Raw genomic sequence first — 54601 nt, 5'->3', positions numbered from 1 at the left:
GCTTTGCCGTCCCTGCGCTCGTATGCGTTTAATCTGTTCGCGTTGCCTTTCGACAAGCTCGCGCCCTTTCGCGACGTGCTTTTCTGCCAACGCAATTCGAGATTGATAATCCGGCATCGAGGCGCTCCGGCTCTAGGCGGGAGCTCAATATCTCTCAGCCACCGACGCCCAACGCATGCCGTTGCCGGTGATGGCGACACTATGGACCTGAAAGCTGGAAAGGTCCAATCTTGCGGTGCAGTGGCTTCAGGAACACCCAACGAAGCCCGAAAAAGCTAGAAAACAGATCCGCTCTCGACGGCAGAGGGGTCTTCAATCCTTATCTCACGGAGGCTAAAATGTCCGCATGGGTCCGTGGATAACCGATCAGGCATCATCGAGAGCGCCCTTCGCCTCCTTGACCGGACGTACCTTGAGATTAGAGAGGTCAAATGGACGGTCGATGAAACCCGGCGTGCTATTGAGCAATCACGCCAGCTTCTAGAGCGGTCTCGCCCTCGTCCTTTTCCAGCAACCGACGCAAGTGATGCTGGACGTTGTAAGCCCTGAAGCAAAGTCAGAAAATCGTTCGCTTGGTCTACCGGCAACTTAAGGCGTTCTAGGTTTTCAATAACCAGGCGCTGCCGGGCCAGATGCTTCTCACCTTGCCGGCAATGCCCCTTACCATCGCGATGTCATCTACAGGCGCCATCCCTAGTAACGGTTTGAGGGGCGGGACGTTTCGAATAGGAAGGGCCATGAACGAGGCCCGCGAAGTCCGGCTCCGGCTTGTCGAGTTGGTAGGCACAAGCACGTCCGGCGAAATCGACCCTGACAAGTTCTTCCAAACCGTTCTCGTGTTGGAACGGTTTGTCTGGGTCGCCGGTGTTGCCAAGTCCGAGGAGCCGGCAGATAGTGCGGCTCCCATCACGGACAACGCCGGCACCGCTTGATCACGCTCAATCTCTGGGAACTCCTCAAAGCACAGACGCCCGACGATCGCGAGATCGCCGAGACGCTGAGGGATCGTGATGTCCAGCCTACAAAGTCGTCGGACGGCCAAGCGCAACGAAAAGGTCCTTCGCCCCGTCCGACCCAACGTCGGGATTGAGACGGCCTACAGGGGCCGCCTGACGCGCTTGATCGACGCCATGAGCGATAGCGTGATCTACTGGCTCAAAGGCTCCTACCGGGCCAATACGCCCCGCTTGGCGCAGGACGAGACGCCGGCGGATGCGCTGCGCCGATCGATCCGCAAGCTTGCCGCGCAATGGACCAAGCGCTTCGACCTCGCGTCCGAGCAGCTGGGCGACTATTTCGCGCTCTCGGTCGAGAAACGTTCGAGCGCGGCGCTACGCAAGATCCTGCGCGATGGCGGCATCTCGGTCGAATTGAAGATGACGGCCGCGATGCGCGACGTCGTCGATGCGACGATCCACGCCAATGTGGCGCTGATCAAGTCGATCCCGTCGCAGTATTTCGACCAGGTCGAAGGCGCGGTGATGCGGTCGGTCCAGACCGGCCGGGACCTTGCCGGCCTCGTGCAGGACCTGGAGCGCTATTCCGGCATCACGAAGCGACGCGCGGCCTTCATCGCGCTCGACCAGAACAACAAGGCGACATCGGCCTTCAACACAGCGCGCCAACTGGAACTCGGCATCGACGAAGCCGAATGGCACCATAGCGGCGGCGGGAAAGAACCGCGCCCCACGCACGTCCAGGCTGGCCGTGAGAAGGTCCGCTACAAGATTTCGACCGGCTGGTATGACCCGGCGCTCAAGCGCTTCATCCGGCCGGGCGAGGAACCCGGTTGCCGATGCGTCGGGAAGCCGATCATCAAGGGCTTTTCCTAAAGAAAAGCGCGTGATCGTATGGGATCACGCGCTTCAGTGCGCCCGGTTTGCCGGTTCAGCGTCTGAACATTCGGGCAACAGCGATCAAAATACATGCGCCAATGAAGCCGGCGACAAGATAGCCAATCCATCCGGTCAGTGATACGCCCAGCAGTCCGAGAAGGAGGTTAGCGACGATGGCGCCGACAACCCCCAAAAGGATGTTCATGAGCACGCCCATATTGCTCTTCATGAACATCTCGGCGAGCCAGCCGGCGATCCCGCCGATGACGATAGCCGCTATCCAACCGACACCTGGATTTTCCATGTTTCCCCTTTCCTAGAACCGAAATTGGTTCGCCGGGAAAAACGTGCGGCAAACCAATAAAGTTCCTCGACCGCTCAGGTGGCAGCATGCAGCGTCGGGATGGCCTTGATCTCGGCGCTGAGCGCCTTCTCGGCCTGCTCCAGATCATAGTTGCGCTGGAGGTTGAGCCAGAGCACCGGGCCGTTGCCGACCAGCTTGCCGAGGCGCAGCGCCATGTGGACAGTCACGGGCTGCTTCTCGTCGATGATGTCGTAGAGCGTCTTGCGCGAAATACCGAGCAGCTTGGCGATCTCGGTCTTCGACTTGTCGAGCGCCGGGATGACGTCTTCGCGCAGAAGCTCGCCGGGATGCATCGCGGGCAGGCCGCGCTTGATGGCTTTCGTGTTCATCAGTGGTAATCCTCCATTTCTACGTCGATGGCGTCCTCGCCATCCCACCCGAATGTGATCCGGTAGTTGCCGGTGACGCGGACCGAATATCGGCCTTTGTCTTGACCAACGAGGCCGTGAAAGTGATAGCCGGGCAGGTCCATGTCCTGTGGCCGTGCCGCCGCTTCCAAGGCCCGCAGGATGCGAGCGACACGCTTGTCGTCCTGAACGCTAAGACCGCGCGCTTTGCCGGTTTCGAAGAAGCGTTGCAGGGCTTTGTTTCGGAACGTCTTGATCATGCTTAGAGTGTAAGGCAACACCTTACATAAGTCAACAAAAATGTAAGGTCAAGCCTTACATTTCAGGAGCGATTTTCGATGCCTGCGAAATCTGAGGCCCAGCGCCGCGCCATGTACGCAGCGGCCGAGGGCCGGGGCGTGCTCGGCATCCCGAAGGCGGTCGGCGAAGAGTTCGTCGGCAAGGACAGCGCGAGCCAGGCGGCCTCGCTGATGCTGGTCGCACCCGATGGCGATGTCCTCGTGCTCCGGCGCTCTTCGACTGATACCAGCTGGCCCGGCCATTGGTGCTGGCCCGGTGGCAAGTCGGAAGAGGGCGAGGACGCCGAAACGACCGCGGCGCGCGAGACCACTGAGGAAATCGGCACGCTGCCATCCGGCGCGCGGCACCTGCTGGACTCGCGAGACACGCCCAACGGTTGGGTGCATCACACCTTCGCGCAGGCGGTCGAGAGCAAGTTCGCCCCGGTGCTCACCGCGGAGCATTCCGGCTATGCATGGGCGCCGATAGGCGCGCTACCCGAGCCGCTTCATCCGGGTCTGCGTGCCACGTTGGCAGAGCATCTTGGCGTCGGCGCCGAGGGAGCGCTCGCCACTTCGGCCGAGGATATGAACACGCTGCGCTCCAACTTCGGGAAGTGGACGAGGGGCGAGGAGATCGAGCCGGAACCGATCGAGGCCGCCAACGATGCGCTGGCGATGGACCGCAACAGCGTGCGTTCGTTCGATCAGGACGGCCATCTGCGGGTCGAGATGACGCCGATCTCGAAGGCCAACGTCTGCCCCTATTATGGCCGCGAGATCCCGGATTACGAAGCGCTCGGCCTCGATCCGAACCGGGTCTATCGCCTCTATCGCGACGCAGACGAGCTGGCGAAAGGCGCCCCGACCTTCGTCGGCAAGCCGCTGCTGCTCAAGCACATCCCGGTCAGCGCGAAGGATCATCCCCGCGAGGCCGTAGTGGGCGCGCTGGGCGACGCCGTGGAGTTCCATGCGCCTTATCTGATGGCGCCGCTCAGCATCTGGGATGGCGCAGCGATCGCGCTGATCGAATCCGATCGGCAGAAAGAACTTTCAAGCAGCTACCGTTACCGGGCCGACATGACGCCCGGCACGCTGGCTGGAGAATCCTACGACGGCGTGATGCGGGACATTTCCGCCAATCATGTTGCATTGGTTGAGGAAGGCCGCGCCGGGCCTGATGTTGTTGTCGGCGACAGCAAAATGGAGATGATCACGATGAAGAAAACAGCACTGCTGTCGCGCATGGCGTCCGTCGCCCACGGCGCGATCCTTGCCCACGTCATGCCCAAGCTCGCCAGCGATCAGAAGATCGAATTCAGCGCGGCTCTCGCGGGCGTTACCGCCGAAAACTTCAAGGCCAAGCGCCCCGCCATCCTCAAGGCAGTAGGCAAGGCCGCCGAGGGCAAGCTCGCCGCCGACGAGAAGCTCGACGGTCTCGAGGCGGTTCTCGTCGCGCTCGACGAGGTCGAGGTCCAGGAAGCCATGGACGAAGACGAGGAGGAGGACGGCAAGAAAGAGAAAGCCGAGGACTCCGAACAGGAGGAGGACGAGGACGAGAAGAAGAAAAAGGCCGAAGACGGCGACGAGGACGATGATGACAAGGTCGACAAGAAGGCCATGGACGCGGCAATCGCCGCGGCTGTGGCGCAGGCCAAGACCGAGGTCCGCGCCGAGATGCTCAAATCGGCCGCCGAAGTGCGCGCCGCCGAGGAGGCCGTTCGTCCCTACATCGGCAAGCTCGCCATGGCCCATGATAGCGCGGATGCCGTCTATCGCACCGCGCTCACCTCACTCGGCGTCAACATCGATGGTGTCCATCCCTCGGCACTGCCGGCCATTCTCAAGGCCCAGCCGCTACCTAGCGTCGGCGCACCGAAGAAGCCGGCCGTCGCCCTGGACGCTGCCGGGGTGAACTCGTTCTACGAGCTTTTCCCAGCCGCCAAGACCCACATCGTCAAATCGCTCTAAGGCGAGCGGCTTTCCCTTCCAAGCCCGTCGAGCCGGCCAGCGAGCCGGCTCTTTTCATTTAGGAGATCGCCCATGTCTGGGTTTCAGACGCAGGTTGCCTACAATCCCGCCCCCGCTGTCGAGGGCGATTTCGCTTCCACCAATCCCCGCTCTACAGTCCTTGCCGCCGCTGGCGCGCTGGTCTGCGGCGCGCTAGGTGCTGTCATCGGCCGCTTCGCCTGGCTGAGTTATGTCCAAGCCGACAGCGACAATGCGCCGGCCGTGGTCAACACCTTCGGCACCGGCCCGGTCGCAGGCTTCGTCCATCGCGAGCAGCAGGGCCTGATCGAGCAATACCTGCAGGAATCGACGATGCTGGTCCCGGCCGGCTTTCCCATCACCGTCTTCGATGGAGGCGATTTCTGGGTGAAGAACGCCGGCGCGACGCCTGCCCTGGTCGGCCAGAAGGTCTACGCCAACTATGCCGATGGCACGGCGACCGCTGCTCCGTCCGGCTCGCCGAATGGCGCGACCACTTCGGCCGGCTCCATCGCAGCCGCGACCAGCGGCTTCCTGGGCTCCATCGTCGGCAATGTGCTGACGGTCACGACGGTCAACTCGGGCACGATCTGCCCCGGCACCACGATCTCGGGCACCGACGTCGTCTCCGGCACCAAGATCATACAGCAACTCACTGGTACCCCGGGCGGTGTGGGCACGTATGCGGTCAACATTCCCGACCAGGACGTCGACCCCGGTACAGAGATTTCCGGCACCTATGGCGTGTTCACGGCGGGCGGCACGATCGTTGGCGTCTTCGGCGTCGGCGACACGCTGACCGGCGCTGGCATCACCGCCGTCACCACTATTACCCAGCAGCTCACTGGCCCAGCCGGTGGCGCTGGCACCTATGCGGTCGATGTCAACACCATAGTCAACGCGGCTGCGCTCACCGCGGCCACCAATGTTGAAACTAAGTGGACCGTGCGTTCCTTCGCGCAGCCCGGCGAGCTGATGAAGATCAGCTCTTGGCCTCAGGGCTAAACCCGCCGTCAATCTCGAAACCATGCGCCGCAAGTCGGCGATCTGTGAGGATAACCACCATGAAATTTCACGACTTCGATCAGGCCGCTGCGGCGTGGGCTCAGCATCGCTCGATGTTCGAGCAGGCCGGTATCTACCTTCCCGATGCACGCGCCTACATCGTCGAGGCGTTCCGCACCAATCATCTCGCGATGGATGCACAGCCTCAGCTAGCGACAGCACCGAACGCCGGTATCCCGGCGTTCCTCACCACGCTTGTGGATCCTGAGGTCTACCGCATCCTTTTCGCCCCAACCAAAGCTGCCGAAATCTTCGGCGAAATTCGAAAAGGCACATGGATCGACCAGACGGCGATGTTCCCCGTCGTTGAGCAGACCGGCGAAGTCTCGAGCTATGGCGACTACAATGACAACGGCCGAGCCGGCGCCAATATGAATTGGCCGCAGCGCCAGTCCTATCTGTTCCAGACGATTTCCGAGTATGGCGAGCTGGAGATCGAGCGCGCCGGCCTCGGCCGCGTCAATTGGGTTGGCGAGGTGGATGGCGCCGGCGTCACCGTGCTCGCACGATTCCTCAACACGACCTACTTCAAGGGCGTGCAGGGCTTGCAGAACTATGGCCTTCTCAACGACCCGAACCTGGCGGCTCCGATCACCCCGGCGCCGAAGGCTTACGGCGGCGTGAAATGGATCAACAACGGCCAGATCGTCGCCACCGCGAATGAGATCTATTCCGACCTCCAGTCACTGTGGCTGCAACTCGTTACCCAGACAGCCGGCCTGGTCGACCAGAACACCAAGATGACACTGGCCATGTCACCGGAATCGCAGCTTGCCATGACCGCGACCAACTCGTTCAACGTCAATGTCGAGGATCTGCTCAAGAAAAACTTCCCGAACCTTCGCGTCGTTTCAGCGGTGCAATATCGGGCGGAGACAGCGATCAACCCGACGGGTATCACAGCCGGGAACGTGGTTCAGTTCATTGCCGACGGCATCGATGGTCAGCAGACCGGCTATTGTGCGTTTAACGAAAAGCTCCGCGCTCATCCAATCGTGCGCGCGCTCTCCTCGTGGAAAAAGAAAATGTCCAGCGGCACCTGGGGCGCGATCATTCGCCAGCCGATGGGCATTTCGCAGATGGTGGGCGTTTAGATGGCGTAGAGATAGTATTGCGCGCCCCAGTACGAGCCGCATTCATGCACTGGTTTGGGGCTGGGACGAAGTAGGCTTGCGCCGAAGGCGTTCCAGATAGGCGACTCGCTCCCGCTGCACGGCTTCAAGGATTGCAGGAACACTACAGAGTCATACGGCAACAACGTACGCCCTTGTGCCGCAAGTCTGCTCACCAGTTCTTGTTGGCGGGCAATGATTTGCTCGCCTTCAAGGTCTCTGCCATCTCGACTGGTGTTTCCGTCGGCATAGCACCTATCGGCGCTTGATCTCCGCACCGTGGGCGATCAATCCTGCCTCGTCCGGTGGTTCCAGCCTGAAAGCGCCGAGCAGAATTGAAGCTAACCACTCCCTCTCAGCAGCATGTGCGTTAGCCGCGAGAACCTTTTTCAAGACGCGTTGCATCATGGCCATATCACTGCCGGCACAAAAGCTTGTCCTTTGCGCGGGGCTTTGCCTGCGCCATGCTGTGCTGGCGTGGGGCTCGACGCTGCAGCGGCGCAAGGCCGTTTACGGATAGCGAGTGGCCAGTGTCTCATCCGAAATGAATGATGCTTGCAACATCATGATATTTGTATTATCCATTGATACCGCAGACTCAGACAAAGGTTCTGGCCGATGATCACTGCTGCGCAGATGCGCGCCGCGAGGGCGTTGGCCGGTATCGACCAGCGAACTCTTGCCGAGCGCGCCGGAGTTTCGCTTCCGACGATACAGCGCATGGAGGCGAGCGAGGGTGTCGTGCGAGGCGTTGTCGACACGTTGATGAAGGTCATCCAGGCCCTTGACGAGGTTGGGGTGGAATTGATCGGCGAGAACCAGACCAGCGAGCGCGGCGGCAGGGGCGTACGCCTCAAGGCCATCGTGGCGCAGAACCCGCAAGGCTGAGCCGCAAGCGCATCCGCCCCGGAAACCCTTGCCGGTTCGGGCAGCGCAATGCGGGGTCGCAACAGTTATCGCGACGGCGACCGCCGACATGCAGCCGACGATCCCGCCGCCCTTTGGAGCGGAATATGGTCATGGATCAGGCTCGGCCTGCAATTCACCATCAAGCACGGCCGACATTCGCCGAGCTGTTCACACCAAAGCTGGTGACGGTGCTCCGCGAGGGCTACCACCTCAAGCAGCTGAGGGCGGATGTGATCGCCGGCCTGACAGTCGCCATCGTGGCGCTGCCGCTGTCGATGGCGATCGCGATCGCCTCGCATCTGGAGCCCGAGCGCGGACTGTTTACGGCGATCATCGGCGGTTTCATCGTCGGCGCGCTTGGCGGCAGCAGGTTCCAGATCGGCGGGCCGGCCGGCGCCTTCATCGTGGTCGTGGCCTCCGCTGTCGATCATCACGGCGTTGACGGACTGATCCTGGCAATGCTCATGGCCGGCGTCTTCCTGCTCGCGGCCGGTTATCTGAGGCTCGGCGCCTATGTGAAATTCATTCCCTATCCGGTGACCGTTGGTTTCACCGCAGGCATTGCCGTAATCATCCTGTCCAGCCAGTTGCATGACCTGTTCGGCCTGACTCTGCCGGGAAAGGAGCCCGGCGACCTGTTGCCCAGGCTTATCGCGCTTGGCAAGGCGGCCGGAACGGTAAATCCAGCGGCCATTGCCGTCGCCACGCTGACGATAGGGATCATCGTGGGCATGAAGCGCTGGCGGCCTTCATGGCCGGGCCTCCTGGTCGCGGTGGCGGCGGCCTCGCTCGCCACGACGCTTCTCGGCCTTCCCGTCGAAACGATCGGCACCCAGTTCGGCGGCATTCCGCGGATCTTGCCCGACCCGACTCTGCCGGCGTTCGACGCGCATAAGCTCGTCTCTGCAGTACCCGACGCAATTTCCTTTGCCCTGCTCGGAGCAATCGAATCGCTGCTGTCGGCCGTGGTCGCGGACGGCATAACCGGCCGACGGCACCGCTCCAACTGCGAACTGGTGGCGCAGGGCATCGCCAATATCGGCTCGGCGCTGTTCGGCGGGATCTGCGTGACCGGACTGATCGCGCGCACGGCGACCAACATCCGCGCCGGCGCGCATGGACCGTTGTCGGGGATATTCCATTCCGCCTTCCTGCTGCTGTTCATGGTGGTGGCTGCCCCGCTTGCCAGCTACATCCCGCTGGCGGCGCTCGCCGGGGTGCTGGCCACCGTGGCCTGGAACATGGTGGAGAAGCCCGCCTTCCTGGCGCTGATCCGATCGTCCTGGGGCGATGCCCTGGTGCTGCTGGTAACCTTCGGACTTGTCATCTTCCGCGACCTCACCACCGGCATCGTGATCGGTTTTGCGCTGGGCGCCTTGCTGTTCATCGGTAGGATGGCACGTTCGGTCGAGGTAGAAGCGCATGTCCCGCCGGTGACGGACGACCGCGCCGATGATGAGAACGGCGGCCGCCTCGCCTACGATCTCTGCTCAGCCACGGATCCCGACACCGTCATCTATCGCATATCCGGTGCTTTCTTCTTCGGCGCGGCGGCAACGGTCGCCACGGTGCTCGACCGCATCGCGGACCAGAGCAAGAACTTCATACTCGACTGCTCGGCAGTGCCTTTTCTCGATTCGACCGCGGCAAACGTGATTGAAAGCACCGTGCACAAGGCAGGGCGGGCCGGAGGACGCTTCATCATCGCGGGCGCCTCGTCGCAGGTGAGGCGCACACTGATAAGCCATGGCGTCAAGCGGCCGCTGGTGACCTATGCCGCCTCGATCCGTGACGCGCGGGCGCAGCTGGACGAAAAAGCGGAGACTGCGTAGGCGCCCTGCTCACACCGGTGCTTCGATCGGCTCGGCTAGCTTCGGCGCGCGCGGCGATCAGGGATCAGGCGACGGAAGGCTTTGGCGCATGAGGTCGGGACTCTGACTAAACCGGACTGAGGGGGGTAGCGAGCGGTCGAGCCGTCCCAACTCTTCTATGCCCGAGGCGCAAACAGCGCCCGATCATCACCAAGACTAACTCTCCGGCAATCGGCGATTGGATTCGGCGAGGGGCACCATCATCTTCGCGGATGCTCTGAGAGAAACAGCCGCCCCACGGCTGTGAGCTGGGTTCGATTCCCAGCATCCGCTCCACCGACGCCATCGGCGACGGCCACCGCCTTTCCACCAACCGGAGTAAATCAATGTCCACCACCGTCACCGTTGCCTGCAAGCTGCCGCACGGCCTAATCCTGCGCCTTCACGAGATGGTCGAGCAGAACGAACCGACCGCCGGCGGCAGCTTCCGCAAGGTGAAACGCGCCCAGGTGATCGGCGAGCCGGTCGTCCTGAAAGGCTATCTGCGCCGCTTCGACCGCCGCAAAGAGCCCGCTCCGATGGCACAAGACAGCGACTACGCCCTGACCTATGGCGTCGATGCCGATTTCTTTAAGAAGTGGCTCGAGCAGAACAAGGACCTCGACGCGGTCAGGAACAACCTCGTCTGGGCGCATACCGAGACCGACATGGTCGAGGGCTTCATCAAGGAGCATGAGGCACAGAAGTCGGGTCTCGAACCGATCGATCCCAACAACCTGCCGCGCGGCATCCAGGCCTACAAGAAGGAAGAGGCCTGATCGAACTGACGCGGGCGAACACGGGAGGTCGCCATGGGCGTCATCGTCACTCTCGACTATGCCGCCTTCGTGGCGATTTACCCGCAGTTCGCAACGCTTAGTCAGCCGCAGGTTCTGCAGGGTGCGCTCCCGGTCGCGGTGCTCTACTGCCGCAATGATGGCGGCGGCCCCGTGACCAAGGCCGAGACGCAGACCACGCTGCTCAACCTGATGGTCGCTCACATCTGCCAGCTCATGTACGGCGCCAACGGTCAGGCGCCGGCCGGGATCGTGGGACGCATCTCGAATGCTGCCGAGGGCAGCGTATCGGTGCAGGCCGATTTCCCCATGACGCCAAACAGCGCCTGGTTCATGCAGACCCCATTCGGCGCGGCCTACTGGCAGGCCACCGCCGCCTACCGGACCATGCGCTACATGCCCGGCCCGCGCCGCGTCTTCAACCCGTGGCTCAACCAGTAAAGGACATCGCCCATGGACCTCCTCCAGCAATTGCAGCGCGAGTTCCGCGCCTTCCGCAAGCACGCCGAAGATCGCATCCTGACCCTTGAGCGCAGCCTGCGCCTCGCTTCACCGCCACCCCTCGAGCTGCCGTCTGAGACGCCCGCCGCTCCGGTCGTCACCGATGGCACAAATGGCACGACCGGCGCGATTAGCACGACTGTCGCGGCCGATACCGGCGCAACCGGCGCGGCCGACACCACGGGCGCAACCGGTGCCACGGGCGCGGCGACCGATGCCGGCGCGACCGGTGCCACGGGAGCAATCGGCGCCGCCGATCCGAAGACCAAGGCGAAGGCGTAGCCCATGGTGGAGCTCTCCGGCGGCGACAAGCTCGCCGCGAAGCTGGCCGAGATCGCCAAGAGCCTGCAGAAGGCCGTCTCGGTCGACGTCGGCTTCCTGGAGGGCGCGACCTATCCCGACGGCACCTCCGTCCCGCTGGTCGCGGCGCTGAACGAGTTCGGCAGCCGCGACACGCCGCCCCGCCCGTTCTTCCGGGGCATGATCGACGACAAGAGCCCCGAATGGCCCGACGCCGTGGGGAACCTCCTGATCGCGAACGGCTACGACGCCGAAAAGACGCTGGGCCAGACGGGCGAGGCCATCAAGGGCCAGTTGCAGGCGGCGATCACCGCCTATGACGGCCCGCCGCTGCAGCCCGCCACCATCGCCCGCAAGGGCAACGACAAGCAGCTCGTCGACACCGGCCACATGCTGGCGTCGGTCGACTATGCCGTCAAGAAATCCTGAACCCGGAGACCATTACGATGAGGGCCGTCCTTTTTTCGAGCAACCTCGGCGACATTCCAGCCGACCTTGCATTCAAGAACAACTTCGCGGCCGTGACCGATCCGGCCGCCGCTAACGACTCGAGCGAGGGTTATCAGGTCGGCTCGGCCTGGGTTAACACCGCGACCGACGCCGCCTTTGTCTGCGTCGACGCGACCCCTGGCGCTGCCATCTGGACCGTCTCCGCACAGCTCGGCAGCACCCAGGGCGCCCCGGCAGCGCACACCGTCTCCGGCACGCTCACGCCCGCCGATCTGCTTACGCGCATCATCACCATCCAACAGGGGGCAGGCGCGGCTTCAGTGCAGCAGCTCCCGACCGGTGCAGCGCTCCAGGCTGCGCTGCCGGCCGACTTTGAGGCCAACGACTCCTTCGACGTCTCGGTGATCAACACCTCCATCGTCGATGCCGAGGATGCCACCATCACCACCAACGCCGGCATGACGCTGGTAGGTTCGATGGACTTCCCGGCGCATAGCAGCGCCACGATCCCGTCGAGCGGCATCCTGCGCTTCCGCAACACGGGCGCCGGCACCTTCACGGTCTACCGCGTCGGCTGATCGACCATGAACCTGCACGGGATCGTCTCGGCGGCGATCGGGACGGTGAACCCGTTCGTGACCGCCACGCTGAAACGGTCCAGCGGCTACACCACGGCGGCCGACGGCACGCGCACCCCAAGCTTTGTCGACGTGCCCGGCGTCTCTCTGCAGGCGCAGTCGCTTACCTACAACGATCTGCAGCTGCTCGACGGGCTCAACATTCAGGGCGTGCGCCGCGCCGTCTACCTCAACGGTTCGGCCCTCGGCGTGGTGCGAGAGCTGCAAGTCGGCGGCGATCTCTTTGTCTTCCCCGCCGGCACTTTCCCGGAAGGCGACACCTGGCTCGTAGCACTCGTGCTCGAGTCGTGGCCCGACTGGTGCAAGTGCGCCCTGACCCTGCAGATGGATGGTATTGGGTCAGTTTGAATTCTACCGAGATGGATGGCCAAAGATGGTGACGATAAGCGCGGCCATGCCGAATGCGCAGAGGTAGAGGATAACTCCGTATAATGCGACACGGCGTGCTGAGCGGAGGCGAGGCGAGAAGAGCTCAGTCCTTGCCTTAATTTTCGCGGGACTCCTGTACCATGGAAAAGCCCAGTAGGTGAGTGGACTAAAGAAACCAACTTGCCAAACTATTCTCAACACTGAAACAACAACAGCTAACCAGCTTGCCGCCATAACAACGAAGCAAGCCATGATTGAGATAACCAGTTGGGGATTGTCTGCCCATTCATACCGCAATTCTATCTCCGTCATTTGTACGGACCGGGAGTCAGCGGTTTCTCTGCCCTTTAGCCTCGACAAGAGCGGACAATTTGGCCGATTTCCCAAGGATTGTCGATGGAGTGCAGCCTTGCTTCTGACCCTCAATTGGTTTGGCCCAATAGGGTTTGTGCTCGTCCTCTGCATCGGCCTCCCAGAACCCGCCCCACCAATCTTTGAAGACCCACTACAGGAGCCTGACAATGGCGAACGGAACCTTCATGGTGCCATGCCCCGCCGGCCAGTGGACTAAGGTCGCCGACGGGGCCAACTATTCATCGGCTCTGTTGCAGGTGACAAGCATAGGCGGCGTGCTGGCAGCGATCGCCGACAGCCAGCCTGCGGAGGGTGCCTCGAACGGCGTCCTGCTCTCCCAGAGCTTCGTTCCGTTCCCGCTCGCCGCCGGCGACCAGGTCTGGTGCCAGCCGGTCGGCGCCAGCGAGGCCACGGTGCGCGGGATCGGCACCAGCGTCTGATGAGCGGCCCGGTCCCCAGCCAGTCTGGCATCCAGACGGTCCTGCGCAGCTTTCTGCTGCAAATCCTGCCCGCCGGCGTCGAGGTGATATCGGCGCAGGACAACCGCGTCCCGGAGCCGGCTGGCGATTTCGTCACCATGACGGTGAGCCGCCGCGGTCGCCTCTCGACCAACGTCGACACCTATCAGGACTGCGCCTTTGAGGCCTCCATCGGCGATGCGGTGATGACGGTCACTCAGGTCTCCTTCGGCGCGCTCCTGGTAGGGGCGAGCGTCTTCGGAACGCCGGTGGCAGCAGGGACGGTGATCAGCGAGCAGACCGGCGGTACGCCGGGCGGCGTCGGAACCTATACCATCACGCCGGCACAGACCGTGCCAGCGCAGATCCTATCGAGCGGTGCCGAGACCATCGTGCAGCCGACCGACGTCGTCATCCAGCTTGACGTGCACAGCGCGTCGGATGGCAGCGCGTCCGACATGGCGCAGACGATCGCCACCCTGATCCGCGATGAGCGGGCGACCCGGTATTTCGCGGATGCCGGCATGGATGGCGCGCCGCTCTATGCTGACGATCCCAAGCAGGTCCCGTTCTTCAACGGCGAGCAGCAATACGAGACCCGCTACGTCGTCGACGTGCACCTGCAGGCCAACCAGGCAATTGGCCTGCCACAGCAATTCGCCGACCAAGCCGTGATCGACGTCGCCAACGTCGAAACGACTTTCCCGGCCTGACCCTCAAACAGAAAGGACCTGGTCCATGACGACCATCCCGGCCTCGCAGCTTGTGAACGTCATTCCGAACGTTCTCAACGCGGGCGGCAACGCGCTCGTGATGAACGGCCTCGTGCTGACCCAAAACACCCGCGTCCCGATTGGGCAGGTGCTCTCGTTTCCGAACGACGGTGTGTCGGTGTCGAACTTCTTCGGCCCGTCCTCGGAAGAGGCCGAGATCGCGGCGGTCTATTTCAACGGCTTCAACAACTCGACCCAGAAGCCGGCTACGATCCTGTTCGCGCAGTATGCGTCCGCGTCGGTCGCGGCCTATCTGCAAGGCGGCAAGGCCGACCAGCTCTCGCTGGCGCAGCTCCAGGCTTTGAGCGGCACGCTCAGCGTCAACGTCGACGGATATGTGCGCACCGCGAACGCGATCGATCTGTCGAGCGCAAACAGCTTCTCGGCCGCCGCGGCGCTGATCCAGACCGACCTGAACTCCGCTCCTCCGCAAGCGGCCACCGTGACGGGCGCCATCGCCCCTGCAACGGCAGCCGTGACCGCTTCCATCGCCGGCAATGTCATGTATGTGACCGGCGTGACGTCGGGCGTTCTGGTCGCAGGGGCGGCGCTCTCCGGCGCTGGCGTGTCGGCCGGCACGCAGATCACCGACCAGCTGTCGGGAACGCCCGGCGGCATCGGCGAATATGCCGTGTCGATCGGACAGGTGGTCGCCAGCACCGCCGTCTCGGCAACGTATGGCACCCTCACGGTCACTGCGCTCGCAAGCGGCACCTTGGCGGTCGGCCAGACGCTTGCCGGTGCAGGGGTGACGGCTGGCACGCGCATCGTGCAGCTTGGCAGCGGCGAGGGCCTTACCGGCACATACTTCGTCGACAAGACCCAGACGGTGGCGAGCGGCGCTATCACGGCGTCGGCCACGCCGCTGGACGTCACCTATGACTCCGTCTCCGGCGGCTTCGTCATCACCTCGGCCGTTGTCGGTGCGGCGTCGTCCGCCGCCTTCGCCACCGGCTCGGTCGCGGCTGGCCTCTTCCTGACGCAGGCGACCGGCGCGACGCTCTCTCAGGGCGCCGATGGAACGACGCCAGCCGCCTTCATGGCCGCGATCACCCAGCTCACCCAGAATTGGGCGACGTTCATGACGATCTTCGACCCCGATGGCGGCTCGGGCAGTGCGCAGAAGCAGGCCTTTGCCGAATGGGTCAACAACACCAACAAGCGCTATGCCTACATCGCCTGGGACACGGACATCACGCCCGCCGAAGGCAACGATGCGACGTCGAGCTTCGGCAACATCATCTCGAGCGCCAATCTCGACGGCACCTGCGCCATCTACCATCCCGACGGCGGCATCACGACGCCCGCGCAGATCGCGGCCTTCATCTGCGGCGCGGCGGCCTCGATCGACTTCCAGCAGACCAACGGCCGCATCACCTTCGCATTCCGGGGGCAGGATGGCCTGGTGGCAGGCGTCACCACCGCGACTGTGGCGAGCAACCTCATCGCCAACGGCTATAACTTCTACGGCGCCTACGCGACGGCCGCGCAGCAGTTCCTGGAGTTCCAGAACGGCACGGTGTCGGGCGAGTTCGAATGGCTGGACAGCTATATCAACCAGATTTGGCTGAACAACCAGCTCCAGCTCTCCCTCATGGAGCTGCTCCAGAACATCAACTCGGTGCCGTACAACGCGGCCGGCTATGAGCTGATCAAGGCGGCCTGCCTCGACCCGATCAACCAGGCGCTGAATTTCGGTGCCATCCGCGCCGGCGTGACGCTGTCGGCGCTCCAGATCGCGCAGATCAACTCGGCCGCCGGCGTCAAGGCGAGCGACACCCTCCAGCTGCAAGGCTGGTATTTCCAGGTCAAGGACGCCACCCCGCAGGTGCGCCAGGCCCGCCAGGGCCCGCCGATCAACTTCTGGTACATGGACGGCGAGTCCGTGCAGCAGATCGAGCTGACCTCGACCCTCGTCCAGTAAGCGGCAACCAATCCACCCGTCAGGAGCCAGACCATGTCGACCCTAACCGCCGCGAACGCGGTCATTACCCTTGCCGTGCCGAACCTCTTTCCGACCCCGGTTCAACTGCAGGGCTTCGCCACTGACAACATCTACGACATGGACAGTGTCGACCAGGTGGAGACCGCCATGGGCGTCGACGGCATCCTGTCGGGCGGCTTCGTCTACAACCCGATCAACCAGACGTTCGTGTTGCAGGCCGATTCCCCGTCGATCGCCTTCTTCGAAACCTGGGCGGCGACGCAGGTGCAGGCCAAGGACGTCTACACGGCCAACGGCTCGACCACGCTGCCATCGCTCGGCCGCTCCTACATCTCCACCAAGGGCTTCCTGGTGAGCCTTCCGCCGATGCCGGCGGCGGCCAAGATCCTGCAGCCGCGCCGTTTCGCGATCCGGTGGCAGAGTGTTCAAAGCGTACCGAACTGAGGGTAAGTCATGGCGCGTAAAGAGATCGACGTCACGATCGCCGATGAGGGGCGTGACCAGGGCAAGACCTTCCACATCCGGGAGATGCCGGCGACGCGCGCGGAGAAATGGGCGATGCGCGCGCTGCTCGCCGCGGCGCGCTCCGGCGTCGAACTCCCCGATGACTTCGCCGGCATGGGCATGCAGGGCATCGCCATCGTCGGCATCCGGGCGATCACCAAGATCGACTTCGAGGATGCCGAACCGCTGCTCGACGAGATGATGGAATGCGTCACCATCAAGCCCGACCCTCGCAACCCGGCCATCCAGCGCCCGCTGATCGAGGGTGACGTCGAGGAGATCGCGACGCTGATCCAGCTCCGGCAGGAGGTCATCAACCTTCACGTCGGTTTTTTTACCAAAGGCGACCAGTCGAAATCGATCTCGACACAGTCGCCGGCGTCCACCTCCTCGAATACGGCAATGTCTCCCGAGCCATCGGTCAGGTTCTCTCAAAGGGCAAAACCTCGCTCCGCGAGCTAGACGAGTGGCTGTCGGTCGAGGACGTCCACGACCTTCTCGAGGTGGCGATGGTCGACGCCCACAACCTGATGCTGCTGAGAAAAAGGGACGAGAATGCCAACGGTCATTGACAGCCTGATCGTCACGCTCGGCCTCGATCCCAAGGACTTCACCGATCAGCAGAAGAAGACGTCCGAGAGCTGGCTCAAGACCGTCAACGCTTTCCGGAAGGGCGGCAAGGACGTCGAGGAAAGTTCGAAGAAGGCCGCCGAGACCGTCAACCTGATCACGCGGCGCGTGCTCGAACTCTTCGCCGTCATCACCGGCAGCCAGGCGCTCAGCGAGTTTGTGCGCAAGCTCACCAATGCAGACGCCTCGCTTGGCCGCTTCGCCTCGAGTCTCGGTGAATCGCCCCAGCGCATCGCGGCCTGGGAGAATGCAGCCGAACGCTTCGGCGGCTCGGCCGACGCCACCGCGTCGACCCTGGAGCGCGTCAACAAGCAGCTCTACAACCTCAACAAGAACGGTGAGGCGCTGCCTCGCGAGTTCTCGCAGTTGCAGGCCTGGACCGGCATGCGGATCGACCCCAACCATGGGCTCGATCGCTACCTTTCCGATGTCGCCGCGGCTTTGCAGAGGTTGCACCAGATCGACGCCGGCGCGGCTCACAATGTCGCGCAGGCGCTGGGAATCGACCCGGCGACCGAGCAGCTCATGTACAAGATGGGCTCAGGCATCGACATCTATCTCGGGAAACTGGAGAAGAGCCTTTCGCCCAGCAATCAGGCGATCGAGGCGGCGCAAAAGCTCCAGGCTAGCTGGAACGAATTGCTCCAGCACATCATCGCGCTCGCCAACGCCATCTATGACAAGCTCGGCCCGGTCCTGGTCGACGCGGCCGACAGGATGACGACCTGGATCGAAAAGAACCAGGACTGGATCCGGACCGGCATTGTCGACGCGGTGAAGAAATTCATCGACTGGCTCGAAAAGATCGACTGGAACGCCGTCGAGACCGGCATGCAAAATTTCGCGCACGGCGCGAAAGAGGTGGTCGACGGGGTCGGCGGCATCGTCCATGCCACCGAGATCCTGTTCGGCCTGTGGCTCGGCGCGAAGTTTCTGCGCGTTCTCGCCAATATGCGCATGCTCGCTGCGGGAGGTGCCGGCGGCGTCGCCGCTGGCGGTGCTCGTGCGGGCCTGGGCTTTCTCGGCACCATCTCAACGGGCGTTGGAATGCTTCTTGCCGGCGCGGCCGCCGTCAAATGGGGCGGCGCGCATGTGCGCCACGACCTCGACAACCGCGACCATGGCACCATAGGCAATTGGGTCATGGCTCATCTGCGCAAGGCGCCGGGAAGCCATCCCGGCAAGGATGCCGACGACAAGATCGCCGTCGACGGCAAGCCGATCTCGAGGAGCAATCCCGTGCCGGTCACGATGGCCGAGCAGAGCAACTCGGGCGGCGGCTTCTGGAGCAACCTCCTCAGTGGCATCGGCGCTGCGTTCGGCGGCGGCAGCGCATCGTCCAAGGCCGGCGGCCTCGTCGGCGGCATGGTGGGTGGGACCGGTCCTAGCGGCCCTCAGCGGGCCTCTGGTGGCACGCGAGGCTGGTGGACGCCCGAGCGGCAAGCGCAGGCTTACCAGACCCTCACGGGCGGCGGCCTGTCAGATGCAGGCGCCCGCGGCCTCATCTCGCGCTGGATGAATGTCGAGGCGTCCGGCGGTCCCTCGACCGTCAACAGCATCGGCGCGTCTGGCGTGGCGCAATGGCTGGGCTCGCGTAAGGCGCGCCTCATGGCCTTTGCGAAGGCGCGCGGCAAAGACTGGAACGATGCCGACACGCAGTATCAGTTCGTCCTGTCGGAGCTGAACGGCCCCGAGAGCCGGGCCGGCAGCATGTTGCGCAATGCCAAGACCGACGCCCAGGGCGCTACCGGTGCATCGATGTTCGAGCGCGCCGAGGGCTACAATGCCTGGAGCGGCATGGACGCCTATACCGGCCGGACCTACCGGGGCATGAAGGGGATCAACACCGGCGCCGCATCGGCGGCGCTGTCGAACATCTCGAGCACGCACACGGCCACGACGTCGAACAGCTCGGTGGAGGCCCACATCGGCAAGGTCGAAGTTCACAGCCAGGCCACCGATGCCAACGGCGTTGCGGCCGACATCAACGACGCGCTCAGCCGGCGTCTGTTCACTGCGCAGGCAAATAGTGGATTGGCGTGATGGCCGGCATTCTTGAACTTCTGACGCAGGACGCCTTCGGATTGCTGTCGAGCGCTTTCGGCCTGCAGCCATGGGGTATCTACTTCGGCGGAGTGCCGGTGATCATCGCCGACAACATCGTGGAGGTGCAGTATCGCCAGCAATGGTCGATCTCTGACTTCCCGGTCGAACAGGGGGCCTTCCAGAGCTACGACAAGGTCCAGATACCCTACGACGCTCGGCTGCGCTTCACCGCCGGCGGATCGGCCGCAAACCGCGCCGCGATGCTGGCGTCGATCGCGGCCGTCGCCGGCGACACCAACCTCTATGACGTGGTCACGCCGGAGGCTGTCTACCTCTGCTGCAACATCACCCACTACGACTACAGCCGTCGCTCGAATGAGGGGATGGGGCTTCTCTCGGTCGATATCTGGCTGATCGAAGTGCGGCAGGCCGTCAGCGCCGCCATGTCGAACACCCAGGATCCGAGCGGCGCTTCTCAGGTCAACGGCGGCACTGTGCAGACCGCGCCGGCGAGCAGCGCGCAGCTCGAGCAATTCAAGACATCGTCTGGCCTGCCAGCCGGGGGCTTCTGATGGTCATCATTCCTCTGCAGGCGGTGCCGAACCAGGCGGTCGGCGTGACGCTGGACGGGCAGGTCTCGCAGATCAGCCTCTATCAGAAGAACACGGGCCTGTTCATCGACCTCTATGTCGACAACGTGCTCGTGATCGGCGGCGTGATCTGCCAGAACCTCAACCGGATCGTCCGGTCGCTTTACCTTGGCTTCTCCGGCGAGCTGCTCTTCATCGACAACCAGGGCGATACCGACCCCTACTACACCGGGCTCGGCACGCGCTACAGCCTCGCCTATGTGTCGGCGAGCGAGCTTCCGGCCGGTATCGGCTGATTATTGGCTAGGCCAGCAGCTCCAACCCGTTGTCCCAAAACGGAACGAAATCACGGCTTCGTGATTATCGTTGCATGGTCGATCCTTCTCGGGTGTAGCCAGTCATCGAAAGCCCGTCGCTTACGCTCATTAGCTGCGACGGGCTTTCTCTCTGCGGCGGCGCTTCGCCTTGCGCATCATTTGCAACGCTTGAACCGATCGCCGGCAAAGCAGAGGTGGACTTCCCTCAGCTGCGCCGCCACCGCCTCGCGCTGATCGCACGCCTTGATGGTGTCGGGATCATCGCCCGAGCCGCCGCGGCACTGCTCATTCAGGTCGAGATAAGTCTTTTCGAGCGCGGCCTTGTTCGGCTTCGCCAGCGCCGGCGCGACGGTGAAAAGCAGAAGGGCGGCGCTCGCGGCGGCAAGGACTTTCGGCATGGGCGTGACTTTCTTCATGTGAGGCGGCGATCGAGATGGCGTTCAGCCAGAAGCGAATTTCCGTCGAGTTCGAGCTGGCAAACGGTCAGTTTGAAGGCGGCGGCAACACCGCGGAGGTATTCGGGCTGCGCGTCGCCTGCAACATCGTCAACGCCGGGCAAGGCTCGGGGCAAGCGGAAATTTCGATCTGGGGCCTGCCGCTGGCTCTGATGAACCAGCTATCCACCGTCGGTTCACAGTATCTCCAGATGTACAAGAACGGCATTTCGGTGCTCGCTGGAGATGACGAGACCGGCCAGAACGTCGTGTGGACCGGCACCATCGTTTACGCCTATGTCGACGCGCAGGCGATGCCAGACGTGTGCTTCCGGATCAGCTCGCTCCCGGGCGTCTTCCATGCCGCAAAGCCGATCCCGCCGCTGAGCATCAAGGGCTCCGGCGACGCCTCGCAGATGATGAAATCTCTCGCGGGGCAGATGGGCCTGGCCTTCGAAGACGCCGGCGTCAAGGTCAAGTTCGCCAACCCCTACTATCCGGGCACGGCGTGGACGCAGATGCTGGCGATCGCGCGCGACGGCGGCTTCGACGTCGGCATCGATCGCGGCACGATGGTCATCACGCCGCCCGGCAAGGCGCGAAACAGCGACACGGTGCTGATTTCGAAAGACACTGGCATGGTCGGCTACCCGTTCTTCCAGCAGGCCTTCGTGCTGGTCCGCGCGCTCTACAACCCCGCCGTGAAGTATCAGGGGAAGGTGCAAATCCAGAGCGACCTGACGCCGGCCAACGGCACATGGAAGGTCAACCGCCTCGAGTATCAGTTGGAGGCAATGATGCCCCACGGAAAGTGGTTCATGCTCCTCGAATGCATCGCCGTTGATGCCTCGGCGCCGGCATGAGCGGCCAAGGCTATTTCGGTCAGCAGACCACGTCTGACGACACCGCCGAGATCAACCGGCTGCGCTTCCTCATTCGCCAGGAGCTGGCGCAGGCGCGCACGGGCATCCCCGTCAAGGTCGTCGCGGTGCATGGTGGCGGCGTCGGCGCGCCGCCCACGGTGGATGTGATGCCGCTGATCAATCAGACGGACGGGCAAGGCAACCAGACGCCCCACGGCGTCATCTACGGCATCGCCACGATGCGCAACCAGGGCGGCACCAACGGCATCATCAACGATCCGAAGATCGGCGACATCGGCCACATGACGATCTCGGACCGCGACATCTCGGCGCTGAAAGCCAACGGCGGAGCGCAGTCAAACCCGGGCAGCTTCCGGCGCGGCAACATGTCGGACGGCATCTATCAGGGGGCCATCGCCAATCCGGCCAACCAGGACCAGGCCGTCCAGTTCACCGAGGGCGGAATCAAGCTCTTCGACAAGAACGGGCAGATCATCGAGTTCGCGGCCGGCTCCATCACCATCACCACCGCGCAGCTGCGGGTGACGGGCGACGTCATCGCCGGCGCCGGTGGCGAGAACATCAGCGTGCTCAACCATCTTCACACCAACGTCCAGCCCGGCGGCGGCACGTCAGGCCCACCGGAGCCCGGAACATGAAGACGCTCCTTCTCGACACCGACACCTGGGACCTGGTGGCCGATGCGTCGGGCAACATCGCGATCGCCGACGAGCCCTATGCTCTGGCGCAGGACGCGGCGAGCGCGATCAGGCTGTTCGCGGGCGAGCTCTACTACGACACGACGCAGGGCATTCCCTACTTCGACCAGATCCTGGGCAAGGCGCCGCCGGTCTCGCTCATGAAGGCGTACTTCAATCGCGCCGCCTTGACGGTGCCCGGCGTGGTCTCGGCGCAGACCTTCATCCAGTCATGGACCGATCGGACTGTCACCGGCCAAGTGCAGGTGACGGACGCGGCCGGCAACACCACCGCAGCGAGCTTGTAGCACATGGTCGACACCACCAACGTTCCCCCGCCGCAGTGGACGGACACGGGGTTCCTGATCCCGTCGGCCGCGGAGGTGCTGGCGGGCGTGACCGAGGACATCAACGGCGCGTTTGGCGGCGTCCTCAATCCCGCGCTGAACACGCCGCAGGGGCAGCTCGCCAGCAGCGAGACGGCGGTGATCGACGAGGTCAACTCGACGTTCCTCTATTTCACCAACCAGGTCGATCCCGCCTATGCGACCGGCCGTATGCAGGATGCGATCGCGCGCATCTACTTCATCGAGCGCAACCCGGCCCAGCCGACGGTCGTGCAGGCGCTCTGCAGTGGCTTGCCGGGCGTCGCCATCCCGACGGGCTCGCTGGCCCTTGCCGAAGATGGCAACCAGTATCTGTGCACCGAGGATGGCGTCATCGGCGTCGACGGCACTGTCACCCTGCCGTTCGAGTGCCTGGTCGTCGGGCCGGTCCCATGCCCTGCCGGAAGCCTCGACCAGATTTACCGAGCGATCCCCGGCTGGGATTCGATCACGAACCCGGATGACGCCGTGCTCGGCAACAATGTCGAGAGCCGGTCGGCTTTCGAGGCGCGCCGTGCTGCCTCCGTCGCGTTGAATTCGCAGGGCTCGCTTCCGTCGGTCCTGGGCGCGGTGCTGGCGGTGCCGAACGTCATCGATGCGTTCGTGACAGAGAACGCCAGCAATGACGTCCAGACCATTGGCGGCGTCTCGATCTACCCGAACTCACTCTATGTCGCGGTGGTCGGCGGCGACGCTGACGACGTCGCACAAGCGATCTGGTCGCGCAAAGCGCCCGGCTGCGCATATAACGGCAATACGACGGTCACGGTCTACGACCAGAGCCCCGGCTATGTCCCGCCGTACCCTGCCTATCGGGTGAGCTTCGAAATCCCCGATCCGCTGGGGATCCTGTTCGCGGTCAACATCGTCAACACGCATCTCGTCCCCGCCGATGCCGCAACGCAAATCCAGAATGCCATCGTCAGCGCCTTTGCCGGGGGCGATGGTGGCCCGCGCGCGAAGATCGGCACCACGCTATTTGCGAGCCGCTTCTACGCGCCCGTGGCCGCCCTTGGCTCGTGGGCGCAGATCATCTCGATCGAGGTAGGCTCGAACAACAACCCCAGCGCCGTCTTCACGGGCCAGATCGCCGGAACGGTACTGACGGTCTCCGCCGTTGCCTCGGGGGCGCTGGCGGTCGGCCAGATCATCTCCGACACCACCGGAGCGCTGACCCTCGGCACCACCATCACCGCGCTCGGCACCGGGACGGGCGGCACCGGTACCTATGTCGTCTCCAACAACAAGAACGTGTCAATCGAGACCATGACGGCCGCGATCCCCAATCGCTTCGACATCGCCGTCGACATCGACCAGGTGCCGACGATCTCCCCCAACGACATCTTCGTCACCCTGACCTGATCGATCATGGAAGACACAGGACCTCCCTATCCCAGGCCGCCGGCCGGGATACCGAACGGCTTTGGTCAATTCGCCATTGGCATCAGCCCCATCGGCGATTTCCCGCCTTTCGACGTCTGGCGCACTGTCATCAGCCAGTATGCGAATGCGCCCACGCTGACGCAGCTGATCGGGAACATCTTCTCGTATCTCGACCAGACGGCCAATTTCGATGCGTTCTTCGACTACATCTGGAACGTCGACACGGCGCAGGGCTATGGGCTCGACGTCTGGGGCCGCATCGTCGGCGTCAGCCGGGTTTTGCAGGTCACGACCGGGGACTGGTTCGGCTTCGATGAGGCGAAGCCGGGAGCCGATCCGTTCGGGCAAGGCGCCTTCTATTCCGGCGCTCCGCTCACCTCGAATTTCGCGCTGTCGGACGAGGCATACCGCCGGCTCATCTTCGCCAAGGCGGCAGCCAACATCACCAACGGCTCGATTCCGGCGATCAACCAGATCCTGCTCAGCCTCTTCCCCCACAGGGGCAACGCCTACGTTACCGAGGGCGGCAATTACGGGACATGGTTCGGCTTCGAGGAATCGCTGAACTCCGTCGGCTTCAACCAGGCATCGTTCTACGCGGGCTCGCCGATCGAGACGATGACGATGACCTACACCTTCGCCTTCCAGCTGACCCCTGTCGAACTCGCGATCGTCCAGAACTCCGGCGTCTTGCCGAAGCCGACCGGCGTCAAGGCGTCGGTCGTCATCATCTAAGGATCCCTCCATGAAGCTTTCCGCCTTGCCTGCCAAGTTCCCCGTAGCTTGGGGAGCTTCGGCGAGCCCGAGCTACATCCGCTCCATCCCGCTCGGCTCGCAGATCGGGATTGTGAATGGCGCGGCCTCACTGACCGACGGCTTTCCGCCACTCAACTTCCTGCCGGTCGGATCGGGCGGCGTGCCGCCGTTCGGCCAGGACATGAACGGCATTCTGCAGCAGATCACGCAATGGTCGCAGTGGCAGAATGCAGGCGGTCTGGTCCCCTACGATCCGGCCTTCTCGGCAGCGATCGGCGGGTATCCCAAGAGCGCGTTGCTGGCTGGCGCGGCGACTGGCGTGGTTTGGCTGAGCACGGCCGACGACAATACGTCCGACCCGGATACGAGCGGCGCGAATTGGGTCAACATCGGAGCCGCATCCGCGCCCATCATGGTCGGTACCGATGCGGGCTCGGCCAATGTCTGCACCGCCACGGTCCTGCCGGCGCCGGGCGCTTATGTCGACGGCCAGATCTTCGTCGTCCAGAAGGCCGCCTTCGACAACAACGGCGCCATGACGGGCAACATTGACGGGCTCGGTACACATCCTATCGTCAACATGGACGGGACCGCGCTGACGGCAAAGCAATGGCCAGCGAGCGCCACGGGCATCCTCGAGTTCAACAACGCGACGACGTCGTTCCGTCTGCTCAACCCGGCTGTGACAGTAGCCGCCAACGCGGGCCTTGCCGCGACCGATCAGCAGGTCCTTTCGCTGAGCATCACGACTCTGCCGGCACCCACCGGCGCACTTTCCTTGAACGACAGCGTTCCGCTGCACGTGGTGGCGGACGGTGCGGACCGCGAGGTCACCCTTTCGGCGCTCGCCGCTATTCTCCCCGGCGCGATGAAGGCCATGCGCGTCATGACAGCGAGCGGAACCTACACGCCGACGGCTGGCGCCAAGAGCATGCTCGTCTTTGCCACCGGCGCAGGTGGCGCAGGCGGCGGCAATGCCACGGCAAACGGCTTCACTGGCGGCGGCGGAAGCGCGGGCGGAACGGCGGTCTATTTCGGTGCCGTCTCTCAGCAGACCGTCACCATCGGCGCCGGCGGCGTCCCCAATCCATCTTCCGGTTCGGATCTCATCGGCGGTTCGGGCGGAACAACCTCTTTCGGCGCTCTTGCCGTCGCTACCGGCGGCATTGGCGGTTCTTCCAGCGGCACCAACTCATTTGGAGCTGGCGGCCAAGGGGTGGGGACCGGAACCGCCGGAACCCTCTTGATCCACGGCGGTGGCGGCTCGCCCGGTTCAGGCCATGAAGGCGGTTGCGGGGGCACCTCGTTCTGGGGCGGCGGCGGCTATGGCGGCGCAACACCTTCGACCGGCGTCCAGGTACCCGGCGGCCCGGGCTCCCTCGGCGGCGGCGGCGGTGGTGGCGACGGCGGCGGCGCCGGCGGGGCCGGGGGCAACGGTGTGGTCGTCATCTTCGAATTCGACTGATCGCGGCATCGCCGCCCTCGCGTAAGCCAACCACTCACACACATTCGGATTGGGACAAATGAATCCCTTCAGCTACGGCAACGTCCTGACCGCTGGCCAGTGGAGCTATCTGTTCTCGCAGAAGCAGGACGCGCTCGGCTATACCCCGGTGAACCGGGGCGGCGACACAATGCAAGGGCCGCTCAACACCCAGGCCTCCACGTCCGACGGCGCTGGATTCAGCATCCCTCCTGGCGCTGCTCCGGGAGTGCCGGTCGACGGACAGATCTGGATGACGATCTTTGGGCTCTTCTTCCAGATCGGCGGGAAAACGATCGGACCGATCGCCAACGGCACCATCGTCGGACCTTCGAACTCCGTGGTGGGCGACATTCCCGTTTTCTCCACGACCGGCGGCACTGCCCTTGCGGACAGCGGGATCTCGCTCGCTTCGCAACTCCCCAACCTCATCCTGGCTACTCCAGCCTTCGGAAGCGGAGTGCCCGCATTCCGAGCGCTGATCGGGGCTGACCTACCCACGCCGCAGCCCGTGGCACTTGGTGGCGTGAAATCTGCGGCAGCTCCTCCCCATCAGTTTGGGACGGGCGTCGACACCAGCGGCAACCCAACGTTTGCGCAGCCTGCAATCAGCGACGTCTCGGGCCTTGCCGCGAACATGCTGGCCTTTTTTGCCGGCGGCACGAGCGCCCAGCTCGCCGCGGCGATGGTCGACGAGACCGGTAGCGGTCCGCTTGTCTTCGCCACAAACCCGACCGTTGCCCTTGGCTCGGCCTCGACCGCCGTCACCCAGACACCCGGCGACAATTCGACCAAGCTGGCAACGACGGCCTATGTGCAGGCAGCGATCTTCGCCACCACGACGCTGCCGGCGACCAGGCTGGCCACGACCACCGCGCTTCCGGCGGTCACCTATGCCAACGGAGCATCCGGCGTCGGTGCCACGCTCACCGCCTCTGCCAACGGTGCTTTGACGGTCGATGGCGTCGCCGCGAATCTCAACGACGTGATCCTGGTCAAGAACCAGGCCTCGTCGTTCCAGAACGGCATCTACACGGTGACGGCGACCGGTAGCGCAGGCGCGCCATTCGTCCTGACGCGTGCGACCTACTACAATCTCTCCGCCGACATCGATCTTGGCGACCAGACGTTCGTGACGGGTGGAGCGACGCAGGGCGCCACGACCTGGACGCAGAATGCCAAGGAAAACCCGGTCATTGGCACCGACCCGATCACGTTCGCCCAGACGGCGGGGGTCGGTTCCTACACCGCCGGGAACGGCCTCACCCTGGCGGGCACGCAGTTCGCGATCGACACGACGATCGTCACTGACCTGTCGTCGGCGCAGTCGCTCTCCAACAAGACGCTGGTGAGCCCGGCACTCAGCGGCGTGCCCACCGCGCCGACTGCAGCGGCAGGCACGAATAGCGCGCAGATCGCCAGCACCGCATTTGCGGCGGCCGCTGCGGCGACCGCAGCTGCCGGCACGCTCGTCAACGTCCAGGTAAAGACTGCCTCGGGCACCTATACGCCGACCGCAGGCGCAAGCCGTGCAATCGTCTTCGTGACGGGCGGCGGCGCTGGCGGCACGACGGGCACCGGCAGCGGCAGTGAAAGCGGCGGTGGCGCTGGCGCCACGGCCATCTTCTTCATGAACGGTGTCTCGGCACAGACCGTTACAATTGGTTCGGGCGGCGCTGCCGGCGCCGCAGGTGGATCATCCGCATTCGGCACTGTCACTGCGAACGGTGGCTCTGCCGCAGCCTCTCAGAGCCTCGGTGGCCGGGGCGGCACGGCAGCCAACGGCACACTCAACCTCGGCGGCGGCGACGGCGGCTCCGGCACCAATGCGACCGGCAACTCTCAAGGCGGCGAGGGCGGCGCAAGTTTTTGGGGCGGCGGCGGCGCGGGCGGCCAGACCGCTAACAGCCACAATGCCGGCGCGGCCGCGCAGGCATACGGCGCTGGCGGCGGCGGCGGTTCGTACAGCGCTGGCGCTGGCGGTGCTGGCGCGCCCGGCGTCGTTCTCATACTCGAGTTCAAATAAGGACCGCATTCATGCAACTGGCAGTCATCCAAGGCACCGACGTCGTCAACATCATCGAGGGCGACCCGACCTTCACGCTCGACGGCTTCACGATCGTCCCGCTCGCGGAGCCGGGCTATATCGGCGGCACCTATAGCAATGGCGTGTTCAGTGCTCCCCCGGCACCGCCTGCCGTTGTGCCGGAAAGCGTGTCGGCTCGGCAATTCCACCTCCAGCTAAGCGTTGCCGGTTTGCGCGCCCAGGTCATCGCCTGGATCGGAACGCAGCCTGTCGAGGTGCAAGACGCCTTCGAATACAGTGGAAGCTTCGTGCGCAACGAGCCGATGATGGAAACCGGCTTCGCCGCGCTCGGCTACACGTCGGCCCAGATCGACGCGTTCTTCACGGCCGCCGCGCTGCTCTGACGGCGGGCACGCACGCCGGCGTCGACTCGAGTCCTCGTTCTCATCTGATCAAGCTGCCCTCTAGGGCGGAAAGGAAGTGTTATGCGTCTCGTCGCCGACGTGCGCCGCGTGGTGCTGTTGTCTCTGAGTTTCTGGATGCAGGTGTTCGGCCTCGCCGTGCTCGTGCTGCCTGAGCTCTGGTATCGCGTGACCGGTCAGGACTATGACCCAAACGTCGCATGGTGGCTCGGCGTGCTCCTGCTGCTCGCCGGCATTGTTGGCCGGGTCTACCAGCAGGGACTGTCGCCATGGAAGGAATGGATCCGCATCATTGCCGTGGCGGCAATCGCCTTCGCGTTGGCGCTTCTGCTCGCCTGGCCTTCGAGCGCAAGCCCCCTGGCTGGCAGTCCGGCGACCGAGGCACAGACGCTCGACATCGCCGTGCCGTTCATCGCCAAGAAGGAAGGCGAAAAGCTGGTCGCCTATAGGGACTCTGTTGGCGTCCCAACTATCGGCTTCGGCCATACCGCCGGTGTCCACATGGGCATGGTGATCACGCACCAGCAGGCCCTCGATCTGCTGCGCCAGGACACCGCCGCGCACCGCACCGGGCTACACCGCTATTTCACGACGGAGACGATCAACGTCCGCCTGCCTGCTACGCGCGATGCGGCCTACACCTCATTGGCATTCAACGTCGGCGCTGCCGGGGCGGGCAAGAGCACCGCAACGCGCCGCCTCAACGCTGGTGACGTCGCCGGCGGTTGTCAGGCGCTGACCTGGTTCGATGAAGCCGGCCATAGGGTGCTACGGGGCCTATGGGAACGGCGCCAGCAGGAGAAGGCGCTGTGCATGATCGGCGCAAGCCAATGATGCTTGCTTTCATCGCGCCGGTGCTGGCCCTCCTCGGCCCGGTCTGGAATTTCTGCACCAGCCGCATCGGCCTGCCGCTGGTCCTGGCCGGCGGCATCATCCTCTTTTACGAGGGCCTGCCGCTCGGCCCGCTGCGCGACATTCCCTATGTCGGGCCGGAGCTGACCGGCCTCGTCGGCGGTCGCGTCGATCGGGCCTATGCGGCCGGCCAGAAGGCCGAGGACGCGCTGTGGCAGGAAAAGATCAAGCTCGCCGCTATCGCCCAGACGGCCGACACCAAGACGCGGCAGCAGGACATCGACGCCGCGGCACAAGCCTACATCGACAAGCAGCATAGCGACGCCGGCCGCATAGCCGACCTAGTGCGCGCGCAGAAGGACCAAGACAATGCACCGCCCGTTTCGACCAATCCTTCTGGCTGCAAGCCTGATGGCATCTCTGCAGGGGTGTCAGAGCGCCTCGACGCTATCGGTCGATAGCCTGGCGCCGAAGCCGACCGCTCACATCGATCCGAGCGTGATGCAGGATTGCCTCGGCGTGGTCGACATCCCCCATCGCTTCGTCTCGACGGAGGAGGAGACTAGGCTGCATGCGGAAGATCGCCGCCGGCTTGGTAATTGCGTTCGCCTCAACCACGCCAAGGGCGACACCATCCAGGCGCTCGTGAAATGAGCGCAGGAGTGCCTCAGCGTCTTCGCGAACTCGACCCGGAAACCATCCTCTGGCTCGATCGCCTCGACAGCAAGCAGCGGGAGGCCCTCATCTGGGCCGGCCGTCTCAAGCCCGAACAGCGGGATCGGCTCGATGATTTCCTCGATCTGGACGAGGATCACTTCCAAGCGGGGTTCGCGGTGGTAAAGCTCTGGACACGGCTACGTTGGCTGGGCTCCACATCGATGTGGATCATTTTGACGGTTGCGGGGTTGTTGCTGGCATTGACCCAGATCATCGACCAGTTGAAGGGATCCAAGCTGTGAGGCTGCCGCGCAACGCTTCCGAAGTTCTGACCGGTCTGATTTTCCTCTTGGCCGGGGCTCTCGGGGTGCTGCTCTACCTGCAGATCGCACAGGCGCTCACCCTGTAATTCCCTGCACATCACTTCCTGTCTCCCCATCGGCTTCGGCCGGTGGGGTTCTTTTTTGCGTTTCTCGATGTCGCTGCCGGAACGATTCGAGCGGGAGCAGATTGACTCGCCGTGTTGCGTCAAGAGTTCCGCGTTTATGGCCAGTTCCGTCTCCAGGCAGAATGCAAAGCGCGCCGCAGTCCGCAAAGCGCTTGACCGCCACAAGGTTTATATCACCGCGCAGCGCTTCTCAGGCGGCACCTACGAAGCTCGGGTGCTTGTCGACGGCGAGGTCTATTGGGTCGATGAATTACGGCTGAGCCAGCTTCGCGCAGGAATATCGCCTTCCGAGCTCGAATTGGTGCCGGCGGGTGACGACGGCTGAACTTCCGGCGCGGCGCTTTGGTGTCGTCAGCCCCGCGCCTGTGGCCTGAGATAGACGACGAGGCAACAGATACAAATCCCCAATCCGACCACCGGGTATTTCAGTGCTAAGATAGCAGCGAGCCCGAAAAGCAAGAGCGTGACCACCGCACGGAGACGCATCTTCCTCCGCGCCTGTGGTGACACCTCGTTGTCTGGCATCGGGTCAATAAGTTCGCGGATCAAGAAGAGATATGTCAGGTTGACCAGAAAAAACAGGGCCGCATAGAAGGCGACTGGTTGAGGTGCTAACTCGCTGACGGCCATCCAAGCGGTCGCTAAGGGGAGCAACGAAACTGAGAAAAGATGCGCGAAATTGAGCCACATTAAAGTGGCCGAGCTCTGTTTCGCGTGCCGCAGGAGGTGATGATGGTTCGCCCACACGATCGCAATGAAGAGATAACTCACACCGTAGCTAAGCCACGTCTCCCATGATGCCAGAAGGGCTTTGAAGGTCGGCGCCTCGGGCGGGCGCAAATCCAAAACCAGAACTGTGATCAATACGGCGAACACGCCATCGGAAAATGCGTTCAGCCGTTCGAGTCCCGATGAAGGTAGCACCTGCGTCTCCGTGCCGCTCGTGCACCATGCTAGCGGACTTCGGACGATTCTTGATAGGCCCGCTGGCTCCGGCCGGCGGGTTTTTTAGGCCGGCGGACAGTGCTCCTCGATCGTCGCCCTGATCAGCTGGAGCGCGGCACTCAGGATCGTTCTGCATTACCTCTTCTCTATACAGTTTTGCTAAAATGCCCGGAACCGGAAGGCCGCTGCGCGGCTTTTATCGCCGTTGGGGTATGTGCATGCGTAACGCCAGAGAGCGGCTGAAGTTCATCAAGCCGCTGGAGCCTATCCAGGTCGAAACACCGCCGGTCAGCGACGACTGGCTGCATGAGATCAAATACGACGGCTACCGCACCCAGCTGATCCTCGACTGGGCCGGCGCTCGTGCCTTCTCTCGAAATGGGCACGATTGGTCGCAGCGATACTGGCCCATCGTTCAGGCGGCTGAGAAGCTGCCCGCTAAGGCCTTCATCATTGACGGCGAGACGATCGCGCCCGATCCCGACGGCCGGCCGAACTTTCACCAGATGCATTCGCGGATGGTGTGGAATGCCGAACAACTCGCATTCGTCGCCTTTGACCTTCTCTACCTCGACGGCGAGCACATCCGTGTTCTCCCGCTGATCGAGCGCAAAGCGAGGCTCTGGAACCTGATCAAGCCGGCCAAGGGTATCATTCAATACAGCGATCATGTCGAAGGGAACGGCGCCGCGTTCTTCGAGGCAGTCGAGAAGATGGGCCTCGAGGGCATGGTGTCGAAACGGCGCACCAGCAGCTATCGCAGTGGCAAGCAGGATTTCTGGGTGAAGACGAAATGCTGGGACGTCGGCGATTTCGAGCTGCTCGGCATTAAGCGCGAGCCAGGGAAGCCCGTCGCCGCCATCATGGCTCGCGACGGCCGCTACGCCGGCGCGGCCGCCCTCACGCTGCCCGCAGGCATGCGCGAGCGGCTCTGGCAGCGCGTGCAGCGGGCCAAGGCGGCCAACCCGCCGCGGCCGGTGCCGACCGCCCTCGCCGGCGGCGATGTCGAATGGGTAGCCCGGTATCAAGGCCAAGGTGCGTTTCCTGCGCGGCGAGCCCAAGCTGCGTCATGCCACGGTGCAGGATTTCAGCGAGGAAGGAACCTAAAGCCGCGCGTCCGGCTTCTCTCGCCATGAGCACGCGTGGGATCGATTTCCTAGACCGGTGGACGGCAGCTCACCTGCCGAATGCAATCACCGATGATCCAATGGCCGTCCTCTACCTGGTCGAAGAGGCAATGAAGGCTGCTGAGCGTGAAGGCATCAGCCACGACGAGATCAGTGATGAAGTCGGCAGCGTCTTCGAAGTGATCCTTGAGGCTATGCAGCACCGCGAGGGCGGCTTGGCGGGCTGAGAGACAAACAGATGCCCGTCACTCCTGGCAGGGAACGATGGGCATCTATCTCTCTCCTACCGACGAAGAAGGGACTCATATTCGCCGGCTCTAGCAAATGATGTAGCGAGGCGACGTTTCGAGGTTGGGACCAAAGCGTCAGATCCTCCGGCTTCGGCCGCATCGTGCGGAAGGGAACAATTCCATCAACCATCCCGTTGGGTGTCGCGGCGTGTGTCCCCGGCCAAGGTTCACCGCGCCGTGTGGGGCATTTCCCCGGAGCCCGTTCGCCATCCCTCAAGGCGGCGGGCTCTTGCCTTTCTGGCCGGTGGTACCTCACTCTGAAATTTTAACGCCACAGGATCGAGTTCGAACCCGGAGCGTTAACGCTCCCCCATACTCGAGACGAAAGGCTTAATCGCGCCCAACGCGCGAGTGCTTCTTTAGTTTCGCGGCCGGCGCATGGAGCTTCTCTCCGTCATTGCCGACTCTTAGATCGGGCCCAGTCTCTGAATCCCTCGAATAGCGTCTTTGCGCCAGTTAGGGGGCGCCGTTCTACGAGCTCAAGCGGCTTTGTGGCCCGGCTGTTCATGCCAGATCACCTGACGCAGATCCCGCAGGGGCCTGGCCGCATGTGGGGCATAGATGGAAGTGATCCGCTTCGTCGATCGGCTCGCCACCTGTGCCGCTTTCCGACAGCCGGCGGCCCAAGCTGCGCGTTCCAACTTGACACCAAGTTGCGGTCACTGCCGCCGCGCTTGCTCTTATGGTCTGCCATCGGTCATTCCTCCTGCCGAGACAAACCGGATCACAAAGAAAATTTCGGGGCCGCGGAACACCTGAACCGAACAATCTCATCAGTGTCCCGGTTGAGTCTCGCGGCGTGTGGCTCCGGCACGAGGCTCACCGCCGCAGTGGGGCGCTCCCCCGGGGAGCCCGTTCGACCCCCTCAGGCGAGCGGGCTCTTGCCTCTGAGATTCCAACGCCACAGTTGGCATTCGCTCTCGCACTTTGAATTACTTGATTGATCTGCTTGCGAAGGCTCAAGCCACCCACCATCTGACGAATGTCGTAGCCTTCGTTTTTGATCTTTGTACGCACCTCACCAAAATTGGCGTAAACGCCAGACTTAGCGAGTTCGAATGCGCGCTCAAGGGTCGTTTTCCTGTGATCCATAGCAGCGCTGAGCATATAGGAGTTTGGGGAAGGCTGAAACGGCTTTCGCCGCCTCAAATTTCAAACTGAGACACTACCAGCCTACATAACTGGGTATGGGCAACGGGTGGACGCTTCAGGAACTGATCGACGCGGGCATGTCTGTCAGCGGCGGCTGCCTGGATTGCCATCGGCATCAGCGGCTCGATCTGACGCAGCTCCGCGATCGGTTCGGGCCTCACGCTCCTGCAATGGAATGGGATCTGAAGCCGAGGATCAAATGCGGCGTCTGCGCCGAAGTGTCCCGCGCCGCCCGGAAGGTTGCGCCGGACCGCCCGGCAAGACCTTGCGGATCACCAACTGGGATCGCGGCCTTGGAGATCGTCGTTCGGGACGATCTGCGGTTGGCGGCCAATACTGGTGTAGGGGTCCACGTAGCTCATTTTGACCGAATTGCCCACCAGAACCGAAATGGCCTTGAGCGATGCGCCGATTGCAAGCTTTGGAAAGCTCAGCCGCGGCAGGGCAAGGCGTCGATTGATCATGCGGCCGGTGGTGGAGGTATCGGTCATGGTGTCCTCCTCTGACGGTGAGAATGACACCGCTTTCCGGTCAGGTCCTTGGCTAGGACCTGAAGAGTCCTGAACAGCCCTGAAGTTCGCCTTCAGGGTCTTCTTGGATTATCGTGTCCGCGAGGGAGGGGGCTTGGCCGATGGACCTAGAGTTTGGGGACTATCGTTTGAAACGCGGCGAACGGCGGCTGCTGGGACCGAATGGGCCCGTGGAGCTTTCGGCTCGTTCCTTCGATATCCTCGCCATGTTGCTGGACAGACCCGACGAGGTGATCGGCAAGACCGAGCTTTTCGATACGGTCTGGCCCGGCCTGGTTGTTGAGGACAACACGCTGCAGGTCCACATTTCGGCGCTTCGAAAGCTTTTGCCTGCCGAGATGATCGCAACCGTGCATGGCCGCGGCTATAAATATGCTGGCCCCAGGCCTTTCGTGGCTGCGGCAGAGACTGCGCCACCGTCGAAGCCCTCCATCGCCATACTCCCCTTCGACAATATGAGCGGCGACCCGGAGCAGGATTATTTTAGCGACGGAATCACCGAGGACATCATCGCTGAGCTGGGCAAGTTCAAGGAGTTCCTGGTCATTGCGCGAAACTCCTCATTCCAGTTCCGCGGCAAGGCGAATGATCTGGCCGAGGTGGCAAAGAACCTTGGCGTCCAGTACGTCGTCGAAGGCAGCGTGCGGAAGATGAAGAACCGAGTGCGGATCACCGTGCAACTGACCGACGCGTCCGCCATGGCTCATATCTGGGGCGAGCACTACGACCGGGAACTCGACGACATCTTCGCCATCCAGGATGAAGTCACCCATATGATTGCGGCCCGCCTGGCCCGACAGGCCAGAACCGCGATTGCGTCGCGCGCCAGGGCCAGGCCGACCAGCAACATGTCGGCCTACGAGTTCTACTTGCGGGCGCTGCAGCTCGCGGCCGTCTATGAAACCGCGCTCGAAGCGGAGCCCTTTCTGCGCCAGGCGGTCAAGCTCGATCCGCAGTTTGCTGCCGCCCACGCTATGCTCGGCTTCGTAGAGTCCATCAAGTTCTATTGGATCTCCACCAATCCCGGTCACCTGCATTCCGGACTTCAGATCGCAGGAACCGCATTGCAGCTCGACCCAGACGAAGCCTATGGGCACCTCGCCAGCGGCTTTGCGCTTCTGTACCTGCGCCAATTCAGGCAGTCCGAAATCAGTCTCGACCGGGCGGTGGCGCTCAATCCGAACGATCCGTTCATTCTCAGTATCCGGGCGATCCACCTGAACTACACCGACAGGCCGGATGAGGCGCTGGTTGAAATAGACGAAGCCCAGCGCCGCGACCCATACGCCGTGGGATGGTATGACGATTTTCGTGGCATCATCCTGACGACGGCTGGACGCTATCGCGAGGCGACGGCCTGCTACGCGAAAATGGCGAGTGTACCGCCGTGGTCGCTCATTCGTCTTATCGTGTGCCATTCCGAACTCGGCGAGGTCAGGCAGGCGCGAGACGTCCTGGCAAGGGTCAAGGCACACTTTCCCGGACTAGGCCTTGACGAGATCGTTGAGACGGAAGTGGACTACTATGCGGATCCCGCCGTGTGCAGCCGCTATCGCGAGATCCTGCACCGCCTCGAGGACGAAGAATAAGCTTCTCGCAGAGCGTTTCAGCGTCTCACGGAAACGCGGGCGATACTTCCTCGATGCGACTTTTGAATTGAACGATGGGACCTTGGTCTCACGCGGCAGGAAAGCCCAGCGGAACTCGGCAGCCACGGCAGGCTGGGCGCAGCTCCCGGGAGACGGTCCGAGCGCGCCTGTCGGGCCGGTCCCGACGCAAAGAGCCCGCTCGCGGAGGAGATGCGGCGGGCTCTTCTGCGGACTCTCTTTCCTATTCCTTCGCTAAGATCCGGGCTTCGCGAAGCAGCGAATTCGGATCATTGCCGAGCATCTTGATAAGGTCGCGTGCCTGGGCTTCGGTAATGCCGGTTTGCTGCCTAAGGAACTGCACGCTAAATTCGGTCTGTGCCTGCACGCGCCCGCGAGGATCTTGTTTAAGCTCGGACATTGAAAAACCAGTTGGCAAAACCCCGGTGACCTGCAACGCCGACGGCCGAAACTGGTTCCAACGGAAAGCCCGTCGGAGCTAATTGAGCGTAAGCGACGGGCTTTTTAGGTTGCCACTGAGACGGCTACATTCCTGAAGGAGCCGACCGCTCCTTTGTTTAATCACTGAGGCCTGAATCCGTTCCACAAAGGGACCGTTCTGTGAGACAATGGCCAGGTGCCTCGCCGAGGGCGGCGGTCATGTCATTGTCGCGTTGCAGTGGCGTTTACGGGCCCGCTGATCTGGACATGCTCCAGCGGGTTTTTAACTGGTTGTGCGACGAGCGACGTCTAGCCAAGAAGGATGGCGAACAGCGGGAATATCTGGCTAGGGAAGTCTTCCAAGCCTTTGATGACGGCATGACCGACGAAACTGACCTACTGCGAGCGCTTTCTAAGCGACGGAGAGCGTAGCTGGCCTCCGGCAAAATAATCTGCGGCGGTCTTTATTAGCTAAGCCTTAGAAAATATTAATGTCAGTCGCTGCGAAGGCGGCGCATAATGTGCATCTGCCCCGGCTCGTAATGGGGTAAGCGGCCCGGCCTGTCCCGCTCAAGTCGTCCCCCCGACTCCCCCGCATGCAGGCCGGGTCGCCCCCTTTCTTCCGAGTGCCTTGTTAGGCCAGCTTTTACGAATGATTAAGTGACCTTTCCCGCCCATGCGAGGTAAGCCCACCATGCCTCATTTCTTCTTTGATGTGTCCGACACCGGTGATGTCTATCCCGATGCACGCGGTGTCCTACTTCCCGGCTCTGAGTCGGCCAAGGAAAGGGCGCTCGAGATTGCTCGGAAAATGGTCGCGGGGCGACCGCTAACTCAATACCGCGGCCCGGTGTGCACGGTCCGAGATCCGAATGGCACTCAGCTCATGCAGATCAGAATTGAGCTCGGAACAAGGTACGGGCCGAGGCCCCAGCGCTGAGGGTGGATCAACGCTGGGGCATAGCCATGTGCCATCCGCGCCATCACCGGGCTGATCGCGGTACTTGCCATGCCTGCTTATCAGCGTACGCTAATATCATGAACGAATAGTGAATCAGGTCTCATCGGACCGGCGGCCGCGCGCTATTCCTAGGGGGCGCTAATCAGGCCTTGGCTCTACTAAGCCGGCATCGATGTGATCAGGTAATCGCGGGTGGGTTGGCCTCGCGACTGACGCGGTCGCCATGGCGTCCGGCGGCAGAAGGATCACCATCTTTGCCTCTTGATCAGGCCAGAGAGGCTTTCCTGCCAGAAAGAACACAGTGGCGACAAGGCACATCAGGAGGATGGCGGCGCAGAGGTTGGCAATCATCTCGCCCAGTTGCACGCGCTTCCTCCCGGCAATGGACCACCCGCCGCTTCGCAGGTCGCGGCGGGTGATCGTCACAAAACCTAACTGACGATGAAGGGACATTACTCGCCAGTTGCGACTCCAATGACATAGCGGGCAATATGTTTCGTCGATGCGACTTTTGAATTGAGGGTTGGGACCTTGGTCTCACACGGGCAGGGAAGGGCCAGCGAACTCGGCAGCAACTGCAGTCTGGGCAGGCCTAGAAGATCTGGCTGCGCCGGCCGTCCAAGGTAAAGGAGGTGATGTGGCGCCAATCTCGATCGAATTCGCAGGATCCGTTCGTGCGAACAGGAGCACTCACCGCCTTGTTGCGCATCTCAAACGCGATTGTCACCTTCGGAGGATCGGCCTGTTCGATCGCGCTGACAGCCTTGTAAGCCGTTCGGCCTTCGCGCGACTTCAACATCAACAGGAAGAACTCGCAACGTGCAACCGGCGACTGCGCCGATGGCGGCGCAGCTTCCGAAATCGTAAGCGCGTAGGCGAATCGCGCGGCTATCGCGAGGCATGCCGCTACGCCCAAGGGAGAGAGGCTAGTTCTCCCCAGCACTAGGCTGAATCGACATTCAGCGCATCCATAACATAGCTGCGGCGAGATGGATGAAGGCGAGGAAGTGGCCGGCGCGACGATCGAAGCGTGTGGCGAAGCGTCTGAAATGCTTGAGCTTGTTGAAGCAGCGTTCGATGCGGTTGCGGGTCTTGTAGAGAACGATGTCGTGCGGGATCGGCACTTTGCGGGATCGCTTGGAAGGGATGACGGCAAGCATGTCGGCGTCGGCGATGATCCGGCGCAAGTCGTTGCTGTCGTACGCTTTGTCAGCGATGACGGCGCCGCCCTTCATGCCATCGAGCAGCGCCGGGGCAGTGACGATGTCATGCGCCTGCCCGCCGGTGAGGATGAAGCGCAGTGGCCGGCCAAGGGCATCGGCGAGCATGTGGATCTTGGTGGTCAGTCCTCCTCGGGAACGCCCCAGAGCCTGGTTCTGGTCCCCCCTTTTCCGGTCGCTGCCTGCTGGTGGGCGCGAACCAGGGTGGTGTCGAGCATGAGATATTCATTGTTGGGATCGTCGATGAGGGCTTTGAAGACCCGCTCCCACACGCCTTTGTTGGCCCAACGCGAGAAGCGGGTATGGACGCTCTTCCATTTGCCGTACCGCATCGGCAGGTCGTGCCAGTGGGCGCCGGAGCGCAGCACCCACAGGACACTGTTGACGAACAGGCGATTGTCGGCTGCGGTGCGGCCCGGATCACCCGCCTTACCCGGCAACAGCGCAGCGATGCGCGCCCACTGGACGTTCGTCAGTTCGTACCGTTTGGCCATCCGTCGCGCTCCGAATCAGAACCCTCGGAACGCAATGAATCAACGCCAAACCGCGTTGAGAATCCTGAATGTAGATTGGACCTAGTTAGGATCGCCACCCCTCGAGCCCCCGTGGGCTCCGCCGCCGTAGCTATCGCCGCGCGATCCTCCGGATCTAAAAAGCTTTCCGTTGCCGGATTTAAAAATCTTCGGCTTGGGACCCGAACCGGATGAGCCGAGGTGAACGTGGTTCTTGTCGCCCCAGCCGTTGCCCGGGCGTGATCCTCCCGACTTCGCAATCGCCTTGGAACTCAAGCTCGTGCCGAGCAAAAGGGTGATGGCCGGTGGGGTCACCGCCGCAAAGCGTCCAGCCTTCTTCAAAAAATCCCGGCGCGCCTCGCCCTCGGAAACAAGCTTACCGGGGTTATTTTGCGTCGGGCTTGTGTGCTCTTTTGGCATCTTAGCACTCCATCCTAGAAATAAATCTAGTTGCCGCATGCAAAGAAAGTAGTTCCTCAAAAGGCGTACATATCGAGCGGCCCTGAGATTCAAAAAGATGCCCGTCATTGCAGGCGGGAATGACGGGCATCTATCCAGCTGCTATCACGAGGATAGTGACGCATTTCCGGCGGCTCCATCAAATGTTGTAGTGAGGACTACCCAAAGCGCCAGCCAGTCCTACTTCTGGGTTGTCTCAATTTGAAACTCGGATGGGCCTATAGGCGGTGCTCCAGGTTATGACTGGAAGCAGGAGGCCATGACCGGCAAAAAAATAAGCAATGGCGGAAGCAGCTTTGAGATCGTTATGATCGCTGTCATCGTTTTGGCTGCGATGGGGCTGATCATAGTCGCAGCTACGGGAATGCAGTGATTGCTGGTTGGGCCCTTTGAGTTGATCCCGACGCAAAGAGCCCGCTCCCCGAGAGGTGTGGCGGGCTCTTCTGCGGACCTGGCTAATTCCGCCTGCTGGGTGTACGTCAGCTTTTGAGCCGGGCCAATGCCATTGAGGATCGGACCTCAGTCGTAGTTGCAGGCCTGTGGCCAAATCGGCCACTCTGTGGCCCCGTCGGTTGGAGCCCAATCACCCCAACGGCCGGCGCAGCCCGGCTTGCCAAAAGCAAGAGAACCTACTCCGCCACCACAGCAAGCCGGGCACCACCGTTTGTTTATCGCACCTGGGTAGGAGTGCGCCTTGGAGTCGCCCCGCCTACCCTTCAACTGGCATCCCTATGCCGCCGGCGGGCACCGATTTCGACAGCGGCGAACACCTATGGAAAATAGCAAAAAAGAGCGCCTAGATTGTGATAGCGCAGAGCGTAAATTTCGGGTGCACTTTCTCGTTAGAGAAACGGGCATCAGCGAAGCGGAAGCGAATGCCTTGATTGACCGGATCGGTTACGAGGTCGACGCGCTTCTTTGTGAGGCACGGAATATCAAGGGGCGCTAGGCCGAACCGCCTCATGCATATCAAATGCTGAAACATGACCTGCAGCTCGTCTCTGGGTTGGCGATTGGCTCGCAAGCGTCTGCCAATCCATCAAGCGAGCAAGTCACCTTCCGACATAAGCCGTTAGTGGCGAGGGGCTGAACGATCCCCTATATTGCAAACCCATATCACCCCGATGGATAACGGCTGGACACTCCAGGAACTTGTCGACGCGCGGATGTCTGTCACGGCCGGTTGCCTCGACTGCCATCGTCATCAGAAGCTCGACCTACAGGCGCTCCGCGACCGCTTCGGTCCTGTTGCTCCCGCCATGGAGTGGGATCTTCGGCCGAAGATGAAATGCGCGGCCTGCGGTGGCAAGCGCATCACGCTGACCTACTCGCCCGACACCTCTCCGAAGAAACTTCAGTAGCGCCCAGACGGCCCGGCAGCCATCTTGCTTCGGGGGGAAGTGGTGACAAGCTGCCGGGCCTAGGTGGTCCGGGACAGGGTAGCCAAAATCCCGGACGGCGTTAACGATAGCGTCACGGTGGACGATAGCAATTGTTGTTTTCGTGAGCGTCAAATCAAGGACCAAAGCGCGTCGCCTGAGTCCGCTCCTCGGGACGCGCCGCACAACTGGCGTTTCTACCCACCGGCTTGATACTGTGGTATGTAGATGCCGCAACTCCATTGGTGGGACCACGGATATTCCGCTCTACCGTGCAGGCCGCCCCAGCGCAGCTGGCGTGGTGCGGATCGTCCGGCGCAAATGACGATCGATCAGGGAGGACTGCCATGCGCGCAATCGCACTTTTCATCGCCTCGTCGGCCACGATCTTCCTTGCAAGCCCATCGCGGGCGCAGGATGCCGCCGCAGGCGAGAAGGTCTTCACCAAGTGCAAGGTCTGCCACATTGCCGACCAGGACCAGAACAAGGTCGGCCCGTCTCTGCACGGCGTCATCGGGCGCACCGCGGGCACGCATCCCGGTTTCACTTATTCCATGGCCATGACCGAGGCCGGAAAATCCGGCATCAAATGGGATGAGCCTACGCTGACGAAGTATCTTCAGGACCCGAGGGGGATGGTCAAGGGGACGAAGATGGCCTTTCCCGGCCTCAAGAACGATCAGGACGTAGCCAACGTCATCGCTTACCTGAAACAGTTTTCCAAGTAAGCGGGCCCTTCCAGGCGCCCTGTCGGCGGCAGCGTCGCGGGACGGCGGCTTGGCGGGTTAGATAGACAGATGCCCGCCACTCCTGGCAGAAACGGCGGGCATCTATCCACTCTCTCATGCCGACGATGAAGGGACATTGCTCGCCGGCCCTATCAAATGATGCAGAGAACGCGAAGGTTTCAGGGTTGGGACCAAAGCGGCAGCTCCTCCGACCTCGGTCGCAATCTGGCAGAAGGGAACATTCGATCAACCATCCCGTTGGGTGTCGCGGCGTGTGTCCCCGGCCAAGGTTCACCGCGCCGCGCGGGGGCATTTCCCCGGAGCCCGTTCGACCTCCCTCAGGCGAGCGGGCTCTTGTTTGAGACGGAGATAGGGCAGTGAAGGACGGCGACGGCAAGCCGAACGGGTCGCGCACGGACAAAAATACCCGCCTTTTGGCAGCGCGGTTGGCAAAAGAGACTAGCCTATCCGAGGAGGAGGCGCGGGAGCTGAGCCGGCTGATCGGCACGGATTGGAATTCGCTGGTGCGGGAAGCGAAATTTCTCAAGCGCCGCCATTGAGGCGCCAGGCAGGGAGACCGAGCTTACGGTTTGGGTTTCCTATCCACCGTGGCAAACAGCGCCGCCTCGTCTGTCGCCCCGTTCTGGAAGGCCGTGATCAACAGGCTGCCCAGCCATTCCCTTTCGGCGGCGTCCGCACCTGCGGGTAATAGCTTCTGGAGCACTCTTTCAAGCATCGCCATGTCGCCCGGTCCGAGAATACTGTTTGGCTGAGAACGCATCGGGCACCCCCAGGAACCTCTGCGGCCCGGCCCGCTTTAACCTAGGTGACACAGGATTATCACGGGTCGGGCCACCCCACCGCTTGAAGGTGGGGAGCATTGATCCTGCATCCATATGAGCGGACTCGCAACTAACAGATTTGCGACTGAAGTCTCTAACGATCCCGCGCATAAGTCCTGTCTGTTTAGCAGCCGTCTAAAGGGCGGAACTTGGCGAGACGAGAGCGGTTATAGAGATTGGGCGGCAAGGCTTTGTCCTCCGTTTCTGCTTGCCGTCTGAAAGGCCACGACGGAGCCCGCTCGGCCCTCACGAGCGGGCTCTTGCCGTTCTAGTTCCCGTTTCGCTGTCGATCCTCGCCTGGTGATTGCCGGGCGGATCCCCAATTGTGTTTTGACTATTTGGCTTGTCGGGCGCGTAAAATATCAAGTTCGCCCAACCGGGCGGACCAACTCAGGGAGGATGTTATGAAGATGAATCGACGTAATGCTCTCGCCCTTGCTGCCACCTCGATGGCCGCCCCGCTAATGGCCGCGAAGTTCACCCCGGTATCGGCCAAGACCTATGGCCCGACTGAGGGCAAGGAGATTTTTCCTGGCGTTCGGCTAGTCGAGCGGGGGACACGAGATTCCCATATCAAGGGCTATAAGAAAATCGTCATGGAAGACGTGATTTATCAGCCGAAAGGAACTAGCCCGCTGGGGGATGTGATGACCGACGACATGGTCTGCACGGTCACTGAAGGCGAACTGGAAGTTACGGCCGGCGATATGAAGTTCACGGCCAAGGAAGGCGACGTTTGGAGCTGCGGCAAGGGCAGTACGAAAGAGGCTGCTACGAACAATGGAACAGTGGTCGCAGTGATGCGCGTCATTAACCTGAAGGTCGCATAAGTACCCCGCACGGGAACCGGCGCGAGGCCAAAAACGGCGTTGAACATGTCCATGACACGGGAGGGGAGCGGCCCGGTAGCCTTTGGGTGTGGCGTTTGGGCGCGGCCACCGGGCCTTGGCCGGCAGGAGAGCTAGATGACCGGCAGCCGAAATATTCGCATCTACTAATGAATGGAATTCAGCCAAAAGGGCGAAACCCGCCTTGAACCACCAACCTGACGGCTGGACCCTGCAACAACTGATCGACGCCGGCATGTCTGTCACGGTGAAGAAGCCGGCAGCATCTAGAGCAAAGAGGCGGACCCTGCCCTAAACATCGCTGTTGGGCTCCCTGAGGGCAGTGGCGATATCATCGAAGATCTCGTCCGTGCCAAGAGTTCGCACCAGAAGATGGGGGATTCACAGCGAATCCGTTTCGATCTAACACCAGTTCTTAGCGACTGCGCTGAAAGAGATCGCCGGGCGAGGAACCCCAAATCCTCAAGCCCGGCGCAGTTACCCCTGATGCCCAATCAGGAGTCCGGTGTGAGACCGGCAATCTCTTCGATGCAAGCCCGGTGCCAGCATTCCCGTCCTGAAACGAGACACCGAGAGCGGATGCGGACCACGAACTGACCAATCGGCCCGGCCGCGCGGCGGACCACTTGGGAGATCGGCACGGGCGGCCGACGCATACTGGTGGGGGAGTTGGGTTACGTGAAACCGTCGGCCGCCCGTGCTTTGGGCGGGGGCGCGTCGTCACTGACGCGGGGCTAGAATAGGCGCAGGGTGGGCGCCTTCAACTACGATGCCGTGATATGGTGAACGAGTCGTTACTCTCTACAGACTTCTTGTTCGCCGAGGTAGGCGGGCGGAAATGGCAAACACGCTTTCGGGGGAAGGTGGTGTAGCCGCCGTTGCCTAGATGAGCTGGGACAGGGTAATGGCGTTCTTACTCGACGATTGCAACCGACTGCGCCGACGGGATGTCCTTCATCCCGAGACTCGAGCAGTTCTGTTTGATGGTCGTGCTGCCGGACCACTGTATCTTGTCGGCGACGACCTGGGTGCAGCCGCCGCTCCCGGAGAAGTTGCCTAGATAGTTGACCTGCTGCTTGGGGAAATAGATGGCACCGGTCAAAAGCGAGCTCGCAGTGCCGTTAAAGGTACTTGATGTGCTGGTGCCGGTCCTGTCGCCATAGAACAGCACGCCGGAATAGGTGCCTGAGGTCGGCGCGCTCAGCGTCACCGTGGCGTTGCCGTTCATGCTGACAGTGTTGCTGCCTGACGTGAAAATGGTCACGCCGGTACCGGAGACGACCGCGCCAGCGTTAACCTTCACATTGCCCTGGACGACATAGGTGCCGGGCTGGAGCGTCACATTGCCCTTGAGGTCCATGCCGCTGCAGTATGTTCCGGGCTGGAGTGTTTGCGACGTTTTGCTGCCGTTGACGGTCTTGCATGGGTTGCCAGCCGCTGGCGCTGGTAGGCTGGAGAAGGGGTCCGACGCCGGCAAAGCCTGGGTGATCGGAAGGGGCCACCCCCCCGGAGCCCGCTCGTCCCCCCTCAAAGCGAGTGGGCTCTGCCTTTCCGTATCCTCATTTCGCGCCTCTTGGAATATAATCCTCGCTGGTGCGGCGATCTCATTTTCGGAGATCTGCAGGCTTCCGCTGAAAGCCCAACGCCTTCGCCAATTCCGATCGCCGCTCCGCATAGTTCGGCGCCACCATCGGATGGTCTGCCGGCAGGTTCCATTTCGCGCGATAGTGCTTTGGTGTAAGACCGTGATCGGTCCTCAGGTGCCGCTTGAGCGACTTGAACTTCTTGCCGTCCTCCAGGCAGATGATGTGATCGGGGAAGACCGAGTCGTTCGGATCCACGGCAGGCTCCTGCTTTGGCAGCAGGGCTGCGCCAGTGAGCGAGTAATACACCGACGCGATCAAATCCGCCAAGTCGGTTACCGAGACGAGATTATTGCTAACATAAGCGGAGACGATGTCGGCGGTGAGGTCCACTAGTGACATGCGAAATCTCTTTTGTCTGACAAACCTCTCTATTTGAGCGCATCTGCTAACAAAATGAAATCCAGCCAAAAGGCCGAGCACGACTTGAATCGTGAACCCACCGGCACAGCGCGCTGCCCCAGCGGCCTCAGGGAAAGGGATAGGACCTCATATTGCTCGCGGAAATCCTGCAGCGTCGCATGGCGTAGAGTATCTCTCGCCGGGAAGGACTTTCACCCGGCCAGTAATGCCAGGCTTAACCCGTCCGACAACCTGAGCGAAGGCACTCGGCACCCGCTGCGCCGGCCTAGCCGGCTTCGTCTCCTGGACACGCTTCCACAGCGGTCTTGTCAGTAACGGCACACCCGCACGCGTTCCAGCACCCGGCGGTGATGATGCCAATGCCTCACCCACTTGACGTGGCAGTGGCGATAGTGGCGGTGCCGGTAGTGGTAGCGATGCGGATAGCGGGCCACGTAGCCAGGATAATAATCGCGGTAATAGCTAGGGCCGTAATAGCGGCCGCCATAGTCGTAAAACGGGCCGCCGCCGTAGAAAGGACCACCGTTGAATGGACCTCCGTAGAACGGGCTGAAGCCGCCGAATGGACCGAAACCGAGACCGAAGAACCCCTGCGCATCCGCAGGCGCGACCGTGGCTGCCGCGGTGGCAACGGCGATCACTGAAGCAAGTAGCAGTTTTTTCATGGCAACCTCCTCCTGAAGGCTGATCATCGGGTAAACGCCGCGTAGCAAGCCATGTTCCCGGTCGCTAATATTCCCGGTGGCACGAGGAGATTGCCGCGAAGCGGCGAAAGCGGGCCGGTATGGAGGCGCTCGCCCCTCACGAGCGGACTCTTGGTCTTCTGACCTCGGAAACCTATTTCGTCCGGATGAGCGACGGCTGGACCTTTCAGGAACTTATCGAGGCGGGCATGTCGGTCACTGGCGGCTGCCTCGATTGCCATCGTCACCACAAGCTCGATCTGCCGGCGCTCCGCGACCGCTTCGGCGCTGATGCTCCGGCTATGGAGTGGAACTTGAGGCCGAAGATGAAATGCGCCGTCTGTGGCGGCAAGCGGATCACGCTGGCCTATTCGCCTGACACCCGCCCGAAAGACCTTCACCGCAAAGGAGTGTGAGGTTTCTAGGGCGTGCGTTTCGGATCCCAGACCCATGGCAGCTGCTGCATGTCACCGTCACCCCAGAGCATCCCTGGCGATGTGTCCCGGCCGGGCAGCACGTGCCGGTAGACTGCTTCCATTTGTTGCACATGAATACCCTGCCACTTCCCTGGCATGCAGCGCATGTGTTTTTCCTGAAGTCCGCGCTTCGCTCACCCCGATCGCCGTCTTAGCGAGAGCTAAAGTGCTGATCAAGGGCTGTCATTGAGAGCGAAATTCTCAGAGACGTGCCTATCTCCGGGGTTTCACAGCCTCACGCCAGCGCCGCCGCCGTTGTCCGGGATAAACTCGACGCCCGCCGGGCGCGGCAACCCCGCGTTTGTGGCGCACAACCAGCTTCCAGCATACAATGACGCCACACACCTGAACTCTCCAAGTTGGGGTTCTCTTTTGGCCCGGCTGCTTCGGTGGCCGGGCTTTTTAGCAATCGCGAATGTGTGATGTGCATTTGAACCGGATCGCGAGTTAGAGTGACCTGCGTCACCTAAATTACTCCATGGATCCGGCCCGGAGGCTTCGGCTTCCGGGCCCTTCTGTTTGCCATCCCGTCCTGCCCTATTTGTGACTGGACGGAGCGCTGGAAGCCCGTTCACGTTATAGGCCTATGGAATCCCCACCTCCAGACGGTCCCCGTCGAGAACACCGCCCGCGCGTGCTGAAGGGCGCAACGATCATCACTGGTTTCCGAAACTCGGAAATCAGCTGCTCTCTACGCAATCAGCACTCCCAAGGAGCCGAACTGAAGGTAGCCGCAGACATTCAGATCCCAGCACGCTTTCTGCTCTACGTTCCCGTCGACGGGATCGCTTACAAAGCTGTCGTTCGTTGGCGAAAGAATGACCGCGTCGGCGTCGAATTTGAGGGTACCGAGCCAAAGCCGAAGTTCCATCACGGTTGAATGCCGAAGACAGCACGTGAACTTGAGAGCGGGCGACCAACGGATAGAAGTGAACGTCCGAGGTGATGATTGGACGGCGGGTCAGGCGTTACCTTCGACCGCACTCTCGTCGTCCAGCGCGTAGGGCACCGGCAGGTAGGCGTTGGCCATCAGCCATTCACCGACTTGATCGTTCTGACCAGCTCCGGCTTGGACAGCCCCATTTCCGCAGCTAGGCCCGACAGCGCTTCCTCCACCTTCGGATCGAGCACGAGCCCCGTCACATTCCTCAACATTAGGGCGGCCCTGCGGAGCATCACCTGAAGGTCGGCTCTCGAGATCTCTGCAATCTGATCGGCTGCCACTTCCAGGTCGGTTGCTATCGTCTCACGTATCATGATGTGCCTCTGCTACAGGTAGCGTTCCCCCTCCCCACGGTGCTCAAAGCAAAACCAGTGAGATGGCTTCCTCGGGCGAGCAAAGCCCCAGCCCGCGTCTTTCGCACAACCCTCGTGCTCGCAGGCGTGGCCGAGAGGCCCGCGCTCGCGCGTTTGCACAGGCTCACCAGGGCGTGTCGGCTCGCCGCTCATAGCAAAAAGATTCCATATGCCCGCTTGACGTTCAAGTTTTTTGTTCTTTTTCTGTTCTCATGGCGCATGAGATGATCGACACGCTGGGCAAGGCGACCCGGCACAACATGCTTTTGAAGCTGGAGTGCGCCTGCGGGAACGTGCGCTACTGCCGGTCGGCTGACCTCATGATGGTCTACGGCGGGGGCGCCAATCCCTTCCGCCTGAGGTTCGACTGCAGCCGCTGCAAGCCGGAGATCAAGGTGACGCTCGTCGAGGTTCACCCCGAGCATCTGCCGAGGAAGCTTGTGATCCACAAGCCCATGAAGGTCGACGGCAAGATCGTCTGGCACACGGAAAGGTTCCGGCCCTGAGCAGCGCTGGTGCGTCGTTGCTCACATTTGTTGCATTGCTCTGGAACAAGAAGACGACCGCCGAGCGGGGCGGGGGACCTGGGTGTGTCGACGGTCGTCGGAGGACAGGGGGCCATAGAGTCAGCAAACTGCGTTGCGATCGGCCCTGGCTCAACATGTCATTGATTCAACCGGCATAAAATAACAAATGATGTCTCCAAAGCCTGTCGATACACGGCGGACTTTACCCGACGGCGCCTTCTCGCGACGCGGCGGTTTTTCAAGAGCCGGCATTCAGAGCGCCGCCCCTCTCACACGGCTCCACCCGACATAACCTCAATCCTGAGGCGCTTCATTGCTTCCCGACCCTAGAGGAGATCTTCTCGCACCTTTTTCTCGCGAGTGGCGGCAATATCTAAGCGCGGCCCTAAATGCCTCGGCTGCCAAGTCGCATTTACGCTTGGAAGGACCATTGCTCTGAATGACAATTTCGGCCTGCCTGGTTGTCAAACCGTGCTTTGCCGCAAACTCGTCTGGGCCGTAGGTGTCCGTCCAGCGCGACCGCTTCACACCTTGCATCTTACCTCCGCGGTAACGAAATCGTGAGAAGCAAACGCGGGGCCGTTCATAAGGTTTCAGATGAATGTCGAGCCTCAACTCGGCTGGGCACCAGAGCCGGCTTTCTCCTCGGCGGCTTATAGGGTGGTCACCACGCTCTTGGTCTCTTTTCGTTCTGCACTCGAATGGCGGGCAACTTACATAGCCAGGGCTATGGCCAGGGCTAGAACCCTGCCGCGCTCACCAGCCTGAGGCTGTAGAGCGGCCCGACAGCCATCTTGCATCGGGGGAAGTCCGATGATTGGCGGCCTCGGACAGCTTGGTCACGTCGCCTTGTCCGCAAGCGGCGTCTTCCTTGTCGGCGGTTTGTAACGGGTCACCACTCTGACCGTATCGGCATTCACCGTGACAGGAACGCCTATGTTGATGGTCACTTTGCCTTCGTCTACGCGGGTGACGTTGCCTCGCAGCTCGATCTCCTGGCCCTGCTTAACCTCCGAGATCCGATCAACGATGGAACGGGGCTGCCCATAAAACGGGATCGACACGGTCACGCGCCCCCTGAGTTGCAGGGGAGTGGTCGATCCCTTCGGGGGTGCAGCCGCTCGGTGGCAACCTAAATAGCCCGTCGCTTACACTCATTAGCCGCGACGGGCTTTTTATGGGAACCAAACCGGTCAACTCGCGTTGCGGACCACTGGGGACTTTTCCTATGGCCGAAACCGGGCAAGAGCTTAGCGACCGTGCGCGCGCACATAAGCAATTGATCGTGCAGTTCCTAACCCGAGAAACCGGGATCACCGAAGCCCAAGCGCGCGAACTCGTAGACATGATGGGCAATAGCCCCGGCTTCGCTCCTTCGCGAGGCGCGGTTGCTGAAAAAGCTGTAGCGCGACCCACCGACAGCAGCACTGCGAAGGCCTGTCGGTAACAGACAGACGCCCGCCGCCCCAGGCAACGGGATGGCGGGCATCTATTCACTCTCTGATGCCGCCGAACGAAGGGACGTATGCTCGCCCGGCTCTATCAGTGATGCAGCGAGGCGAAGGCGTTCAGCATAGGGACCAAAGCGTCAGCTCCTCCGAAATCGCATCGGGGAACATTCCACCAGTCGACAGGTTGAGTTTCGCAGCGTGCGTCTCCGGCACGAGGCTCACCGCCGCGCTGGGGCGCTTCCCCACGGGAGCCCGTTCGACCACTCAGGCGAGCGGGCTCTTGTTTGCAACGGAGAAGGGCAATGAAGGACGGCGACGGCAAGCCGGATGGCTCGCACACCGACAAAAACATCCATCTTTTGGCAGCCCGGTTGGCAAAAGAGGCGAGCCTATCCGAGGAGGAGGCCCGGGGCCTGATCAAGTCGATCGGCACAGATTGGAATTCGCTGGTGCGGGAAGCTAAATTCCTCAAGCGTCGCCATTGAGCGCGCGCGGCACGAACTTCCCGCATCAATGGCTCGCCAACAACCAGTCGGGCATGATCAGCGCGGACGTCCTGTCGGTCGCCGAGTTCATCCAGCAACTGTTTGCCGACGCGAAGTCGCTTGGCATCAGCAGCACTGAACTCGAGGAAGACACCGGCAGCATCTATCAGGCGATCCTCGACGCCATCGTCCACCACGAAGGCGGGGCACCGGAATAGCTAGTTCCCGAAAGCCGCCCGGAAATGCCCGCCGCTTTCGATCATTAGCGACGGGCTTTTCATGGGAACCAAATTGATCAAGTCGCGTTGCGGACCACTGGGACTTTTCCTATGGCTGAAACCGGGCAAGTTCTTAGCGACCGCGCGCGGGCAGACAAGCAATTGATCGTGCAGTTCCTAACCCGGGAAACTGGGATCACCGAAGCCCGAGCGCGCGAACTCATAGACATGATCGGCAATGCCCCGGCTTCGCTCCTTCGCGAGGCGCGGTGCTGAAAAGCTGTAGCGCGACCCAACAGAGCAGCGCCGCGAAGGCCCGTTAACAGATGGCTGTCACCCAAGGCAACGGGACGGTGGGCATCTATTCACTAAAATGATGCAGCCGAGGCGGTCGCACCCGGCGGGAGGGAACAATTCCATCAACCATCCCGTTGGGTGTCGCGGCGCGTGTCTCCGGCCAAGGTTCACCGCGCCGCGTGGGGGCATTTTCCCCGGAGCCCAGGCGAGCGGGCTCTTGTTTGCCGGAATCAGTGCAAGAACGCGGCGTGCGTGATACCGTTACCGTCAATGGCTCTTGCCGATGACATCCGCATGGTGCGCGGGCATGTTAGCCTGGGTAGACGACACATCGCCCAGCAGCGGGAGCACATAGACCAATTGGAACGGCTCGAATCGCCCATCACCAAGGCGCTTGAATTCCTCGAACTTCTCGAAAGCATGCAGGAGCTTCACGAACAGCACCTGACGCGGCTGCTGGCAAAGGCGGAGCGGCACGATGCAGCCTAGATATGGCGTGCCCGGCCTGCCGAGGAGGGACCTTGGCGCACAGTTGGCTGTGGTGGAACGCGCTCATCTAACGGCGGGGCGGGCTGTTTATTAGCTAAGCCTTAGAATATTAATGTCAGTTCGCTGCAAAGACGCCGCACAATGCATCTCTGCCCCGGCTCGTAACGGGTAAGAGGCCCGGCTTGATCCTACGTCCCCACCCACCCGCGACAGGCCGGGTCCGCCCTGTCCTAGGTTGGGCCGGCGCAGTCTCTCCGACTTCTCTGTCTGAACGGGGAACATCGCGACGGGTAAGCGGTTATGGACCCGGCGGCACGGTTGGTGTCCTAGTTCTATCCGAGCGTCTGATAGCAGCGACGGAGCCCGCTCGACCCTCCCGCGAGCGGTCTCTTGCCCTTCCAGCAATCAGGTCTTCACAAGCCAATTTGATAAAATAGTCGGGAACCGAACGCGGTTCCTGTAAGTTTATGCGCACCGCCGGTAACATGGATATGGGCGGCTGAGAGACAGCTCCCGTCTGCGACTGGAGGCGGCTATGTCCGATGACCCTGTCAATCCCTTCCCGCGCACACTCTATAACAACGACTTTTGGCTGGTCGCCCAGACAAGGGAAGCTATCGACCGTTCCCGTCAGAAATTGCGTGAAACCAGGCCGCTGATTGACCCGCACCGGTTAAGCCCCCTTATCACCGGGAACGCGGTCTCGATATCTGGAACCAAGGATGGATGGCGCGTCGTGGTAGAGGAATGCGGTGTAGGCACGATCACCAGCTCATTCAGGGAGCGGGTGGCAGCCTTTAACTTTGCCGAAGCCCAGATGATGCGGCTTGGTCTTGATAAAATGACGGACAACTGCCAGCGGCCTGCATCCCGCGTTGGCGGATAACTGGGTGGAACACAGGCCATTTCCATCCGTTGGTCGCCAAAGTGGGTTCGGACAATGGACGACACCGGCTATTTCCTGTCTGTCTACAGCGAGACGCTCCGGCTTCGCGCCGAGCGCCAGCTGATACTGGCTGCCGTCAAGATTGAGCGGGAACGGGCGCAGCGCGTCCGACTGGAAATCCAAGCAATCCGCGATAGTCAGATCGCGCCCGGCGAGGCCCAACCGGTCTAACCACCGGGCCTCGGTAGCGGCTGGACACTCCGAGCAGCGCGCGCATTGTCTGCCACGGCGGGCCTGCCTCGATTGCCTGGCCACAACGGAAAGTTCGGCTGAGAGCGAGCGTTCCGGCGTTTGGGTATTGCAACGATTACGAGCAGCACATCGCTTGGGCTGAACGCATGATGGAGTCGCTCGCGTTGCAGGTCCCGAGCCATCAGAGCGAACTCGACCTCCCACAAGCTCGGATGACATCCGCATCAACGACCCGGCTCCGGTAATGCGCGCTGCCGGCGATGCAATCGAGCTAGCCTCGATGACATTCGGCTTCCCGCCTCCGGTCCAAAGGTCGGGCCGGTGTTTAATTTTCGGTCGGAGGGGCGACAGTTCGCAAACAGCAGGCACTGTCTTGTGCTGGCATCGGCCTTCTTCGAGTTCACCGGAACGAAGTACCCGAAGACGAAACATCGCTTTACGCTCAACGGCTCTCCGTTCATCGCGATACCCGGTCTTTGGCGAGAGAGGCGGCCGGCAGCAAGCCGCCGTCCTATTGAGCCGGATCGAGAGCTACCCCGAGCTCAGCGACAGAATCCGGATCCTTGCTCTACACTGGGACATTTCGTCGGCAACGCCTTGATCGACACCGGCTAGACCCGCGCGCCGTCTGCATCAAGGCCGGAGTGAGTTAATAAAGAAAATAGGCCGGTATTCCCCCGCACCGCGTCTCCCCATGGAACCGAGTCTGCCTGACCGACTTATGGGAGGTGGGGCGCAACCCAGGTCGACATGGCCAACTTCCGCAAAGAAATGTCACCCGGCCGCGAGAACGCAATGAACTCGCGGCGAGCCAAGGCGCGCAACCGCTGCATCATCGTCATCGGCGCCTCGGCGGGTGCCGTCGAGCCGCTGAAGAAGATCGTAAGCGACTTGCCTGCGGATCTGCCGGCGGCCGTCTTTATCGTGCTTCATGTCGGCCAGGTCAGCTATCTGCCGGGAATTCTCGACCGGGCGGGAGCGCTGAAGGTCTCCGTCGCCAAGAACGGTGAGTCCTTCAAGGCCGGCAACATCTATGTGGCGCCGCCCGGCTTCCATCTTCTTCTGCATGACGATCACATGATGCTGCGCCGCGGCCCGCGCGAGAACCTCGCCCGGCCAGCGGTAGACCCTCTGTTCCGTTCGGCAGCGTTAAGCTATGGCGCCAGCGTGATCGGGGTGCTGCTGTCGGGCTCGCTTTCCGACGGCACCGCCGGCCTGAGGGCGATCAAGGCGGTCGGCGGCCTCGCGGTGGTCCAGCATCCCAAGGACGCGCTGGTGCCTTCCATGGTGGAAAGCGCGCTGCGTTATGTCGACATCGATCATTGCGAACCCGCCGCCAAACTCGGCGGCTTGCTGGGCAAGCTGGCGGCCGAGCCGGCCGGAGAAACGTTGCCGGCCCCTCCGACGGTCAGGCTGGAGGCCGCAATCGCGGCACAGGAGCATTCGACCATGAAAGAACCAGATCGACTTGGGCAACTGTCGGTGTTTACATGCCCGGAATGCCACGGGCCGCTGTGGGAGATCGAGGACGGTGACATGCTGCGCTATCGGTGCCATACCGGGCACGCTTTCACCGCCGATGCGATCATGGAGGCGCAGGCGATCGAGGCGGACGAGATCCTGTGGAGCCTGCTGCGGTCGCATCAGCAGCGGGCGGAGTTTGCCCGGCGCATGGCGGAGCGGGAG

General features: G+C 62.2%; 67 protein-coding genes and 2 pseudogenes. 52 read left to right on the top strand and 17 right to left on the bottom strand.

The genetic code is table 11. From position 1 onward, the window contains the following. The first annotated feature begins 737 nt into the window (after nt 1-737). Both CK220_RS24215 and CK220_RS24210 read left to right on the top strand, forming a co-directional pair. On the top strand, nt 738-932 hold the full coding sequence (locus tag CK220_RS24215) for a hypothetical protein (protein ID WP_141245212.1): 195 nt from the start codon (nt 738-740) through the stop codon (nt 930-932). Between the two features lie 198 nt (nt 933-1130). Continuing rightward, on the top strand, nt 1131-1832 hold the full coding sequence (locus CK220_RS24210) for a phage minor head protein (RefSeq protein ID WP_095814011.1): 702 nt from the start codon (nt 1131-1133) through the stop codon (nt 1830-1832). A 55-nt stretch (nt 1833-1887) separates the two neighbouring features. On the opposite strand, the gene CK220_RS24205 is transcribed toward CK220_RS24210, so the two are convergent. The 3 genes from CK220_RS24205 to CK220_RS24195 form a co-directional block, all read right to left on the bottom strand. Then, a complete protein-coding gene (locus CK220_RS24205) occupies nt 1888-2139 on the bottom strand; it encodes a GlsB/YeaQ/YmgE family stress response membrane protein (RefSeq protein WP_095813927.1) in 252 nt (83 codons plus the stop codon). 74 nt (nt 2140-2213) lie between these two features. Beyond that, on the bottom strand, nt 2214-2528 hold the full coding sequence (locus tag CK220_RS24200; RefSeq protein WP_095813926.1) for a HigA family addiction module antitoxin: 315 nt from the start codon (nt 2526-2528) through the stop codon (nt 2214-2216). Then, the gene (locus tag CK220_RS24195) at nt 2528-2806 is read right to left on the bottom strand and encodes a type II toxin-antitoxin system RelE/ParE family toxin (protein WP_095783040.1); all 279 of its coding nucleotides are present in this window, start codon (nt 2804-2806) and stop codon (nt 2528-2530) included. Before CK220_RS24195 ends, CK220_RS24200 begins: the two co-directional genes overlap by 1 nt. A 78-nt stretch (nt 2807-2884) precedes the next feature. On the opposite strand from CK220_RS24195, the gene CK220_RS24190 reads away from it, so the two are divergent. The 19 genes from CK220_RS24190 (at nt 2885) to CK220_RS24095 (ending at nt 20400) form a co-directional block, all read left to right on the top strand. Further along, nucleotides 2885-4795, top strand: a complete 1911-nt coding sequence (locus CK220_RS24190) for a DUF2213 domain-containing protein (RefSeq protein WP_095813925.1) — start codon at nt 2885-2887, stop codon at nt 4793-4795. 72 nt (nt 4796-4867) lie between these two features. Then, nucleotides 4868-5818, top strand: a complete 951-nt coding sequence (locus CK220_RS24185) for a hypothetical protein (protein WP_095813924.1) — start codon at nt 4868-4870, stop codon at nt 5816-5818. Beyond that, complete coding sequence (locus CK220_RS24180) at nt 5752-6972, top strand: hypothetical protein (RefSeq protein WP_210201446.1); 1221 nt, start codon at nt 5752-5754, stop codon at nt 6970-6972. Before CK220_RS24185 ends, CK220_RS24180 begins: the two co-directional genes overlap by 67 nt. Before the next feature lie 636 nt (nt 6973-7608). Continuing rightward, entirely contained in the window at nt 7609-7878 is a 270-nt protein-coding gene (locus CK220_RS24175) for a helix-turn-helix transcriptional regulator (protein ID WP_067328683.1), read from the top strand. A gap of 131 nt (nt 7879-8009) precedes the next feature. Next, complete coding sequence (locus CK220_RS24170) at nt 8010-9731, top strand: SulP family inorganic anion transporter (RefSeq protein WP_095814010.1); 1722 nt, start codon at nt 8010-8012, stop codon at nt 9729-9731. A gap of 365 nt (nt 9732-10096) precedes the next feature. Further along, complete coding sequence (locus CK220_RS24165) at nt 10097-10528, top strand: hypothetical protein (protein ID WP_095813923.1); 432 nt, start codon at nt 10097-10099, stop codon at nt 10526-10528. Between the two features lie 33 nt (nt 10529-10561). After that, entirely contained in the window at nt 10562-10987 is a 426-nt protein-coding gene (locus CK220_RS24160) for a DUF4054 domain-containing protein (RefSeq protein WP_095813922.1), read from the top strand. Between the two features lie 12 nt (nt 10988-10999). Next, entirely contained in the window at nt 11000-11329 is a 330-nt protein-coding gene (locus CK220_RS24155) for a hypothetical protein (protein WP_095813921.1), read from the top strand. Between the two features lie 3 nt (nt 11330-11332). Further along, on the top strand, nt 11333-11776 hold the full coding sequence (locus CK220_RS24150; protein WP_095813920.1) for a hypothetical protein: 444 nt from the start codon (nt 11333-11335) through the stop codon (nt 11774-11776). 17 nt (nt 11777-11793) lie between these two features. After that, nucleotides 11794-12375, top strand: a complete 582-nt coding sequence (locus CK220_RS24145; RefSeq protein WP_095813919.1) for a hypothetical protein — start codon at nt 11794-11796, stop codon at nt 12373-12375. A 6-nt stretch (nt 12376-12381) separates the two neighbouring features. Next, nucleotides 12382-12783 carry a hypothetical protein gene (locus tag CK220_RS24140; protein ID WP_095813918.1) on the top strand — a complete coding sequence of 134 codons (402 nt, stop codon included), beginning with the start codon at nt 12382-12384 and terminating at the stop codon, nt 12781-12783. Between the two features lie 542 nt (nt 12784-13325). Continuing rightward, entirely contained in the window at nt 13326-13598 is a 273-nt protein-coding gene (locus CK220_RS24135; RefSeq protein WP_095813917.1) for a hypothetical protein, read from the top strand. Next, the gene (locus CK220_RS24130) at nt 13598-14329 is read left to right on the top strand and encodes a hypothetical protein (RefSeq protein ID WP_095813916.1); all 732 of its coding nucleotides are present in this window, start codon (nt 13598-13600) and stop codon (nt 14327-14329) included. The genes CK220_RS24135 and CK220_RS24130 overlap by 1 nt, the downstream gene beginning before the upstream one ends. Nucleotides 14330-14354: 25 nt before the next feature. Continuing rightward, entirely contained in the window at nt 14355-16313 is a 1959-nt protein-coding gene (locus tag CK220_RS24125) for a DUF3383 family protein (RefSeq protein WP_095813915.1), read from the top strand. A gap of 33 nt (nt 16314-16346) precedes the next feature. Beyond that, the gene (locus tag CK220_RS24120) at nt 16347-16778 is read left to right on the top strand and encodes a hypothetical protein (RefSeq protein ID WP_067328704.1); all 432 of its coding nucleotides are present in this window, start codon (nt 16347-16349) and stop codon (nt 16776-16778) included. A 9-nt stretch (nt 16779-16787) separates the two neighbouring features. After that, complete coding sequence (locus CK220_RS24115; protein ID WP_210201445.1) at nt 16788-17300, top strand: hypothetical protein; 513 nt, start codon at nt 16788-16790, stop codon at nt 17298-17300. Nucleotides 17301-17393: 93 nt separating this feature from the next. Beyond that, nucleotides 17394-19511 carry a phage tail tip lysozyme gene (locus CK220_RS24105; protein ID WP_095813914.1) on the top strand — a complete coding sequence of 706 codons (2118 nt, stop codon included), beginning with the start codon at nt 17394-17396 and terminating at the stop codon, nt 19509-19511. Beyond that, nucleotides 19511-20086, top strand: coding sequence for a hypothetical protein (locus tag CK220_RS24100; protein WP_095813913.1), 576 nt, complete (start codon nt 19511-19513; stop codon nt 20084-20086). The genes CK220_RS24105 and CK220_RS24100 overlap by 1 nt, the downstream gene beginning before the upstream one ends. After that, a complete protein-coding gene (locus tag CK220_RS24095; RefSeq protein WP_095813912.1) occupies nt 20086-20400 on the top strand; it encodes a hypothetical protein in 315 nt (104 codons plus the stop codon). The genes CK220_RS24100 and CK220_RS24095 overlap by 1 nt, the downstream gene beginning before the upstream one ends. Nucleotides 20401-20576: 176 nt before the next feature. Here CK220_RS24095 and CK220_RS24090 read toward each other — a convergent pair whose 3' ends face one another. Beyond that, on the bottom strand, nt 20577-20819 hold the full coding sequence (locus CK220_RS24090) for a hypothetical protein (RefSeq protein ID WP_141245211.1): 243 nt from the start codon (nt 20817-20819) through the stop codon (nt 20577-20579). Nucleotides 20820-20854: 35 nt separating this feature from the next. Between CK220_RS24090 and CK220_RS24085 the strand changes: the two genes are divergently transcribed. From CK220_RS24085 to CK220_RS24030, 13 genes are all read left to right on the top strand, one after another. Beyond that, nucleotides 20855-21718, top strand: a complete 864-nt coding sequence (locus CK220_RS24085) for a hypothetical protein (RefSeq protein ID WP_095813910.1) — start codon at nt 20855-20857, stop codon at nt 21716-21718. Continuing rightward, nucleotides 21715-22377 (top strand): hypothetical protein, encoded by a 663-nt coding sequence (locus CK220_RS24080; RefSeq protein ID WP_095813909.1) that lies wholly within the window; start codon nt 21715-21717, stop codon nt 22375-22377. Before CK220_RS24085 ends, CK220_RS24080 begins: the two co-directional genes overlap by 4 nt. Continuing rightward, nucleotides 22374-22724, top strand: a complete 351-nt coding sequence (locus CK220_RS24075) for a hypothetical protein (protein WP_095813908.1) — start codon at nt 22374-22376, stop codon at nt 22722-22724. The genes CK220_RS24080 and CK220_RS24075 overlap by 4 nt, the downstream gene beginning before the upstream one ends. A gap of 3 nt (nt 22725-22727) precedes the next feature. After that, a complete protein-coding gene (locus tag CK220_RS24070; protein WP_095813907.1) occupies nt 22728-24164 on the top strand; it encodes a baseplate J/gp47 family protein in 1437 nt (478 codons plus the stop codon). A gap of 6 nt (nt 24165-24170) precedes the next feature. Next, a complete protein-coding gene (locus CK220_RS24065) occupies nt 24171-24920 on the top strand; it encodes a DUF2612 domain-containing protein (protein ID WP_095813906.1) in 750 nt (249 codons plus the stop codon). 10 nt (nt 24921-24930) lie between these two features. After that, nucleotides 24931-26406 carry a hypothetical protein gene (locus CK220_RS32835; protein ID WP_095813905.1) on the top strand — a complete coding sequence of 492 codons (1476 nt, stop codon included), beginning with the start codon at nt 24931-24933 and terminating at the stop codon, nt 26404-26406. Between the two features lie 58 nt (nt 26407-26464). After that, on the top strand, nt 26465-28450 hold the full coding sequence (locus CK220_RS24055) for a hypothetical protein (protein WP_095813904.1): 1986 nt from the start codon (nt 26465-26467) through the stop codon (nt 28448-28450). An 11-nt stretch (nt 28451-28461) separates the two neighbouring features. After that, a complete protein-coding gene (locus CK220_RS24050; RefSeq protein WP_245429377.1) occupies nt 28462-28854 on the top strand; it encodes a hypothetical protein in 393 nt (130 codons plus the stop codon). 81 nt (nt 28855-28935) lie between these two features. Next, nucleotides 28936-29706 carry a lysozyme gene (locus CK220_RS24045; protein ID WP_095813903.1) on the top strand — a complete coding sequence of 257 codons (771 nt, stop codon included), beginning with the start codon at nt 28936-28938 and terminating at the stop codon, nt 29704-29706. Continuing rightward, nucleotides 29703-30185 (top strand): hypothetical protein, encoded by a 483-nt coding sequence (locus tag CK220_RS24040; RefSeq protein WP_095813902.1) that lies wholly within the window; start codon nt 29703-29705, stop codon nt 30183-30185. Before CK220_RS24045 ends, CK220_RS24040 begins: the two co-directional genes overlap by 4 nt. Before the next feature lie 58 nt (nt 30186-30243). Further along, nucleotides 30244-30378, top strand: a complete 135-nt coding sequence (locus tag CK220_RS32830; RefSeq protein ID WP_280952752.1) for a hypothetical protein — start codon at nt 30244-30246, stop codon at nt 30376-30378. Further along, complete coding sequence (locus tag CK220_RS24035) at nt 30375-30683, top strand: hypothetical protein (RefSeq protein WP_095813901.1); 309 nt, start codon at nt 30375-30377, stop codon at nt 30681-30683. The genes CK220_RS32830 and CK220_RS24035 overlap by 4 nt, the downstream gene beginning before the upstream one ends. 162 nt (nt 30684-30845) lie before the next feature. After that, nucleotides 30846-31154 (top strand): hypothetical protein, encoded by a 309-nt coding sequence (locus tag CK220_RS24030; RefSeq protein WP_245429376.1) that lies wholly within the window; start codon nt 30846-30848, stop codon nt 31152-31154. A gap of 26 nt (nt 31155-31180) precedes the next feature. Here the strand turns inward: CK220_RS24030 and CK220_RS24025 are convergent, their stop codons facing one another. Next, complete coding sequence (locus CK220_RS24025) at nt 31181-31753, bottom strand: TMEM175 family protein (protein WP_095813899.1); 573 nt, start codon at nt 31751-31753, stop codon at nt 31181-31183. 239 nt (nt 31754-31992) lie between these two features. Between CK220_RS24025 and CK220_RS24020 the strand changes: the two genes are divergently transcribed. Further along, a complete protein-coding gene (locus tag CK220_RS24020; RefSeq protein ID WP_245429375.1) occupies nt 31993-32910 on the top strand; it encodes an RNA ligase family protein in 918 nt (305 codons plus the stop codon). A gap of 71 nt (nt 32911-32981) precedes the next feature. After that, entirely contained in the window at nt 32982-33128 is a 147-nt protein-coding gene (locus tag CK220_RS24015; protein ID WP_245429373.1) for a hypothetical protein, read from the top strand. A 1487-nt stretch (nt 33129-34615) separates the two neighbouring features. Here CK220_RS24015 and CK220_RS24010 read toward each other — a convergent pair. After that, nucleotides 34616-34834, bottom strand: coding sequence for a hypothetical protein (locus tag CK220_RS24010; RefSeq protein WP_095813897.1), 219 nt, complete (start codon nt 34832-34834; stop codon nt 34616-34618). A gap of 167 nt (nt 34835-35001) precedes the next feature. Between CK220_RS24010 and CK220_RS24005 the strand changes: the two genes are divergently transcribed. After that, nucleotides 35002-36462 carry a winged helix-turn-helix domain-containing protein gene (locus CK220_RS24005; protein ID WP_245429371.1) on the top strand — a complete coding sequence of 487 codons (1461 nt, stop codon included), beginning with the start codon at nt 35002-35004 and terminating at the stop codon, nt 36460-36462. Between the two features lie 241 nt (nt 36463-36703). On the opposite strand, the gene CK220_RS32050 is transcribed toward CK220_RS24005, so the two are convergent. The 5 genes and pseudogenes from CK220_RS32050 to CK220_RS23975 all read right to left on the bottom strand — a co-directional run bounded on the left by CK220_RS32050 (nt 36704) and on the right by CK220_RS23975 (nt 40013). After that, nucleotides 36704-36880, bottom strand: coding sequence for a hypothetical protein (locus CK220_RS32050; protein ID WP_176479178.1), 177 nt, complete (start codon nt 36878-36880; stop codon nt 36704-36706). Nucleotides 36881-37999: 1119 nt separating this feature from the next. Then, a complete protein-coding gene (locus tag CK220_RS23990; RefSeq protein WP_245429370.1) occupies nt 38000-38314 on the bottom strand; it encodes a polymerase in 315 nt (104 codons plus the stop codon). A gap of 139 nt (nt 38315-38453) precedes the next feature. After that, nucleotides 38454-38777, bottom strand: coding sequence for a hypothetical protein (locus CK220_RS23985; protein ID WP_095813894.1), 324 nt, complete (start codon nt 38775-38777; stop codon nt 38454-38456). 43 nt (nt 38778-38820) lie between these two features. Beyond that, nucleotides 38821-39575, bottom strand: a pseudogene (locus CK220_RS23980) (IS5 family transposase). An 81-nt stretch (nt 39576-39656) separates the two neighbouring features. Continuing rightward, a complete protein-coding gene (locus CK220_RS23975) occupies nt 39657-40013 on the bottom strand; it encodes a hypothetical protein (protein WP_095814006.1) in 357 nt (118 codons plus the stop codon). Between the two features lie 733 nt (nt 40014-40746). On the opposite strand from CK220_RS23975, the gene CK220_RS31590 reads away from it, so the two are divergent. The 4 genes from CK220_RS31590 (at nt 40747) to CK220_RS23955 (ending at nt 42719) form a co-directional block, all read left to right on the top strand. After that, the gene (locus CK220_RS31590; RefSeq protein WP_141245209.1) at nt 40747-41001 is read left to right on the top strand and encodes a hypothetical protein; all 255 of its coding nucleotides are present in this window, start codon (nt 40747-40749) and stop codon (nt 40999-41001) included. A 154-nt stretch (nt 41002-41155) separates the two neighbouring features. Then, complete coding sequence (locus CK220_RS23970) at nt 41156-41413, top strand: hypothetical protein (protein WP_245429369.1); 258 nt, start codon at nt 41156-41158, stop codon at nt 41411-41413. A gap of 365 nt (nt 41414-41778) precedes the next feature. After that, nucleotides 41779-42159 (top strand): cytochrome c family protein, encoded by a 381-nt coding sequence (locus tag CK220_RS23965; RefSeq protein WP_095813891.1) that lies wholly within the window; start codon nt 41779-41781, stop codon nt 42157-42159. A 377-nt stretch (nt 42160-42536) separates the two neighbouring features. Continuing rightward, nucleotides 42537-42719: a hypothetical protein gene (locus tag CK220_RS23955; protein ID WP_095813889.1), complete on the top strand. Its 183-nt coding sequence runs from the start codon at nt 42537-42539 to the stop codon at nt 42717-42719. 23 nt (nt 42720-42742) lie between these two features. Here the strand turns inward: CK220_RS23955 and CK220_RS32045 are convergent, their stop codons facing one another. Continuing rightward, a complete protein-coding gene (locus tag CK220_RS32045; RefSeq protein ID WP_156752705.1) occupies nt 42743-42901 on the bottom strand; it encodes a hypothetical protein in 159 nt (52 codons plus the stop codon). Nucleotides 42902-43405: 504 nt separating this feature from the next. On the opposite strand from CK220_RS32045, the gene CK220_RS23950 reads away from it, so the two are divergent. Continuing rightward, the gene (locus CK220_RS23950) at nt 43406-43831 is read left to right on the top strand and encodes a hypothetical protein (protein ID WP_095784335.1); all 426 of its coding nucleotides are present in this window, start codon (nt 43406-43408) and stop codon (nt 43829-43831) included. 931 nt (nt 43832-44762) lie between these two features. Here CK220_RS23950 and CK220_RS23945 read toward each other — a convergent pair. From CK220_RS23945 to CK220_RS23935, 3 genes are all read right to left on the bottom strand, one after another. Continuing rightward, complete coding sequence (locus CK220_RS23945) at nt 44763-45209, bottom strand: hypothetical protein (protein ID WP_245429367.1); 447 nt, start codon at nt 45207-45209, stop codon at nt 44763-44765. 244 nt (nt 45210-45453) lie between these two features. After that, entirely contained in the window at nt 45454-45834 is a 381-nt protein-coding gene (locus CK220_RS23940) for a MucR family transcriptional regulator (RefSeq protein ID WP_095813888.1), read from the bottom strand. Between the two features lie 329 nt (nt 45835-46163). After that, nucleotides 46164-46520, bottom strand: coding sequence for a hypothetical protein (locus CK220_RS23935; protein WP_066998670.1), 357 nt, complete (start codon nt 46518-46520; stop codon nt 46164-46166). Nucleotides 46521-46639: 119 nt separating this feature from the next. Between CK220_RS23935 and CK220_RS23930 the strand changes: the two genes are divergently transcribed. Then, complete coding sequence (locus CK220_RS23930; protein WP_245429366.1) at nt 46640-46954, top strand: hypothetical protein; 315 nt, start codon at nt 46640-46642, stop codon at nt 46952-46954. Nucleotides 46955-47600: 646 nt separating this feature from the next. After that, entirely contained in the window at nt 47601-47894 is a 294-nt protein-coding gene (locus tag CK220_RS32585) for a PilZ domain-containing protein (RefSeq protein ID WP_095813887.1), read from the top strand. Between the two features lie 149 nt (nt 47895-48043). Here CK220_RS32585 and CK220_RS23920 read toward each other — a convergent pair whose 3' ends face one another. Then, nucleotides 48044-48271 carry a hypothetical protein gene (locus tag CK220_RS23920; RefSeq protein WP_348629676.1) on the bottom strand — a complete coding sequence of 76 codons (228 nt, stop codon included), beginning with the start codon at nt 48269-48271 and terminating at the stop codon, nt 48044-48046. 263 nt (nt 48272-48534) lie between these two features. Here CK220_RS23920 and CK220_RS23910 point away from each other — a divergent pair, with 263 nt between their 5' ends. Beyond that, nucleotides 48535-48816, top strand: coding sequence for a hypothetical protein (locus CK220_RS23910; RefSeq protein ID WP_245299669.1), 282 nt, complete (start codon nt 48535-48537; stop codon nt 48814-48816). Nucleotides 48817-49676: 860 nt separating this feature from the next. Here the strand turns inward: CK220_RS23910 and CK220_RS23900 are convergent. Further along, complete coding sequence (locus CK220_RS23900; protein ID WP_095813884.1) at nt 49677-49907, bottom strand: hypothetical protein; 231 nt, start codon at nt 49905-49907, stop codon at nt 49677-49679. 683 nt (nt 49908-50590) lie between these two features. Between CK220_RS23900 and CK220_RS23890 the strand changes: the two genes are divergently transcribed. The 7 genes and pseudogenes from CK220_RS23890 to CK220_RS23865 all read left to right on the top strand — a co-directional run. Next, nucleotides 50591-50773 (top strand): hypothetical protein, encoded by a 183-nt coding sequence (locus CK220_RS23890; RefSeq protein ID WP_095813882.1) that lies wholly within the window; start codon nt 50591-50593, stop codon nt 50771-50773. After that, nucleotides 50770-50991 (top strand): DUF768 domain-containing protein, encoded by a 222-nt coding sequence (locus tag CK220_RS23885; protein WP_095813881.1) that lies wholly within the window; start codon nt 50770-50772, stop codon nt 50989-50991. The genes CK220_RS23890 and CK220_RS23885 overlap by 4 nt, the downstream gene beginning before the upstream one ends. A gap of 567 nt (nt 50992-51558) precedes the next feature. Beyond that, nucleotides 51559-51777, top strand: coding sequence for a hypothetical protein (locus CK220_RS31585; protein WP_141245208.1), 219 nt, complete (start codon nt 51559-51561; stop codon nt 51775-51777). Nucleotides 51778-52312: 535 nt separating this feature from the next. After that, nucleotides 52313-52663, top strand: a complete 351-nt coding sequence (locus tag CK220_RS23875; RefSeq protein WP_095783097.1) for a hypothetical protein — start codon at nt 52313-52315, stop codon at nt 52661-52663. Nucleotides 52664-52717: 54 nt separating this feature from the next. Further along, nucleotides 52718-52894, top strand: coding sequence for a hypothetical protein (locus tag CK220_RS32040; protein WP_176477977.1), 177 nt, complete (start codon nt 52718-52720; stop codon nt 52892-52894). 167 nt (nt 52895-53061) lie between these two features. Further along, nucleotides 53062-53401: pseudogene (locus CK220_RS32580) on the top strand (SOS response-associated peptidase); the annotation flags it as partial. Nucleotides 53402-53710: 309 nt separating this feature from the next. Next, nucleotides 53711-54601 (top strand): chemotaxis protein CheB (locus CK220_RS23865; RefSeq protein WP_245429364.1); only part of this gene is annotated, 891 nt, incomplete at its 3' end.

Origin of the sequence: Mesorhizobium sp. WSM3860 (assembly GCF_002294995.1) — a bacterium.
Classification (GTDB): domain Bacteria; phylum Pseudomonadota; class Alphaproteobacteria; order Rhizobiales; family Rhizobiaceae; genus Mesorhizobium.
Note: the sequence above shows the minus strand (reverse complement) of the source record. Positions and strands in the feature narration are given on the sequence as shown.

What these genes read in the sequence shown, in the direction of transcription:
- CK220_RS24215 (WP_141245212.1), top strand. Translation starts at nt 738, where the DNA reads ATGAACGAGGCCCGCGAAGTCCGGCTCCGGCTTGTCGAGTTGGTAGGC.
- CK220_RS24210 (WP_095814011.1), top strand. Translation starts at nt 1,131, where the DNA reads ATGAGCGATAGCGTGATCTACTGGCTCAAAGGCTCCTACCGGGCCAAT.
- CK220_RS24205 (WP_095813927.1), bottom strand. Translation starts at nt 2,139, where the DNA reads ATGGAAAATCCAGGTGTCGGTTGGATAGCGGCTATCGTCATCGGCGGG.
- CK220_RS24200 (WP_095813926.1), bottom strand. Translation starts at nt 2,528, where the DNA reads ATGAACACGAAAGCCATCAAGCGCGGCCTGCCCGCGATGCATCCCGGC.
- CK220_RS24195 (WP_095783040.1), bottom strand. Translation starts at nt 2,806, where the DNA reads ATGATCAAGACGTTCCGAAACAAAGCCCTGCAACGCTTCTTCGAAACC.
- CK220_RS24190 (WP_095813925.1), top strand. Translation starts at nt 2,885, where the DNA reads ATGCCTGCGAAATCTGAGGCCCAGCGCCGCGCCATGTACGCAGCGGCC.
- CK220_RS24185 (WP_095813924.1), top strand. Translation starts at nt 4,868, where the DNA reads ATGTCTGGGTTTCAGACGCAGGTTGCCTACAATCCCGCCCCCGCTGTC.
- CK220_RS24175 (WP_067328683.1), top strand. Translation starts at nt 7,609, where the DNA reads ATGATCACTGCTGCGCAGATGCGCGCCGCGAGGGCGTTGGCCGGTATC.
- CK220_RS24170 (WP_095814010.1), top strand. Translation starts at nt 8,010, where the DNA reads ATGGATCAGGCTCGGCCTGCAATTCACCATCAAGCACGGCCGACATTC.
- CK220_RS24165 (WP_095813923.1), top strand. Translation starts at nt 10,097, where the DNA reads ATGTCCACCACCGTCACCGTTGCCTGCAAGCTGCCGCACGGCCTAATC.
- CK220_RS24160 (WP_095813922.1), top strand. Translation starts at nt 10,562, where the DNA reads ATGGGCGTCATCGTCACTCTCGACTATGCCGCCTTCGTGGCGATTTAC.
- CK220_RS24155 (WP_095813921.1), top strand. Translation starts at nt 11,000, where the DNA reads ATGGACCTCCTCCAGCAATTGCAGCGCGAGTTCCGCGCCTTCCGCAAG.
- CK220_RS24150 (WP_095813920.1), top strand. Translation starts at nt 11,333, where the DNA reads ATGGTGGAGCTCTCCGGCGGCGACAAGCTCGCCGCGAAGCTGGCCGAG.
- CK220_RS24145 (WP_095813919.1), top strand. Translation starts at nt 11,794, where the DNA reads ATGAGGGCCGTCCTTTTTTCGAGCAACCTCGGCGACATTCCAGCCGAC.
- CK220_RS24140 (WP_095813918.1), top strand. Translation starts at nt 12,382, where the DNA reads ATGAACCTGCACGGGATCGTCTCGGCGGCGATCGGGACGGTGAACCCG.
- CK220_RS24135 (WP_095813917.1), top strand. Translation starts at nt 13,326, where the DNA reads ATGGCGAACGGAACCTTCATGGTGCCATGCCCCGCCGGCCAGTGGACT.
- CK220_RS24130 (WP_095813916.1), top strand. Translation starts at nt 13,598, where the DNA reads ATGAGCGGCCCGGTCCCCAGCCAGTCTGGCATCCAGACGGTCCTGCGC.
- CK220_RS24125 (WP_095813915.1), top strand. Translation starts at nt 14,355, where the DNA reads ATGACGACCATCCCGGCCTCGCAGCTTGTGAACGTCATTCCGAACGTT.
- CK220_RS24120 (WP_067328704.1), top strand. Translation starts at nt 16,347, where the DNA reads ATGTCGACCCTAACCGCCGCGAACGCGGTCATTACCCTTGCCGTGCCG.
- CK220_RS24115 (WP_210201445.1), top strand. Translation starts at nt 16,788, where the DNA reads ATGGCGCGTAAAGAGATCGACGTCACGATCGCCGATGAGGGGCGTGAC.
- CK220_RS24105 (WP_095813914.1), top strand. Translation starts at nt 17,394, where the DNA reads ATGCCAACGGTCATTGACAGCCTGATCGTCACGCTCGGCCTCGATCCC.
- CK220_RS24100 (WP_095813913.1), top strand. Translation starts at nt 19,511, where the DNA reads ATGGCCGGCATTCTTGAACTTCTGACGCAGGACGCCTTCGGATTGCTG.
- CK220_RS24095 (WP_095813912.1), top strand. Translation starts at nt 20,086, where the DNA reads ATGGTCATCATTCCTCTGCAGGCGGTGCCGAACCAGGCGGTCGGCGTG.
- CK220_RS24090 (WP_141245211.1), bottom strand. Translation starts at nt 20,819, where the DNA reads ATGCCGAAAGTCCTTGCCGCCGCGAGCGCCGCCCTTCTGCTTTTCACC.
- CK220_RS24085 (WP_095813910.1), top strand. Translation starts at nt 20,855, where the DNA reads ATGGCGTTCAGCCAGAAGCGAATTTCCGTCGAGTTCGAGCTGGCAAAC.
- CK220_RS24080 (WP_095813909.1), top strand. Translation starts at nt 21,715, where the DNA reads ATGAGCGGCCAAGGCTATTTCGGTCAGCAGACCACGTCTGACGACACC.
- CK220_RS24075 (WP_095813908.1), top strand. Translation starts at nt 22,374, where the DNA reads ATGAAGACGCTCCTTCTCGACACCGACACCTGGGACCTGGTGGCCGAT.
- CK220_RS24070 (WP_095813907.1), top strand. Translation starts at nt 22,728, where the DNA reads ATGGTCGACACCACCAACGTTCCCCCGCCGCAGTGGACGGACACGGGG.
- CK220_RS24065 (WP_095813906.1), top strand. Translation starts at nt 24,171, where the DNA reads ATGGAAGACACAGGACCTCCCTATCCCAGGCCGCCGGCCGGGATACCG.
- CK220_RS32835 (WP_095813905.1), top strand. Translation starts at nt 24,931, where the DNA reads ATGAAGCTTTCCGCCTTGCCTGCCAAGTTCCCCGTAGCTTGGGGAGCT.
- CK220_RS24055 (WP_095813904.1), top strand. Translation starts at nt 26,465, where the DNA reads ATGAATCCCTTCAGCTACGGCAACGTCCTGACCGCTGGCCAGTGGAGC.
- CK220_RS24050 (WP_245429377.1), top strand. Translation starts at nt 28,462, where the DNA reads ATGCAACTGGCAGTCATCCAAGGCACCGACGTCGTCAACATCATCGAG.
- CK220_RS24045 (WP_095813903.1), top strand. Translation starts at nt 28,936, where the DNA reads ATGCGTCTCGTCGCCGACGTGCGCCGCGTGGTGCTGTTGTCTCTGAGT.
- CK220_RS24040 (WP_095813902.1), top strand. Translation starts at nt 29,703, where the DNA reads ATGATGCTTGCTTTCATCGCGCCGGTGCTGGCCCTCCTCGGCCCGGTC.
- CK220_RS24035 (WP_095813901.1), top strand. Translation starts at nt 30,375, where the DNA reads ATGAGCGCAGGAGTGCCTCAGCGTCTTCGCGAACTCGACCCGGAAACC.
- CK220_RS24020 (WP_245429375.1), top strand. Translation starts at nt 31,993, where the DNA reads ATGCGTAACGCCAGAGAGCGGCTGAAGTTCATCAAGCCGCTGGAGCCT.
- CK220_RS24015 (WP_245429373.1), top strand. Translation starts at nt 32,982, where the DNA reads ATGGCCGTCCTCTACCTGGTCGAAGAGGCAATGAAGGCTGCTGAGCGT.
- CK220_RS24010 (WP_095813897.1), bottom strand. Translation starts at nt 34,834, where the DNA reads ATGACCGATACCTCCACCACCGGCCGCATGATCAATCGACGCCTTGCC.
- CK220_RS32050 (WP_176479178.1), bottom strand. Translation starts at nt 36,880, where the DNA reads ATGTCCGAGCTTAAACAAGATCCTCGCGGGCGCGTGCAGGCACAGACC.
- CK220_RS23990 (WP_245429370.1), bottom strand. Translation starts at nt 38,314, where the DNA reads ATGTCCCTTCATCGTCAGTTAGGTTTTGTGACGATCACCCGCCGCGAC.
- CK220_RS23975 (WP_095814006.1), bottom strand. Translation starts at nt 40,013, where the DNA reads ATGCCAAAAGAGCACACAAGCCCGACGCAAAATAACCCCGGTAAGCTT.
- CK220_RS23965 (WP_095813891.1), top strand. Translation starts at nt 41,779, where the DNA reads ATGCGCGCAATCGCACTTTTCATCGCCTCGTCGGCCACGATCTTCCTT.
- CK220_RS32045 (WP_156752705.1), bottom strand. Translation starts at nt 42,901, where the DNA reads ATGGCGATGCTTGAAAGAGTGCTCCAGAAGCTATTACCCGCAGGTGCG.
- CK220_RS23950 (WP_095784335.1), top strand. Translation starts at nt 43,406, where the DNA reads ATGAAGATGAATCGACGTAATGCTCTCGCCCTTGCTGCCACCTCGATG.
- CK220_RS23945 (WP_245429367.1), bottom strand. Translation starts at nt 45,209, where the DNA reads ATGGACCTCAAGGGCAATGTGACGCTCCAGCCCGGCACCTATGTCGTC.
- CK220_RS23940 (WP_095813888.1), bottom strand. Translation starts at nt 45,834, where the DNA reads ATGTCACTAGTGGACCTCACCGCCGACATCGTCTCCGCTTATGTTAGC.
- CK220_RS23935 (WP_066998670.1), bottom strand. Translation starts at nt 46,520, where the DNA reads ATGAAAAAACTGCTACTTGCTTCAGTGATCGCCGTTGCCACCGCGGCA.
- CK220_RS23930 (WP_245429366.1), top strand. Translation starts at nt 46,640, where the DNA reads ATGGAGGCGCTCGCCCCTCACGAGCGGACTCTTGGTCTTCTGACCTCG.
- CK220_RS32585 (WP_095813887.1), top strand. Translation starts at nt 47,601, where the DNA reads ATGGAATCCCCACCTCCAGACGGTCCCCGTCGAGAACACCGCCCGCGC.
- CK220_RS23920 (WP_348629676.1), bottom strand. Translation starts at nt 48,271, where the DNA reads ATGATACGTGAGACGATAGCAACCGACCTGGAAGTGGCAGCCGATCAG.
- CK220_RS23910 (WP_245299669.1), top strand. Translation starts at nt 48,535, where the DNA reads ATGATCGACACGCTGGGCAAGGCGACCCGGCACAACATGCTTTTGAAG.
- CK220_RS23890 (WP_095813882.1), top strand. Translation starts at nt 50,591, where the DNA reads ATGAAGGACGGCGACGGCAAGCCGGATGGCTCGCACACCGACAAAAAC.
- CK220_RS31585 (WP_141245208.1), top strand. Translation starts at nt 51,559, where the DNA reads ATGGCTCTTGCCGATGACATCCGCATGGTGCGCGGGCATGTTAGCCTG.
- CK220_RS23875 (WP_095783097.1), top strand. Translation starts at nt 52,313, where the DNA reads ATGTCCGATGACCCTGTCAATCCCTTCCCGCGCACACTCTATAACAAC.
- CK220_RS32040 (WP_176477977.1), top strand. Translation starts at nt 52,718, where the DNA reads ATGGACGACACCGGCTATTTCCTGTCTGTCTACAGCGAGACGCTCCGG.